This window comes from Nocardioides sp. CCNWLW239, from assembly GCF_037137035.1.
Lineage (GTDB): Bacteria > Actinomycetota > Actinomycetes > Propionibacteriales > Nocardioidaceae > Nocardioides.
The window spans coordinates 1-57,671 of sequence record NZ_JBBBNW010000012.1; the positions used below are offsets into that span (position 1 = coordinate 1).

54 protein-coding genes are annotated in these 57,671 nt (G+C 69.0%); 13 read left to right on the forward strand and 41 right to left on the reverse strand.

Features of this window, described 5'->3' with window-relative positions; all coding sequences use genetic code 11:
- Positions 1–144 precede the first annotated feature (144 nt).
- From WBG06_RS25970 to moeZ, 11 genes are all read right to left on the reverse strand, one after another.
- Positions 145–3,360 carry a UvrD-helicase domain-containing protein gene (locus WBG06_RS25970; RefSeq protein WP_442945513.1) on the reverse strand — a complete coding sequence of 1,072 codons (3,216 nt, stop codon included), beginning with the start codon at positions 3,358–3,360 and terminating at the stop codon, positions 145–147.
- Positions 3,361–3,365: 5 nt separating this feature from the next.
- Positions 3,366–6,596 (reverse strand): ATP-dependent helicase, encoded by a 3,231-nt coding sequence (locus tag WBG06_RS25975; RefSeq protein ID WP_336740640.1) that lies wholly within the window; start codon positions 6,594–6,596, stop codon positions 3,366–3,368.
- Between the two features lie 29 nt (positions 6,597–6,625).
- Positions 6,626–6,916 (reverse strand): DUF1905 domain-containing protein, encoded by a 291-nt coding sequence (locus WBG06_RS25980; RefSeq protein ID WP_336740642.1) that lies wholly within the window; start codon positions 6,914–6,916, stop codon positions 6,626–6,628.
- A 5-nt stretch (positions 6,917–6,921) separates the two neighbouring features.
- Positions 6,922–7,353, reverse strand: a complete 432-nt coding sequence (locus tag WBG06_RS25985) for a cupin domain-containing protein (RefSeq protein ID WP_336740643.1) — start codon at positions 7,351–7,353, stop codon at positions 6,922–6,924.
- A complete protein-coding gene (locus tag WBG06_RS25990) occupies positions 7,334–8,032 on the reverse strand; it encodes a hypothetical protein (RefSeq protein WP_336740645.1) in 699 nt (232 codons plus the stop codon). The genes WBG06_RS25985 and WBG06_RS25990 overlap by 20 nt, the downstream gene beginning before the upstream one ends.
- A 132-nt stretch (positions 8,033–8,164) precedes the next feature.
- Entirely contained in the window at positions 8,165–8,830 is a 666-nt protein-coding gene (locus WBG06_RS25995; protein ID WP_336740743.1) for a lysophospholipid acyltransferase family protein, read from the reverse strand.
- Positions 8,830–9,150, reverse strand: a complete 321-nt coding sequence (locus tag WBG06_RS26000; protein WP_336740647.1) for an MGMT family protein — start codon at positions 9,148–9,150, stop codon at positions 8,830–8,832. The genes WBG06_RS25995 and WBG06_RS26000 overlap by 1 nt, the downstream gene beginning before the upstream one ends.
- A 48-nt stretch (positions 9,151–9,198) precedes the next feature.
- Positions 9,199–10,068 carry a hypothetical protein gene (locus WBG06_RS26005; RefSeq protein ID WP_336740648.1) on the reverse strand — a complete coding sequence of 290 codons (870 nt, stop codon included), beginning with the start codon at positions 10,066–10,068 and terminating at the stop codon, positions 9,199–9,201.
- Between the two features lie 60 nt (positions 10,069–10,128).
- Positions 10,129–10,779: a class F sortase gene (locus WBG06_RS26010; protein WP_336740650.1), complete on the reverse strand. Its 651-nt coding sequence runs from the start codon at positions 10,777–10,779 to the stop codon at positions 10,129–10,131.
- Entirely contained in the window at positions 10,776–11,066 is a 291-nt protein-coding gene (locus WBG06_RS26015) for a hypothetical protein (RefSeq protein ID WP_336740651.1), read from the reverse strand. Before WBG06_RS26015 ends, WBG06_RS26010 begins: the two co-directional genes overlap by 4 nt.
- Before the next feature lie 181 nt (positions 11,067–11,247).
- Positions 11,248–12,462 (reverse strand): adenylyltransferase/sulfurtransferase MoeZ, encoded by a 1,215-nt coding sequence (moeZ, locus tag WBG06_RS26020; RefSeq protein WP_336740653.1) that lies wholly within the window; start codon positions 12,460–12,462, stop codon positions 11,248–11,250.
- A gap of 127 nt (positions 12,463–12,589) precedes the next feature.
- Between moeZ and WBG06_RS26025 the strand changes: the two genes are divergently transcribed.
- From WBG06_RS26025 to WBG06_RS26035, 3 genes are all read left to right on the forward strand, one after another.
- The gene (locus tag WBG06_RS26025) at positions 12,590–13,222 is read left to right on the forward strand and encodes a TetR family transcriptional regulator (protein WP_141795302.1); all 633 of its coding nucleotides are present in this window, start codon (positions 12,590–12,592) and stop codon (positions 13,220–13,222) included.
- Positions 13,223–13,473: 251 nt separating this feature from the next.
- On the forward strand, positions 13,474–13,695 hold the full coding sequence (locus WBG06_RS26030; RefSeq protein ID WP_091052608.1) for a DUF3107 domain-containing protein: 222 nt from the start codon (positions 13,474–13,476) through the stop codon (positions 13,693–13,695).
- Between the two features lie 148 nt (positions 13,696–13,843).
- Positions 13,844–14,155 carry a hypothetical protein gene (locus WBG06_RS26035; RefSeq protein ID WP_336740658.1) on the forward strand — a complete coding sequence of 104 codons (312 nt, stop codon included), beginning with the start codon at positions 13,844–13,846 and terminating at the stop codon, positions 14,153–14,155.
- Between the two features lie 65 nt (positions 14,156–14,220).
- On the opposite strand, the gene WBG06_RS26040 is transcribed toward WBG06_RS26035, so the two are convergent.
- Positions 14,221–15,291: a C39 family peptidase gene (locus tag WBG06_RS26040; RefSeq protein WP_336740660.1), complete on the reverse strand. Its 1,071-nt coding sequence runs from the start codon at positions 15,289–15,291 to the stop codon at positions 14,221–14,223.
- Positions 15,281–15,982 carry a ferritin-like fold-containing protein gene (locus tag WBG06_RS26045; RefSeq protein ID WP_336740662.1) on the reverse strand — a complete coding sequence of 234 codons (702 nt, stop codon included), beginning with the start codon at positions 15,980–15,982 and terminating at the stop codon, positions 15,281–15,283. The genes WBG06_RS26040 and WBG06_RS26045 overlap by 11 nt, the downstream gene beginning before the upstream one ends.
- Positions 15,983–16,157: 175 nt before the next feature.
- On the opposite strand from WBG06_RS26045, the gene WBG06_RS26050 reads away from it, so the two are divergent.
- The gene (locus tag WBG06_RS26050; protein WP_336740664.1) at positions 16,158–17,621 is read left to right on the forward strand and encodes a DEAD/DEAH box helicase; all 1,464 of its coding nucleotides are present in this window, start codon (positions 16,158–16,160) and stop codon (positions 17,619–17,621) included.
- A 135-nt stretch (positions 17,622–17,756) separates the two neighbouring features.
- On the opposite strand, the gene WBG06_RS26055 is transcribed toward WBG06_RS26050, so the two are convergent.
- A complete protein-coding gene (locus WBG06_RS26055; RefSeq protein WP_336740666.1) occupies positions 17,757–18,404 on the reverse strand; it encodes a L,D-transpeptidase in 648 nt (215 codons plus the stop codon).
- A gap of 196 nt (positions 18,405–18,600) precedes the next feature.
- On the opposite strand from WBG06_RS26055, the gene WBG06_RS26060 reads away from it, so the two are divergent.
- A complete protein-coding gene (locus WBG06_RS26060) occupies positions 18,601–19,365 on the forward strand; it encodes an SDR family NAD(P)-dependent oxidoreductase (protein ID WP_336740668.1) in 765 nt (254 codons plus the stop codon).
- A 53-nt stretch (positions 19,366–19,418) separates the two neighbouring features.
- Here WBG06_RS26060 and WBG06_RS26065 read toward each other — a convergent pair whose 3' ends face one another.
- The 13 genes from WBG06_RS26065 to WBG06_RS26125 all read right to left on the reverse strand — a co-directional run bounded on the left by WBG06_RS26065 (position 19,419) and on the right by WBG06_RS26125 (position 31,859).
- Positions 19,419–20,477 carry a hypothetical protein gene (locus tag WBG06_RS26065; RefSeq protein WP_336740669.1) on the reverse strand — a complete coding sequence of 353 codons (1,059 nt, stop codon included), beginning with the start codon at positions 20,475–20,477 and terminating at the stop codon, positions 19,419–19,421.
- 120 nt (positions 20,478–20,597) lie between these two features.
- A complete protein-coding gene (locus WBG06_RS26070) occupies positions 20,598–21,197 on the reverse strand; it encodes a MarC family protein (RefSeq protein WP_336740671.1) in 600 nt (199 codons plus the stop codon).
- Positions 21,194–22,069 (reverse strand): PHP domain-containing protein, encoded by an 876-nt coding sequence (locus WBG06_RS26075; protein WP_336740672.1) that lies wholly within the window; start codon positions 22,067–22,069, stop codon positions 21,194–21,196. Before WBG06_RS26075 ends, WBG06_RS26070 begins: the two co-directional genes overlap by 4 nt.
- Before the next feature lie 28 nt (positions 22,070–22,097).
- Positions 22,098–22,793, reverse strand: coding sequence for a DUF6758 family protein (locus tag WBG06_RS26080; protein WP_336740674.1), 696 nt, complete (start codon positions 22,791–22,793; stop codon positions 22,098–22,100).
- On the reverse strand, positions 22,780–23,964 hold the full coding sequence (locus WBG06_RS26085) for a hypothetical protein (protein ID WP_336740675.1): 1,185 nt from the start codon (positions 23,962–23,964) through the stop codon (positions 22,780–22,782). The genes WBG06_RS26080 and WBG06_RS26085 overlap by 14 nt, the downstream gene beginning before the upstream one ends.
- 94 nt (positions 23,965–24,058) lie before the next feature.
- Positions 24,059–24,613, reverse strand: a complete 555-nt coding sequence (locus WBG06_RS26090; protein WP_336740677.1) for a histidine phosphatase family protein — start codon at positions 24,611–24,613, stop codon at positions 24,059–24,061.
- Between the two features lie 36 nt (positions 24,614–24,649).
- Positions 24,650–25,447: an SDR family oxidoreductase gene (locus WBG06_RS26095; RefSeq protein ID WP_336740679.1), complete on the reverse strand. Its 798-nt coding sequence runs from the start codon at positions 25,445–25,447 to the stop codon at positions 24,650–24,652.
- Between the two features lie 10 nt (positions 25,448–25,457).
- Positions 25,458–26,540 carry a MaoC family dehydratase gene (locus WBG06_RS26100; RefSeq protein WP_336740681.1) on the reverse strand — a complete coding sequence of 361 codons (1,083 nt, stop codon included), beginning with the start codon at positions 26,538–26,540 and terminating at the stop codon, positions 25,458–25,460.
- Positions 26,541–26,594: 54 nt separating this feature from the next.
- A complete protein-coding gene (locus WBG06_RS26105; RefSeq protein WP_336740683.1) occupies positions 26,595–27,536 on the reverse strand; it encodes a glycosyltransferase family 2 protein in 942 nt (313 codons plus the stop codon).
- A 29-nt stretch (positions 27,537–27,565) separates the two neighbouring features.
- On the reverse strand, positions 27,566–28,717 hold the full coding sequence (locus WBG06_RS26110) for a hypothetical protein (RefSeq protein ID WP_336740685.1): 1,152 nt from the start codon (positions 28,715–28,717) through the stop codon (positions 27,566–27,568).
- A gap of 56 nt (positions 28,718–28,773) precedes the next feature.
- The gene (locus tag WBG06_RS26115) at positions 28,774–28,944 is read right to left on the reverse strand and encodes a DUF5302 domain-containing protein (protein WP_336740687.1); all 171 of its coding nucleotides are present in this window, start codon (positions 28,942–28,944) and stop codon (positions 28,774–28,776) included.
- Between the two features lie 232 nt (positions 28,945–29,176).
- The gene (locus tag WBG06_RS26120; RefSeq protein ID WP_336740690.1) at positions 29,177–30,370 is read right to left on the reverse strand and encodes an acyl-CoA dehydrogenase family protein; all 1,194 of its coding nucleotides are present in this window, start codon (positions 30,368–30,370) and stop codon (positions 29,177–29,179) included.
- A gap of 136 nt (positions 30,371–30,506) precedes the next feature.
- Complete coding sequence (locus WBG06_RS26125) at positions 30,507–31,859, reverse strand: endonuclease/exonuclease/phosphatase family protein (RefSeq protein WP_336740692.1); 1,353 nt, start codon at positions 31,857–31,859, stop codon at positions 30,507–30,509.
- Between the two features lie 476 nt (positions 31,860–32,335).
- Between WBG06_RS26125 and WBG06_RS26130 the strand changes: the two genes are divergently transcribed.
- Both WBG06_RS26130 and WBG06_RS26135 read left to right on the forward strand, forming a co-directional pair.
- A complete protein-coding gene (locus WBG06_RS26130; RefSeq protein WP_336740694.1) occupies positions 32,336–33,664 on the forward strand; it encodes a magnesium transporter MgtE N-terminal domain-containing protein in 1,329 nt (442 codons plus the stop codon).
- Entirely contained in the window at positions 33,657–34,187 is a 531-nt protein-coding gene (locus WBG06_RS26135) for a DUF1003 domain-containing protein (RefSeq protein WP_336740696.1), read from the forward strand. The genes WBG06_RS26130 and WBG06_RS26135 overlap by 8 nt, the downstream gene beginning before the upstream one ends.
- 37 nt (positions 34,188–34,224) lie before the next feature.
- On the opposite strand, the gene WBG06_RS26140 is transcribed toward WBG06_RS26135, so the two are convergent.
- Complete coding sequence (locus WBG06_RS26140) at positions 34,225–35,763, reverse strand: sulfatase-like hydrolase/transferase (RefSeq protein ID WP_336740697.1); 1,539 nt, start codon at positions 35,761–35,763, stop codon at positions 34,225–34,227.
- A 196-nt stretch (positions 35,764–35,959) separates the two neighbouring features.
- On the opposite strand from WBG06_RS26140, the gene WBG06_RS26145 reads away from it, so the two are divergent.
- From WBG06_RS26145 to WBG06_RS26155, 3 genes are all read left to right on the forward strand, one after another.
- Positions 35,960–37,105, forward strand: a complete 1,146-nt coding sequence (locus tag WBG06_RS26145) for an Mrp/NBP35 family ATP-binding protein (protein ID WP_336740698.1) — start codon at positions 35,960–35,962, stop codon at positions 37,103–37,105.
- 18 nt (positions 37,106–37,123) lie between these two features.
- Complete coding sequence (locus tag WBG06_RS26150; RefSeq protein ID WP_183544053.1) at positions 37,124–37,453, forward strand: sec-independent translocase; 330 nt, start codon at positions 37,124–37,126, stop codon at positions 37,451–37,453.
- A 106-nt stretch (positions 37,454–37,559) separates the two neighbouring features.
- A complete protein-coding gene (locus WBG06_RS26155) occupies positions 37,560–38,090 on the forward strand; it encodes an Rv3235 family protein (RefSeq protein WP_336740702.1) in 531 nt (176 codons plus the stop codon).
- Between the two features lie 168 nt (positions 38,091–38,258).
- On the opposite strand, the gene secA is transcribed toward WBG06_RS26155, so the two are convergent.
- Positions 38,259–41,156, reverse strand: coding sequence for a preprotein translocase subunit SecA (gene secA / locus WBG06_RS26160; RefSeq protein ID WP_336740705.1), 2,898 nt, complete (start codon positions 41,154–41,156; stop codon positions 38,259–38,261).
- A 66-nt stretch (positions 41,157–41,222) separates the two neighbouring features.
- Entirely contained in the window at positions 41,223–42,434 is a 1,212-nt protein-coding gene (locus tag WBG06_RS26165) for a winged helix-turn-helix domain-containing protein (protein ID WP_336740707.1), read from the reverse strand.
- 83 nt (positions 42,435–42,517) lie between these two features.
- On the opposite strand from WBG06_RS26165, the gene WBG06_RS26170 reads away from it, so the two are divergent.
- Positions 42,518–43,228 (forward strand): hypothetical protein, encoded by a 711-nt coding sequence (locus WBG06_RS26170; protein WP_336740709.1) that lies wholly within the window; start codon positions 42,518–42,520, stop codon positions 43,226–43,228.
- Between the two features lie 14 nt (positions 43,229–43,242).
- Here WBG06_RS26170 and WBG06_RS26175 read toward each other — a convergent pair whose 3' ends face one another.
- From WBG06_RS26175 to ahcY, 8 genes are all read right to left on the reverse strand, one after another.
- Positions 43,243–43,713 (reverse strand): hemerythrin domain-containing protein, encoded by a 471-nt coding sequence (locus tag WBG06_RS26175; protein ID WP_336740710.1) that lies wholly within the window; start codon positions 43,711–43,713, stop codon positions 43,243–43,245.
- Between the two features lie 115 nt (positions 43,714–43,828).
- The gene (locus WBG06_RS26180) at positions 43,829–44,509 is read right to left on the reverse strand and encodes a response regulator transcription factor (protein WP_336740712.1); all 681 of its coding nucleotides are present in this window, start codon (positions 44,507–44,509) and stop codon (positions 43,829–43,831) included.
- A gap of 114 nt (positions 44,510–44,623) precedes the next feature.
- The gene (hpf, locus tag WBG06_RS26185; protein WP_336740714.1) at positions 44,624–45,265 is read right to left on the reverse strand and encodes a ribosome hibernation-promoting factor, HPF/YfiA family; all 642 of its coding nucleotides are present in this window, start codon (positions 45,263–45,265) and stop codon (positions 44,624–44,626) included.
- A 391-nt stretch (positions 45,266–45,656) separates the two neighbouring features.
- On the reverse strand, positions 45,657–46,388 hold the full coding sequence (locus WBG06_RS26190) for a ComF family protein (protein WP_336740716.1): 732 nt from the start codon (positions 46,386–46,388) through the stop codon (positions 45,657–45,659).
- 73 nt (positions 46,389–46,461) lie between these two features.
- Complete coding sequence (locus WBG06_RS26195) at positions 46,462–48,180, reverse strand: LpqB family beta-propeller domain-containing protein (RefSeq protein ID WP_336740719.1); 1,719 nt, start codon at positions 48,178–48,180, stop codon at positions 46,462–46,464.
- A complete protein-coding gene (gene mtrB / locus WBG06_RS26200) occupies positions 48,177–49,793 on the reverse strand; it encodes an MtrAB system histidine kinase MtrB (protein WP_336740721.1) in 1,617 nt (538 codons plus the stop codon). The genes WBG06_RS26195 and mtrB overlap by 4 nt, the downstream gene beginning before the upstream one ends.
- On the reverse strand, positions 49,790–50,497 hold the full coding sequence (mtrA, locus tag WBG06_RS26205) for an MtrAB system response regulator MtrA (protein WP_336740723.1): 708 nt from the start codon (positions 50,495–50,497) through the stop codon (positions 49,790–49,792). Before mtrA ends, mtrB begins: the two co-directional genes overlap by 4 nt.
- 162 nt (positions 50,498–50,659) lie before the next feature.
- Positions 50,660–52,099, reverse strand: a complete 1,440-nt coding sequence (gene ahcY / locus WBG06_RS26210; RefSeq protein WP_336740725.1) for an adenosylhomocysteinase — start codon at positions 52,097–52,099, stop codon at positions 50,660–50,662.
- A 176-nt stretch (positions 52,100–52,275) separates the two neighbouring features.
- On the opposite strand from ahcY, the gene WBG06_RS26215 reads away from it, so the two are divergent.
- A complete protein-coding gene (locus WBG06_RS26215) occupies positions 52,276–53,430 on the forward strand; it encodes a serine hydrolase domain-containing protein (RefSeq protein WP_336740727.1) in 1,155 nt (384 codons plus the stop codon).
- Positions 53,427–54,752 (forward strand): flavin-containing monooxygenase, encoded by a 1,326-nt coding sequence (locus WBG06_RS26220; protein WP_336740729.1) that lies wholly within the window; start codon positions 53,427–53,429, stop codon positions 54,750–54,752. Before WBG06_RS26215 ends, WBG06_RS26220 begins: the two co-directional genes overlap by 4 nt.
- 1 nt (position 54,753) lies before the next feature.
- Here the strand turns inward: WBG06_RS26220 and WBG06_RS26225 are convergent, their stop codons facing one another.
- From WBG06_RS26225 to WBG06_RS26235, 3 genes are all read right to left on the reverse strand, one after another.
- Positions 54,754–55,713, reverse strand: coding sequence for a DUF808 domain-containing protein (locus tag WBG06_RS26225; RefSeq protein WP_336740731.1), 960 nt, complete (start codon positions 55,711–55,713; stop codon positions 54,754–54,756).
- 27 nt (positions 55,714–55,740) lie between these two features.
- The gene (locus WBG06_RS26230) at positions 55,741–56,559 is read right to left on the reverse strand and encodes a substrate-binding periplasmic protein (protein ID WP_336740732.1); all 819 of its coding nucleotides are present in this window, start codon (positions 56,557–56,559) and stop codon (positions 55,741–55,743) included.
- Positions 56,560–56,842: 283 nt separating this feature from the next.
- Positions 56,843–57,655 (reverse strand): substrate-binding periplasmic protein, encoded by an 813-nt coding sequence (locus WBG06_RS26235; protein WP_336740733.1) that lies wholly within the window; start codon positions 57,653–57,655, stop codon positions 56,843–56,845.
- Positions 57,656–57,671: the final 16 nt, after the last annotated feature.

Genomic DNA, 57,671 nt, shown 5'->3' on the forward strand with positions numbered 1-57,671 from the left:
GATCGCCGAAGGCGACCGGCGAAGCCGGCGGCCAAAGGCCGTCCTTGACTCCGGGGCACGTCGAGAAGACCCTCGAAGAAGGGTCGGCGGCAGAGGCCAACCCGAAAAACACCCCAACCAAACCCGGGCAAAAAGAGAATGACGCTAACGCCCTCCGCCCAAGATCCCCTCCAACTCCCCCCGCCCAGGAAGCGAAGAAGGCTCGACCAACCGACCAGACCGCACGTAGTAGAACGCCGCTCGAACCCGCGCCAACGGCACCCCCATCAGCTCAGCCCACCCGAGCCGGTAGAGAGCCAACTGGAGCGGATCGGCGTTCTGGGACTGGTTGGTCTTCCAGTCCACGATCAGGAAGCTCCCGTCGGGTTCCTGGTAGACCGCGTCGATCCGACCACGTACGACCTGGCCGGCCAGGACGATGGCGAAGGCGGCCTCGACGCGGAACGGGGGGCGGTCGGCGAACGGGCCCTGCTCGAAGGCGGTGATGACCTCCTCGAGACCGGACTCGTCCTCGATGCCGTGGTCGGCGCGGCCGGGTAGGTCATCGGGGTCGAAGAGGTCTTGCTGGCCGAAGCGAGCCTCGACCCAGGCGTGGAAACGGGTGCCGAAGCGGGCCTGGGAGGACGGCTTGCGTGGCATGGGGCGGACCAGGTCGGCGGCGAAGCCGAGCGGGTCGTCGCGCAGTTTCGACATGGCGGTGGCCGACAGCGAGGAGGGCAGCGGCACGATCACCTCGGGGGCGCGCTCGCGCTCCGCCTCGGTGAGGAGCCGCTCGATCTCCTCGTCCCACTGGTTCACCGTCTCGAGCAGCGTCAGATCGTCGAGATCATCGGGCCCCGGGCCGACCTCCCGGACCAGCCTGGCCGCCTCCAGACGGCGCTCGACCTCGGTGGTGTGGTGGTTGATCGGCCAGGGCAGGTCGACCTCCCGCGCAGCGTACGGGCTCTCTTCCTCGCCCTTGACGACCACATCGGCCCAGCGGTCGGGCTTGGCGCCCCACTGGAGCAGCGCTTCACGGGTCTTCTCCACGTAGAGGGACGGCCCGCGTCCCTCCTTCAAGGCAGGCGACCAACGCCAGCACGAGACGAACTGGACGTGGCGGGCGCGGGTCCAGGCGACGTACGCCAGCCGGAGCTCCTCGACCCGCTCGTGCTCCTTGCGCTCGGCGAGGAGCGCGTCGATCGAGTCGGCGTCGTGACCCTGGAGCTGCGGCAGATCATCTCGGTCGCCACGGAGAGCGGCCGGCATCACCGACGGGACGGTCAGCCACGAGGAGCGGGTCTGGCCGGTGGGGAACTTCTTGTGGGTCACCCCGACCAGGAAGACGACATCCCACTCCAGGCCCTTGGCGCGGTGGACGGTGAGCAGCTTGACCGAGTCGGCCTCCGACGGCGTGGCGACGTCGAGGCCTTGACCGTATTCGTCCTCCGCCTCCAGGTAGGCCAGCAGCGCGGCGAGCGTGACCTGACCGTCGAGGCCTTCGAAGTCGGCGACCGCCTGGACGAACAGGTCGAGGTTGTCGCGGCGGGCCGAGGCCGCCGGGGAGACCGAGGCAGCCAGCTCGACGTCGATGCCGGTGACGTCGATGATCCGGCGGACCAGGTCGAGGAGAGGCTCGTTGACGGCTCGCCGCAGCCCGCGGAGCTCGTCGGCGAGGAGCTTGAAGCGCTCCCGCGCCTGCGGTGAGTAGTCGTAGTCGGACGGGTCGCCAGGATCCTCCAGCGCGTCGTTGAGGGAGGGGATCTCGGTGGGGTCGGTGCCCTCGACGGCCGCCTCCAGCTGCCGCTCGATGCCGGCGAACTCCTCCGCGCCACCGACGACCCCGGCCAGGTCACGTGATCTGCGGCCGAGGATGGCCAGGTCGCGCGGCCCGATCGCCCAGCGCGGGCCGGCGAGCAAGGTCAGCAGCGCGGCGTTGGCGGTCACGTCATGGAGCAGCTCCATGGTCGCGACGACCTCGGCCACCTCGGGCAGCCTGAGCAGCCCCTTCAGACCGACGATCTCGACCGGGATCTCGCGTGCGGTGAGCGCGTCGAAGACCGCCGCCGCCTGCGAGTTGTCCCTGGTCAGGACTCCGATCTCCTTCCACTCCCCGACCGCTTCGTGAGCCTCGATCACCCGGTCGGCGAGCCAGAGCAGCTCATCGTCGTACGTCTCGTGGACATGCACCCGCACCTCACCGTCGCGCGCTCCCTCGGCAGCGACCAGCCGCTCCTTCTCGCGCCCTTCGTAGAGCTGAGCGGCCAGATGGTTGGCGGTGTCGAGGATGCGGGCGTCGGAGCGGCGGTTGACGGTCAGGGAGTAGGCCGGGCGGCGTCCGTCCTTCGTCGGGAAGTCGCGGCCGAACTCTAGGATGTTGCTGACCGAGGCACCGCGCCAGCCGTAGATCGCCTGGTTGGGATCACCGACGGCAGTCACAGGGTGCCCGTCGCCGAAGAGTCGCGCCAGCATCTGGGCCTGGGCCACCGAGGTGTCCTGGTATTCGTCGAGCAGGACCACCTTGAACTTCCCGCGCTCGATCTCCCCGACCTCGGGCGTCTCCACGGCCAGTCGGGCGGCCAGCGCGATCTGGTCGGAGAAGTCCATCAGCCCGAGCCGGTCCTTGAGGCGCCGGTAGCCGTCGACCAGGTCGAGCAGCTCATAGCGCTTGTCGATCGCGTCGATCGCCTTCTCGACCTTGGTCAGCTTGGTCTTGACTCGCTTGCCGTCCTCGAGCTGCGCCTCGAGGTCGGCCAGCTCGAGCGCGAACAGCGACCTCTCGTTGCGGTCGTAGGCCCGTAGCGTCGCCGGGTCCACCAGGTGCTCGGAGAGCTCGGAGTCGAGTGCCAACAGGTATTGCACGACGTGCTTGGGAGAGTCGCTCAGCTTCTCCACCGGGCGGCTGTGCCGCGCCACCGCCCGCGCGGCGAGCTGGTAACGGGTCGCGTCGGCGATCAGGCGGGTGTCGGGCTCGTGGCCGATCCGCAGCCCGTGCTCGGAGAGGAGCCCCGAGGCGTAGGAGTGGTAGGTCGCCACTGTCGGCTCGGTCGGTTCCTCCTCCTCGCTGCCGGGCAGCGGCGGACCCTCCGTGCGTCGCTCCGGCCACAGGCCGGCCTTCTGCAGCGACTCCCGGATCCTGGTGCCCAGCTCGGCGGTCGCCTTGGTGGTGAAGGTGAGACCGAGCACCTCCCCGGGAAGTACGCGACCGGTGGCGACCAGCCAGACGACCCGAGCGGCCATGACCGCGGTCTTGCCGGACCCGGCGCCGGCGATCACCACCGCCGGCTCCAACGGAGCCGTGATCGCGCGGAACTGCTCCTCGCTGTAGAGCCAGTCGTGGCCCATCAGCTTGGCGAGCTCCTCGGGGGTCTCGACCTTCATCGGGTTCATGAGAGCACCGATCCCGAGGTCTGCGCCGGGCAGAGCGCCACGAACTGACACCGGTCGCACTGCTTGCCGGGCCTGGCCACGAACTCCTCGGCACGCACCGTCGCCACGGCCTTCTCCAGCTGGTTGATGATCTCGGGCGGCTCCGGCGCCTGCACCTGCACCTTCGGCAGCTCGCTCCCGGAACCCGCTGGGTGGCGCAGCTGGATCAGCTCCGCTCCCCCGGAGGTCGCGCCCGGCGCCAAGGACGAGGCCGCGCCGTGCTCCACGGCCAGCTGGTAGAGGCCGAGCTGGCCGTGCTCCTTGACCTCCTGCGCAGTGGGCGGATACTTCCCTGTCTTCAGGTCCACGACGACGATCCGGTCCGGGCCGTCGGAACGCTCCTCGAGCTCCAACCGGTCCGCAAAGCCGTTGAGCCGCACGGTCTCCCCGCTGGGCAGCGAGACCTTCGCGGTGAGCTGCTCCTCGAACCCGATGACGGTCCGCGCGCCGGGTCGCCGATGCCAGGTCAGGAACCGCGCCAGCACCTCGCGGACCGCCTCACGCTCGCGGGCCGCCGACCAGGGGGTACGAAACTCCAGCCGCCCCCACACCTCGTCGACGAACGGCATCAGATCATCGACGCTGGCCGCGTCGAGCTGCCCGCGGGCGAGCTGCTCGGCGATCGCGTGCACCACCTTGCCGAACCCCTGGCTCGAGGAGTCGGTGACCGCGCCACCCGCCTCCCGCGCCAGGAACCACTGCGCGGGGCAGGTCAGGATCGCCTCCAGCGCCGATGCGCTCAGCGTGATCGGACGGTCCTCGGGTCGGACCGGGGCCGAGGCGTACGTCGGGGCCCGGAGCCCCCACCAGGTCGACGGGTCCGCAGCGGGTGCGATCCGCTTGCCACGCACCTCGGTGGCGGCCAGCTTCTGCAGGCGTCGCGCGGCGGCCTCGCGCAGCGCGGTGGGCTGGGCCGGGTCGGCGGCGGTGCGACGCAGCTCGGCGACCAGCCCGGCCAGCGACAGCGGCCGTGACGGCCTGCCGACCCGGTGACGGATCTGGTCATCACGCAGGCCGAGCTCGTTGATGAACCGCGACGGCTGGTCGCCGTCGTCGTCAGGCGACTTCACCGCGGTCACGACCAGGCGGGAGCGAGCGCGGGTGGCGGCGACGTAGAAGAGCCGGCGCTCCTCGGCGAGCATCGCCGACCGGGTGAGCGGCGGCAGCAGCCCACCGTGCCGGCCGTCCGGCAACGCCGGGGCGATCCGGTCCGGCCCGAGGAGCGAGTCGCGGCGCCGCAGGTCGGGCCACACCCCGTCCTGGACATGAGCGACGACCACAAGTCGCCACTCCAGCCCCTTGGAGCGGTGGGCGGTGAGCAGCCGCACCGCGGAGCCGCGTACGCCCTTGTCGGCCAGGGTGTCGGCCGGGATCTCCTGGGCACGGAGCGTGGCCAGGAAGGTCTCGACCGAGGTGAACTCCTGGCGACCCTCGATCTTGGCGGCGGTGTCGAAGAGCGCCACCACGGCATCCAGGTCGCGGTGGGCCAGCCGCGCCGCGGGCCCGCCCGACTCGACCTGCGCCCGGAGCCGCGGGCCCCACTCCGCCCCGTCCCACAACGTCCACAGGACCTGCTCGGCGCCGGCGCCGTCCTTCAGCGCCGCCCGGGCCTCGGCGAGAAGCGCCGCCAGCCGTCGTACGCGCCCCAGCACCCGCTCCTCACCCTCGCCGTCCGCGTCCGAGACGAGCAGCGACGGATCGAGCACGGCGCGTCGGACGAGATCGTGGGCGGAGACATCCGGAAAACGAGCCCGCAGGGTGCGGGTGAGCGCGCGGACGTCGGTGGCGTCGAGGCCGCCGAGCGGGCCGGTGAGCAGCTCCTCGCAACGCTCGGGACGTACGTAGCGTTCGTCCAGGTCGGACTCGACATCGGCGTCCACGACCACGCCGAGCGCGTCGAGGAGGACCGCGGCGGCGGGTTCACGCACCAAGGGCGTCTCGTCGGCGGCGACCTCGACGGGGACGCCGGCAGCGGTCAGCGACCGGCGCAGCTGCGGGATCGAGGTGCGACCGGAGCGCACCAGGACGGCCATGTCGGACCAGTCGATGCCGTCCTCGAGGTGCGCCCGGCGGAGCAGGTCGGCGATGTGCTCCGTCTCGGCGCGGTCGGTGTCGAAGGTGAGCACCTCGGCGCGCCCCGGGTCGGACGCCAGCGGATGCGGGTTGCGAAACACCTCGTAGGCCGCGCCCGGGATCGAGCCGCGCACCGAGATCCCGGCGGCGATGGACCGCGAGGCCCGCAGCAACCGCGACCCGAACCGACGCGTCGTCCCCAGGGCAACCACCGGGGCGTGTCGACGCTCGCGGGTCAGGAACTGCGACGGGAAGTCGAGGATCCCGTTGACGTCCGCGCCGCGGAAACCGTAGATCGACTGGTCCGGGTCACCGACGACGATCAGGTCGCGCCCGTCGCCGGCGAGTGCTTGCAGCAGCGCGACCTGCGACGGATCCGTGTCCTGGTATTCGTCGACGAACACGCAGGTGAACTCGGCCCGGAGCTCAGCCGCGTGCCGCTCGGCCTCGATCACCCCGCGCATGATCAGGTCGGGGTAGTCGATGGCCGACTGGGCGCCGAGCACGTCGAGATACTGCTCCAGGAACCATCCCGCCGCGACGAACTCCTCGATGCGCTCGTCACGGCCGAGCGCCACCAGCTGGTCGGGGTCGAGCCCGCGCTCACGCGCCCGCGCGATCACGGTCTGCACCTCGCGCGCGAACCCGCGCGTGCCGACCGCCATCCGGAACCTCTCCGGCCACCGCACCGACTCCGGGTGGTCGGCGAGCAGCTCCTGCAGCACGACGTCGGCCTCGGGGGCTGAGAGCAGGGTCAGCGGAGCGGCGTAGAGCTCGGCCGGGGCGTAGCGTCGCACCAGTCCGTAGGCGAAGGAGTGGAACGTCGAGGAGACCGCCCCGGACAGCGTCCGCCCCAGCCGCGCCGTCACGCGGTCGCGCAGTTGCTCAGCCGCCTTGCGGGAGAAGGTCAGCGCCAGCAGCTGGTCGGGTCGTACGCCACGGTTCTCGATCCGGTCGACCACCGCCTCCACCAGCGTGGTCGTCTTGCCCGTCCCGGGCCCGGCCAGCACCAGCAGCGGTCCGCCGGGATGCTCCACGACCGACCGCTGATGCTCGTCGAGCACCGGCACTGCGGCCGCACTCGGCGGCGGGGCAAGGCGGTAGGCGACACTCACGGGACCAGCCAATCAGAGAGCACCGACACTCAGGCATCGTGCCCCAACCTCATCCGCACCGCGACGACGTCGTCGAGGTCGATCCCCTCCGCCTTCCGCACGACCACCTTCAACGGCAGCAGATAGGTGCCGTCCTTGGGGAAGAGCGCGGTGGTGAAGGTCGTCTCGCCGATGGTGGCGGTGACGGCGACCTGACCCCAGTACTCCAGACCCCGGGCGTCCTCCTTGAGGTCCTGGGCGTCCTCGACGGGCATGGGCACGTAGTAGAACGGCGCCGGCCCGCGCCACTCGATCACGGCTCCCTCGAAGGCGTACTCCACCGTCCCTACTCCGCGAGCTCGAAGTCGTCGAAGTCGAACCCGGGCGAGACCAGGCAGGAGACGAGCGCATCCTCGGCCGAGGGGAGCGTACGCTGCCACTCCCCCGCCGGCACGACGGCCTGCGGCGCCTGGCCGGCCGCGAGGTCCACCCCGACGAGCACGGTCTCGCCCTCGACGGGCGCCGAGCCGCTGCCGCCGTACTGCAGGGACACCACGCCCGTGTGCGCCAGCCAGATCTCGTCGGAGCTGACGCGGTGCCACGCGGACGACTCCCCGGCGAGGAGCCGGAAGTAGATCAGGGTCGCGGTCGGACGCACCCGTCCGTCGGGCAGGGTGACGGTCTCGGGCGCGGCCCAGGTCTGACGGAACGAGCCGCCCTCCGGGTGCGGTGCGAGATCGAGAGCAGAGGTGATGGGGTCAGCGGTCACCCGGCTCATTGTGCCGGGTCTGGTCGGCTGGATCGTCGGGGAAGCGCGGGTCGCCGAGCAGGTACTGCCAGAACAGGCCCGGCTTCTTGTGCGGCAGCGGCTTCGGACCTCCGACCGCACGGCTCTCCACCGCGTCCGAGATCGCGTCGACGGGGCGGGCCACGCGGCGTACGACCTTTCCGGGCAGGCCGGTGTGCGGGAGACGCGGGTGCGGACGGGAGGGTGCTCTGCGCTCGGCCGCCGCGAGTCGTTCGGCGACCAGGATGAGCTCGTCGTCGGCGGCCTCTTCGGCAAGATGCGTGACGAGCTCCTCCTCCTTCTCCCGCTGGGCCTCGAGCGCCTCGTCGACCTCGCCCCACAGCGTCGGCCAGCCGTGGGTGGTCTCCCAGGTGGATCCGTACTCGTGCGCCTTCACATGGAAGAGCAGCACCTCCAGGTGCCGCGCGGTGGGGAGATAGTGATGGACCAGGTCTGCTCCGCTCTCGCAGTGGGCGGAGACCGCTGGAAGGAGCGCCTCGTCCACCGCGTGCAGGTGTCGAGCCGTGCCGGCATTGAACTGGTCGATCGGCGGGCAGCCCCGAAGGGTCTGCTCGGGCCTGATGATGACGCTCCGGGCGTTGGCCAGGCGCTCGGCGAGCTCGTCGTGCTTGTGCCGCAGCTCGTCCTGCAGCACGGTCGTGGTGGCCATCTGTCTCACCTCGGCTGCTAGCCCATCGGTGTGCTGGGTCACCTTCCAGGATGCGCCCGTTCTCGCCTCGGCGCAACAGGGGTCATCTCGACAAGCTCGATACAACGCTCGACAAGCTCGACCACCCGGGGGTCAGGCGTCGGCGGGCCGCTCGTTGTAGACCCCGGCCACCTCTTGGCCGCTCAGCGCCGCGATCGCCGCCATCACCTCGTCGGTGATGACCCGCCGCGCCTTGCCCAGAGGTACGCCGTCGAACCGGCCGGTCACCTGGATCGGCTTCCCGAACTCGACGGTGACCTTCGCCAGTCGCGGCAGGCTCGACCCCACCGGCTGGAGCTCCGCGGTCCCCCGCAGACCCACCGGCACCACGGGTACGCCGGCGGTCAGCGCCAGGTGCGCGACCCCCGTACGCCCGCGGTAGAGCCGCCCGTCGCGCGACCGGGTGCCCTCCGGGTAGATCCCGAACGCCTCGCCCTTGCCGAGGACCTCGAGGGCCACCTCGAGCGAGCCGAGCGCCGCTTGCGGGTCGTCGCGGTCCACCGGCAGCATCCCCATGCCCTCGAACCACGCCCGCTGCGCAGCGCCCTTGAGGCCGGTGCCGGTGAAGTAGTCGGACTTGGCCAGGAAGTGCACCGGCCGGGGCGAGACCGACGGGATCACGATCGAGTCGGCGAAGCTGAGGTGGTTGCTGGCCAGGATCACCCCGCCGGAGCGCGGGACGTTCTCGGCTCCCAGCACCGTGGGGCGCCAGACGGCCCGGAGAAGGGGTGGCACGACGGCGTGGAGGACGCGATACATCACGAGAGCATCGTAGGCGGCAGCCACATCGCCTGGCGCAGGTCCACCGCCCCCGAGACACGACGCGGCGTGCCCTCCTCGAGATAGGCCTGCCGGGCCTCCTCGCCGTGGGAAGCGGGGAGCGAGCCGTCGGCCCGCACCACCCGCCACCACGGCATCCCGGCGCCCTCGCGCGCCATCACCGAACCGACCTGCCGCGGACCGCCCCCGAACTCGTCGAAGAGGGCGTCCGCGATCGCGCCGTACGTCGTCACCTGCCCGCGTGGGATCTGCTCGACGATACGCAGCACGGCCTCCACGTACGCCTCCCGGTCGCTCATGTCCGGCAGGCTAGCGCGACGTCACAGGCTGTGCTCGAAGGGCTGGGCTCAGAGGATGGGGCTGAACGGCTCCGTGCCGTGCACCAGGCGCAGACCGGAGATGCCCGAGTTCGCCTGGGCGTACTCCAGCTCGAGGTCCATGTCACCGATGTTGTTGGATCCGGCGAGCGGGAGCAGACCCAGGGTCGACAGCGTGCCGACCGCCTTGCCCTCGGCGTTCAGGAAGCCGGAGCCGGAGTCGCCGGGGATGCCGGGGGTGACGTTGTAGAGCGGGTGCGACCAGCGGGTGCCGTTGACGTCGTCACCGAGCGAGAAGCCGATCTTCGGCGACAGCAGGTCGATGTCGGCGCGCACCGAGGAGTTGCCGTAGGAGTAGACCTTGTCGCCGGCCGCGGTGCCGTCGGTGTCGATGCCGGTCGGGCCGCCCCAGATCGGCACGCTCGGGTTGACCTTGCCGACGGAGGCGGCGTCCACCTTGACCAGGGCGAAGTCGTTGTAGGCGCAGGTGTTCTCGTCCTTGGTGCCCTTCTGCTTCATGGTCAGCCAGGAGGAGTAGGCCAGCTTCCCCTTGCCCAGGACGGTGCCCTCGCTCAGCAGCGAACCGCCCTCGTTGAAGGTCACCGGCGTGCCCAGCGGAAGCGACTCGGCGGCACAGCCGTTGGTGTCGGTGGCCTCACCGAGACCCGCACAGTGGGCGGCGTAGCCGACGTAGACGTTGGCGGCGGAGTCGGCGAAGACGAAGTTGGAGGTGCACTGGGCACCCTGGGTGTACATCTGGACGCCCGGGGTGATCGTGGCCGTGTCGGCCGGCGCCCAGGCGTGGGCGGGAGCAGGGATCAGGGCGGGCACGAGAGCGGCGGTGAGCGTGCCGGCTGCGATGGCGGCGGCGCGGCGTACCGAACGGCGGGTGCGGAGCATGTGGGGGCCTCGTTCTCTAGGTGATGTGACTCACAGGTAACGAGCCGATGCGCCCCTGGGTTACGGAACCGCCACCACCACGGTGTTGCCCTGGAAGGAGGTGCCGTCCCAGTCGTCGCACGTCACCACGACCAGCCGAGGCTCCCCGTCCGGGTCGAAGAGCCTCTTGCTGCGCTTGGCGACCTGCTCCTTGGTGAGGTCCCGAACGGACCGCACGGTGTAGCGGAACTCGTCGTTCTTGGTCCGTACGACGATCTCTTCGCCCTCCTTCACCTCGCCCAGCCGGTCGAGGATGCCGCCGCCGTTGTGCAGGGTGTGGCCGACGATCAGCACCGACCCCTTGTCGGCCCCGGGCTTGGCGCCGCCCTTCCACCACCCCATGAGGGCAGCGTCGGCGGGCGGGGTGAGCGTGCCGCCCTCCATCGCCAACGGCACCACGTCGGCGTGCACGTTGAGGGTGGGGATGGAGACGCCGCGTACCTTGCCCTTCTTCTTCGGCACCTCGGCCAGCGCCTCGGCCGGGATCGAGGACGTCGTGGCGGGCAGGGTCGCCGTGTCCTTCTGCGCCTCGTCGATCTTGATGTAGTAGTCGTACGCGGCATAGCCGAGCACCGCGACCGCGACCACGAGGACGACGACGAAGACCTCCCCGAGGAAGGTCCTCAGGCTGGGACGACGGGGAGGTTCGTGGGGGTGGTAGCCAGGGCTCACTCGGCCGAGCGTGCCACAGCCTCAGCGCGCTTGCGACGGACGGCCAGTCCTGCCCCTGCTCCCATCAGCAGAGCACCGACCCCGGCGAAGACATAGGACGGAGGTACGCCGCGGGTCGGGTCCGCGACGTTCGACTCCAGCCTCTCCGGGTCGATCGCCGTGCCGACGGCCGCGCCGGAGGCCGGCTCCTCGACCTGATCGCTCGCGTGGGCAGGGGCACCGAGAAACAGTCCGCCGGCCAAGGTGGCACCGGCGAGCGTCGCGCTGAGACGAGCGCGTGTGGACAACGTCGAATCCTCCGAGGTTCGGGCATTGATGCAACTCCGCCCCCCGCAGCTGCGGTCGCAAAACTATCGGTTCCGCCACGCACAGATAAAGCCAGCGGCGGCCCCAGAGGGGCCACCGCTGGCCAACAGTTCAGTAAATCCGGTCGTCGATCCTGTCGAGACCTCGTTGATGAGTGACTGGTCAGTACGAAGGCTGCGACGGGTCGATCTGGTTGACCCACGCCACCACGCCACCACCGACGTGGACCGCGTCCGCGTAGCCGGCGCCCTTGGCGATCGCGAGCACCTCGGCGCTGCGTACGCCGCTCTTGCAGTGGAACACGAGCGGCTTGGCGCCGTCGCCGGTGAGCTCGGCGACCTGCGGGATCGCGTTGCCGTTGAGGAACTCGCCCTTCGGGATCAGGACGGCGCCCGGGATCTTGTTGATCTCGTACTCGTTCGGCTCGCGCACGTCCACGAGCACGAAGTCGCGGCTGCCCTCCTCGCGCTCCTTGATCATCTCGGAGAGCTGGGTGACCGAGATGGTCGAGCCGGCCGCCGCGTCGGCCGCCTCGGTGGAGAGCGCACCGCAGAAGGCGTCGTAGTCGATCAGGTCGGTGACCGTCGGGTTCTCGCCGCACAGCGCGCAGTTGGGGTCCTTACGGACCTTCAGCTTGCGGTATTCCATCTCGAGTGCGTCGTAGATCATCAGCTTGCCGACGAGCGGCTCGCCGATGCCGGTCAGCATCTTGATGGCCTCGTTGACCTGGATCGACCCGATCGAGGCGCAGAGCACACCCAGCACGCCGCCCTCGGCGCAGGAGGGGACCATGCCCGGGGGCGGGGGCTCCGGGTAGAGGCAGCGGTAGCACGGGGCGTCGTCCGTCAGGGTCGGCGCGAACACCGAGGCCTGGCCGTCGAAGCGGTAGATCGAGCCCCAGACGTACGGGATACCCAGGAAGTAGGCCGCGTCGTTGACCATGTAGCGGGTCGCGAAGTTGTCGGTGCCGTCGACGATCAGGTCGTAGCCGGCGAAGATCTCGCGCACGTTGTCGTTGTCGAGCCGCACGTTGTGCAGCACGATCTCGACGTACGGGTTGACCTCCCGGATCGCAGCCGCGGCCGAGTCGGCCTTCGGCTGACCGACCGTCGACTGCTTGTGGATGATCTGGCGCTGCAGGTTGGACTCGTCGACCTCGTCGAACTCGACGATGCCGAGGGTGCCGACACCGGCCGCGGCCAGGTAGAGCAGGGCGGGCGAGCCGAGGCCGCCGGCACCGATGACCAGCACCTTGGCGTTCTTCAGGCGCTTCTGCCCGTCCATGCCGACGTCGGGGATGATGAGGTGGCGGCTGTAGCGGCGCACCTCGTCGATCGTCAGCTCGTCAGCGGGCTCCACGAGCGGGGCTAGGGACACAACGGCTCCTCAGTTCGGACGTACGTATGCCTGCTTGAACACCGCGGGCACTTCTCCATGTTCCCTCATCCGTGGACAAGGCAACGACGCGTCCCGCGATCCGAGTACCAGCGGGTAGGCTGCTGGGGTGACCACGCACCAATCCGAGCTCGACCCCACTCGACCGCGAGGGGCCCGACTGCCCCGAACGGAGCGACGAGCCCAGCTTCTCGACTCCGCTCTCGAGGTCTTCGTCGCCTACGGCTTCCACGCCGCCGCGATGGACGACATCGCCGAGAGGGCCGGGGTCTCGAAGCCCGTTCTCTACCAGCACTTCCCCGGGAAGCTCGACCTCTACCTCGCCCTCCTGGAGAAGTCCGCGAACGAGATCATCGACCGCTGCCGGGAGGCCCTGGCGTCGACCGACGAGAACAAGGAGCGCGTGGCCCGCACCGTCGAGGTCTTCTACGACTACGTGGCCTCCGAGTCCGGCGCCTTCCGGCTCGTCTTCGAGTCCGACCTGACCAACGACCCCGCCGTACGCGAGCAGGTCGACCGGGTCACCAACGAGTGCGCCGAGGTCATCGCGGAGGTCATCGCGGAGGACACCGGCTTCGCCGCGACCGCCTCTCACCTGCTCGCCGTGGGCCTCGTCGGCCAGATCCAGGTCAGCGCCCGCTACTGGCTCCACAACAACGGCGACCTCTCCCAGGCCGACGCTGCACGTCTGGTCGCCGGTCTCGCCTGGCGCGGCATCGGCGGCTACCCGAAAACTGATTAGTTTGCGATTGCTTCGCAATTCGCGCAGCGCTGTACTTGTGGCGATTGCTTCGCAATTCGCGCAGCGCTGTACTTGTGGCGATTGCTTCGCAATTCGCGCAGCACCTCCGCTTGACCCTCGTCTTCCTCCGCTTCGTTCGTCGCTGGCGCTCCTCACTGCGCTGCGTCCAGACGAGGGGCGCTCCGGCACTGGGCGCTGGGTCGTTGTGAGAGGATTCCTGAGCATCGTTCACTTCATCGCAAGGAGGACCCGTGGAGGTCAAGATCGGCGTCCAGCAGGCCGCCCGTGAGCTCGTCGTAGAGACCGAGGAGTCCAGCGAGTCGGTGGAGAAGCTCATCGCCGACGCCCTCGGCGGCGGTGCTGTGCTCGCATTGACCGACAGCAAGGGCCGCAAGGTCATCGTCCCGACCGAGAAGCTCGCCTACATCGAGATCGGACCTGCCAAGGTCGGCAAGGTCGGGTTCGCCGGCTGATTCAGGGCGGTGCAATCAGGGATGGCCCTGATTCCTGTGCCGATATCCGGCCCCAGGCCATGTATGTCCGTGCAATCAGGTCCCAACAGGTGCACTATCGAGGGATAGGCGCATTCATGGCGCCCATCTCAACCTGAAGGGATTAGGCATGATCGGGACCATTCTCGTCACCCTCATCGGCGGCGTCGTCATCGGTTTGCTTGGCAAGTTCCTCGCCCCGGGCAGCCGGGACAACATTCCGTTCTGGCTCGTCGTGGTCTGCGGCATCGTCGGCATGCTCGTCGGCGGCTGGATCTACTACGCCATCTTCGGCGTCGCGGGCAACGTCGCGGGCAACCCGAACTACGACATGTGGAACACGTCGAAGGGCATCGACTGGTGGCGTCACCTCTGGCAGGTCGTCGTGGCAGCCATCGCGGTCGTCGTCGCCGCAGGGATCACCGGAAAGTCCAAGGCCTGAGCCACACCCCAGGTCACCTGAAAGCGGTCCCGCCCCTCCGGGGTGGGGCCGCTTGGTGTATCACCTCACCAGTTGGGCTGAGCCGATGATTCCGGCAGTGCCACCTCCGGCGGCCGGATGACATAGACGACCCGCCCGGAGCGGGACCAGGCGCGGTCGAGCTCACCGAGGTCGTACGTCGCCCGCACCTCGTCGTCGCTGGCGATCCGGTGGGAAGCAGGGTCGTGGACGACCGGGTTGCCCGCGCCGTCGAAGCCAGTCAGCACGAGCAGGTGCCCGTTGGTGACGTACCCGGCGCCGGTCAGCTCGCCCTCCTGGTGCGAGACGGCGAGCACCAGCGGGATCCCGGCCTCGACGAACCGGGCGGCCTCGGCGAAGGAGCGGAGCCTGGTGACGTACGCGACCAGCCCGCGGGCACCCGCATAGGCGGTGTTGAAGGCCCAGTTGCCGGCACCGCCGAAGGACTCGTCGTAGACCTCCCGCACGGTGAACGGCACCTGCGGGTCGGGGGTCTCGTAGTCCACCCAGGCGGTCTCGTCAGGCGTCGGACCGACGCCCCAGAAGTCGGCGATCATGGCCGTCGAGGCGGCACTGCACCACGACTGGCCGCCGCCGTCCCAGTGCGGATAGCGGTCACGATGGAGCTGTTGCGAATAAGCCGGTACGCCACCCACGACCGCACCGGGCCGCACCGTCCCCGGCGCCGGAGCCGAGTCCCGGGCGTTCGCCGAGACCATCGCCCCGAGCAGGCTCGCCCGCGGCAGGCTCCCGGCAGGGCCGTGCAGGCTCAGACGCAGGGAGAACGCCGTGAACCTGTGCCCGTCCCGGGCCAGGATGGTGTCGTCGGCCGCGACCGCGACTGCGTCGTCCTGGCCGCCGACGGAGGTGGAGGTGAAGGCCGGGTCCGAGGACCAGCGGGCCAGCACCAGCCAGCCGCTCCGGATCCCTGACTCGGTCACTACCTGCGCCGCGACCTCCACCCAGGAACCGGCCGGCGTCCTCACGTTCCAGGAGGCGATCAGCTCGTCGAAGGAGAACCCGGGACTGACCTCGGGAGAGGTCCACACCCCGGCGGCAGGAGCGATCTGCGCCGCTGACCAGCCGGTCCAGAAGACGTCGATGCTGTCAGTGCTCAAGCCCGAGCTTGCCCATACGCTCGACGTGACGCTGGGTGAGCCGGGTCAGCATCTCGCCGATCGTGCCGAGGTCGAGACCGGGAAGGTGGTCGCCGGTGATCAGCTCACTGAGCCCCTCACGGGTGGCCGCCACGTGCTGCGCCTGGGTGAGCGCCTCCCCCATCAGGCGACGACCCCACAGGGCCAGCCGCCCGCCGATGAGATGGTCGGCCTCGATGCCGGCCCGGACCCGGTCCACCACGAAGTCGGCCCGGCCGGCGTCCTCGAGGGTGGTCACCACGAGCTTGTGGGTGTCCTCGTCGAGGAATCCGGCGATCTCACGGTAGAAGTCGTTGGCGAGCCCGTCCCCGACGTAGGCCTTGACCAGCGACTCCCACCAGTCGGCAGGCTTCGTGTGGACGTGGAACTCGTCGAACCCCTCGCGCAGCGACTCCATCGCCGCGTAGGAGTCGGCACCGAGCTCCTCCAGCCGGTCGAGCACCGGCTGGATCTTGGCGTGCTGTGCCGCCGCCATCGCGAGCAGGGCCGTCTTGTCCTCCAGCGAGGGCGCCATCTTGGCGTCGTCGGTCAGCCGCTCGACCGCCGAGACCTCGCCGTAGGCGACCGCTCCCAGGAGGTCGATGACGGCAGCCTTGTAGACGGGATCACCGAACGGGTCCTGGGGACCCGTGGACTCTGAGGATGCAACCACGGGAGAACCCTACCGATAGAATGCTTTTTGACCGACCCAGCACCGCTGATGCTCACCATCTGTATCGCGGTGGTCTGGTTCCCGTATGTGCGCGGCGTGGCACTCGCTCGACAAGCTCGAGACACCCGTGAGTCGCTCGCCGCATTCGATGAGACAAGCGAGTAGCGACCAAATCATGACAACGTTCAAGGACCTCGGTGTTCACCCCGAGATCTGCGCTCCGCTCGAGCGCAAAGGCATCACCACCCCCTTCGCCATCCAGGAGATGACCCTCTCGGTCGCTCTCCAGGGCACCGACCTGATCGGCCAGGCCCGCACCGGCTCCGGCAAGACGCTGGCCTTCGGCATCCCGGTCGTGCAGCGCAGCGTGTCCCCCAAGGACCCCGACTACATCGACCTCCCCCAGGGCAAGCCGCAGGCGCTGATCGTGGCCCCGACCCGCGAGCTGGCCATGCAGGTCTCCGCCGAGGTCTCGCTGATCTCCGAGGACCGTGGCCTGCGTGTGCTGACCGTCTACGGCGGCGCCGGCTACGAGCCCCAGATCGAGGCGCTCGAGAAGGGTGTCGACATCGTCGTCGGCACCCCCGGCCGCCTGATCGACCTGGCCAACCGGAAGATCCTCGACCTCTCCCACGTGCATGCCCTCGTTCTCGACGAGGCCGACGAGATGCTCGACCTCGGGTTCCTGCCCGATGTGGAGAAGCTGGTCACCCTCACCCCGGAGACCCGCCAGACGATGCTCTTCTCGGCCACGATGCCGGGCGCGATCGTGGCGCTGGCGCGTTCCTACATGCGCCACCCGATGAACATCCGCGCGGAGTCCTCCACCGAGCGCGAGACGGTGCCCGCCACCGCCCAGTTCGTCTACCAGGCCCACGACCTCGACAAGCCCGAGATGATCGGCCGCCTGCTGCAGTGCGAGGACCACGACAAGGTCGTCGTCTTCGCCCGCACCAAGCGACAGGCACAGCGCGTCGCCGACGACCTCGCCGACCGCGGCTTCCCGGCCTCTCCCCTGCACGGGGACATGCAGCAGGCCGCCCGCGAGCGGGTGATGCAGAAGTTCCGTGACGGCAAGGTCGAGGTCCTGGTGGCCACCGACGTCGCCGCTCGCGGCATCGACGTCACCGGCGTCTCCCACGTGGTCAACTACACGACCCCGGACGACGAGAAGACCTACGTCCACCGCATCGGCCGCACCGGCCGCGCCGGCGCCTCCGGTGTCGCAGTCACCTTGGTCGACTGGGCCGACCTCCACAAGTGGAAGATGATCAACAAGGCGCTCGATCTTCCCTTCGACGAGCCCCAGGAGACCTACTCCTCCTCGGAGCACTTCCTTCACGACATGGGCATCCCGAAGGGCACCAAGGGCCGGATCAAGAAGGCCACGCCGGACAAGCCCGCCGACAAGCCGAAAGACAAGGACGCCGGCACGGACGGGGAGAAGCGCGAGCGCGCTCCCCGCAACCGCAACCGCCAGCGCACCCGTTCGCGCGGTGGCCAGGTCCTCGAGAAGACCGCTGCCCCGACTGCCGAGCCGGCCGAAATGCCCGCCGACGGAGAGGCAAAGTCGGAGGACTCCACCCCCCGCCGCCGTCGTCGTCGCCGCTCCTCCGGCTCGGCCGCCAAGGCGGACTGAGCACCCCGGAGCTTCATCAAGGCGGTGTCCTGAGCCTGTCGAAGGGTATGCAGGTCAACGCACACATCCCCAGCGGAGTTCCGCTGGGGATGTGTGCGTTCGTCTGCATGCCTCGATGAAGCAACAGGCCCGGGCCTACTCCGTCACGACGACCTTGGTGCCGATCCGCGCGAAGCGCCACATCGCCTTCGCGTCCGGCTCGGCCTGGCGGATGCACCCGTGTGACAAGGGGGTGCCGAGCTGGGCTCGGGTCTGCACGCGCTTGCCCTTGTCCACCGGGATGTTGTGGAACCCGATCGCGGCGTTGGGGCCTCGGGTGAAGCGTACGAACCATTTCATCGTGCCCGAGTCGTCGATCCCCCGTGCGCGCTCGGAGCGGGAGAAGACCCGGTAGGTGCCCGGCTTCAGGTTGTCGTAGACGCTGCCCGAGACCGGATACGTACGCAGCGACCGACCGGCGGCGGAGACGATCCAGACGCGCTGACGACTGATCGAGAAGACCGCCCGTCGACCGGTGCCGGAATCGGCCGGAAGCGTCTTCTCCGCGGCCGCCATCCGGGCGTCGACGTGGCGGTTGATGCCCGCGTCCCGCTGGGCGTCGTGGGGCCAGACCGGTGAGCGGACCTCCTCGCCGCCACCGAGCTTCACCTCGCTGTCGGCCGTGCTGGTGCGACCGTCGGCCGCGGGTTCGGCGATGATCTCGGTCCCGCCGTACAGCCCGGCCGCGGTCAGCAAGGACGCAGCGAAGAGGGTCTTGGTGCGCCGGAGGGGCCGAGGCCTCACCGTCCGATGCCGCCCGCCGGCGCTCACTTCTCCATCACGCGCCCGAGTCCGCATGCGAAATCCACGTTGAACATCATCCAAACTCCAGTGACCGCAAGTCAACTGTCACACGACAGACAGAAACCGTGATTCCGCTGACGAACCCACCGCTCTGTACCGGGGTCCGCGCCGGGTCCGGTGGTGGCAGGATTGCCCCATGTCGAACCCCACCTCCCTGGTCACCGGCGCGACCGCCGGCATCGGCCTGGCCTTCGCCCAGCAGCTCGCCGCCCGAGGTCACCACCTCGTCCTCGTCGCCCGTGACGAGGAGCGTCTCAACGGCGTGGCGAAGGAGCTGACGGATGCTCACGGCATCGGCGTCGAGGTCCTCCGCGCAGATCTGACCGACAGTGCCGACCTCGCCCGGGTCGAGGCCCGACTGGCCGACCCCGAGCACCCGGTCGACCTGCTGGTCAACAACGCCGGCCACGGTCTCAAGCGCCGCTTTCTCAACAACACCGCAGACGAGGAGACCGCGATGACGCAGGTGCTCGTCATCGCGCCGCTGCGGCTGTCCCACGCCGCGCTGGGCGCCCAGGTGGCCCGCGGCCACGGCGGCGTCATCAACGTCGGCTCCGTGGCCTCCTACCTCCCCCGCGGCACCTACTCGGCGGCCAAGGCGTGGATCAACTCCTTCACCGAGTGGGCCCACAACGAATACGCCGGCAAGGGCATCAAGGTGATGGCGCTGCTGCCGGGGTTCACCAAGACCGAGTTCCACGAGCGCCTCGGCTCCGGTTACGACTCCGCTCCCGCCTGGATGTGGCTCAACGTCGACGACCTGGTCCGCGAAGCGCTCGAGGACTACGACGCCGACAAGACCTTCTCGATCCCGAGCAAGCGCTACAAGGCCCTCGCCACGGCCGCCCGGGTGGTCCCCTCCGGGGTCCTGCAGAAGTTCCAGTCCCTCGGACGCAAGTAGTCCCAGACGTTCGCGCCCGTTACCTGCCGGTAGAAGGGCGCGTACGTCTGAAACTAACCGGCGCGGAGTCGGAGGAAGCGTCTCCGCTGCCGATCCGTCAGTGCGCGACGCTCCGCCACCGTGTTCGTGGGCACCCACCAGGGTGGCGGGGTGAGCGTCCAGCCACGCTCGCTCACCGGCGTACGTCTCGCCCGAGTCCGCGCCTCCCAGGTCCGGCGGATGAAGTCGCTGGGATCACCGCGGTCGGAGGCGACCATCGTGACGTACTCCAGGCCCGCTCGCCTGAAAGCGCCCTCGCGCCGCAGATCCTTCGCGCGCTGCCTGCCGACCAGATGCAGCTCGCCGTCATACTCCCCGACCACCCCGGCCTGCAGGTCAAGCACGTCGGGGGTGCCGATATGGCGGCCTTCCAGGTCGAACACCGGACGGTTGCAGACGATGTCGGTGAGCCCCATACGGACGGCCCAGGTCAGACGCAGGTCGACCTCGGCCGGGGACCACACGTTCTCGTCAGCACACCGAAGGGCCCACCGGAGTCGGTCGATCCCGGCCCACGCAGTGAGCTCGTCGGCGTAGGCGGACATCTCCTTGAGCGAGATCAGATCGCTCGCGAGCACCAGGTCGAGCCATCGCACCGCCTCCAGCGGCGACGGCGCACGCCTGACCTCGAACGCGGTGGACCGGAGCGGCCCGGTGATCACCACCCCGTCGTGGCTCTCACGCTCGCCACGCAGGAGCCGCTCGTGGCTCACCTCGATCCCAGGGCGGGCCCGGACGCGGCAACCCGGAGTGACGACGGCGACCGGACGCGGGTGACCGCCCTCGTCGCAGCCGTCGACCCATCTCACCCCGCGCCAGGCCAGCGCCGCCCAACCGGTGAGTGCGCCGTCCTCCGGCACCAGCACCGAGGCCTCGAGGACCCGCTGCTGAGGAGAGTCTGGGTCGACGTGCGCAGGAACGTAGAAGCCGCGCGACGACCGGCGCCAGCCCCGTCCCCGCGCCTGTTTCGGGGTCGGCCCACCCATGCCCGCGCGGTCGACCCGCACGGGGCGCACCAGCCCTGGCCGCCCGACCATCTCGGGCGGCTGGACGTGCGCGGGCCGTGGGCTCATGACTCACATCATCGATGCGACCACCGACACTCCTGCCCGCCAGAAGTGGTTTCAGACGTTCGCGCCCGTTACCTGCCGGTAGAAGGGCGCGTACGTCTGGAACCGGCCCAGCAGCGACCCTCAGGCGTTCGCGATGAAGGTCGTGACCGCGTCGGCGACCATCTGGACGGCGATCGCGGAGAGGAGCAGACCCGCGATGCGGGTGATGAGCAGGACGCCGGACTCCTTGAGGACCTTGAGGATCGGGATGGAGAAGACCATCGCGATCAGAAGGGCGATGTGGACGACGATGAGGCCGAGCCCCAGCCCGAACGCGGTCCCGACGGAGTCGACGTCCTGGGCGAAGACCATGGTGGCGACGATCGCGCCAGGGCCGGCCAGGAGCGGGGTGCCGAGCGGAACCATGGCCACGTTGGCCCCGGCCGCGGCGACAGGGTCGTCGAAGTTGTCGGTGAGCAGCTCGAGGGCGACCAGCAGCAGGAGCAGGCCGCCGGCGCACTGCAGCGCCTCGAGCGAGATGTGCAGGAAGTGCAGGATCGCCTGACCGAAGAGCGCGAAGATCGTGATCACCAGGAAGGAGACCGCGACGGCGAGGAGCGCCGCGCGGCGCTGCTTGCCCGGTGACTGCCCCGCGGTCAGCGACAGGAAGATCGGGATCGTGCCGACCGGGTCCATGATCACGAAGAGCGTCACGAACGTGGAGACGAAGATCTCGGTCAACGTACGACCTCGGGGGTGGCTCGTCCGGAGGCGGCCGAGGCTGCGGCGGCACGCTCCAGGAGCCGCTCGTACTCGGCCGGTGCAGTGGTGTTCACTCCCAGATGGTGGCCCACCTTCCCGGTGCCGTGGTAATCGCTGGATCCGGTCACCACGAGGTCCAGGTTGCGGGCGATCACCCGCAGCTTGTCGCGGGTCTCGGGGGTGTGGTCCTGGTGGTCGACCTCGAGCCCGGACAGCCCTGCATCGACGAGTGCGGAGAGGGCCGCCTCGTCCGGCTGCTCGTGTCCGGAACGCCCCCACGGGTGGGCGATCACGGTGACCCCGCCGGCGGCGGCAACGGTGCGGATCATCGGCTCGAGCGGGGCCGCGTAGCGGTTGATGTAGGCAGGCTTCCCCGCCCCGAGGTAGCGGTTGAACGCCTCCTCGCGACTGGCCACATAGCCCTTGGCGACGAGCGCGTCGGCGAGATGCGGGCGCCCCGACGCGGCGGCGTCACCGGAGACTGCGGCGACGTCATCGAGCGAGACCACGATGCCGAGCCGCGCCAACCGATCCAGCATCAGCGGCAGCCGGCCGTCGCGGCCAGCGAGGACGCGGGCCAACTCCTCGACCAGCGGCGGGTAGGTCGGGTCGGGCAGGTAGGCCAGCAGGTGCACGCCGTGGCCGGCGAGGCTGGTGCTGATCTCCATGCCACGCACCAGCTCGATCCCGGCATCGGCGGCGGCCGCGGCCGCCTCGTCCCAGCTGCCAGCGGTGTCGTGGTCGGTGATCGCGACCACATCGAGCGCCGCGGCCTTCGCCGCCTGCACCAGCTCGGTGGGCGAATCGGTCCCGTCGCTCACTCGCGAGTGAGTGTGGAGGTCGATGCGCACCCGCACATCCTAGTGGGCCGACGGCGTGCTAGTGGTTCCACCAGGATCCGCCGGCCCCGCCGAAGGGCAGCTCGACCATCTGGACGCCGAGATCGTCGACCTGGCGCAGATGCCAGCCGTCCTGGAGCATCAGCATCGCGGTGGCCGGGCGGAAGACCAGCCACAGCCAGCGGCCGGCGGCCTCGCCGACCATCACCGACCGCTCCCACTCCTCGGCGCCGTTGGTCCACTGCGTGATCGGCCACAGCGGCACCATCTGCCCGCCGACACGGACCCGGGTGGTGGGCGGGCCGGTGCAGGCCTCGATGCCGGGATCAGGGCCGTCCGTACGTGCGCACCTGGCGCCCAGCCCGACGCCGGCCTCCTCGGTGACGACGGTCATCTCGACCGGTCCGTCGTCCGGCGTCACCCCGGTCCAGGTGAGCAGCGTCGCCGCGCCCTTGCCCTCGTCGCCCACGACGGCGAGATCGGCGATCGACCAACCCGACTCGACCGGCCAGGGGACGTAGGTGGGCACATCGCCGGCCAGCGAGAGAATCTGCACCAGATCCTCGTAGGACGGTGTCTCGGACCGCCACAGCGGCGTCACCACACCATGCTCGGGGCACGCCCGACCGCCGCCGGTGCCGATGCTTGCCACCGGCGTCGAGCAGCGTGGACAGCCAACCGCTAGGGCCACCACACCACGGTGACGCCTCCTGCCGGTTCGGTCAAGCGCGGGCATCCTGTTTCGCACGAGTGCGACGGACCGCCCATTCCACCAGGTCGGCGAGTGCTTCGACCGCTTCAGCGGCCGCTCGATCCGCGGGGACGGCATGGCCGGGTGCCCACTCCGGGACGGTCTCGGGCCCCCATCCCTGCCGCGGGCTGGTCTCCGCCCGATGGACCAACCACGCCCGCAGCTCCACGTGGGTGGCCACTGCCACCGGCACGATCTCGTCCGCGGTGACCGCGGACGGATCGGCACCGTCCACCTCGACCGGCATCAGGTCCGACCAGTCCCCGTGGAGACGCACGCCCAGCTTCTGCAGCGCCGTGACCTGCTGGTCCGCGGCCTTCTCGACCCATGGTTCGACCCGGAGACCGATACGCTCGTCGGCGACGTCGAGGCCGGGCATCAGCTTCTTGGCGAGCACGTGCTTGCGCAACCGGATGCCGGCCGGAAAACTCAGGTCGCGCGCGTCGAGCTCCAGGTTGAGTCGACGCAGCAGGTCGGTGCGTACGACACCGAGCGATGCGTTCTGGGGCCGCGGCGTACGGACGTCCTCGAAGGAGAAGCCGATCACCTCGCCGAACCGCTCCAGCAGGGCGCTACGAGGTGCGCCCGGCCCGGGGACGGTCACGACGTGCACGGGACCGGCGGCACTCCAGCGCCGAGCGATCGCGACCACGTCCTGCTCGCTCCAGAACCGGCTGGCGGCCGTCAGCACGTCCGGCAGCGGCCGCCGCGGGCGCCGCACCCGGGCCGAGGCGACGAAGTCGGACCAGGCCCAGACCTCGCCGTTCTGGACGACCTCCTGCCACATCGCGGGGAGGTTGCGGTTGAGGTCGCGTACGGACAGCACGATCTCGGGAGCGCCCAGGCTCGCCACGACCTTCGCCACGACGTCGTCGCCGACCGGCGCGAGGAGCTCGGCCGAGACGACCGCCGTCTCCGGCCAGGCGTCGATCTCGTCGACGAGACGCTGCCAGGAGCCTTCGATCGAGCGGTCGCCGGCCAGCGACGTCTCGCGTCCGCGCAGGTTCCAGACCGCGTCCGCCTGGTCCCGCCAGGTCGTGCCCGGGACGAGGATGCCCAGGCCGGCCAGGTGCTCCCGGTGCGCGTAGAGCGCATGCTGCAAGGATGTGGTGCCGGACTTCATCGCGCCGACATGGACGATCACACGACGTGCCACCGCTGCCTCCTCGGGCGGCCGCGGGATGGTACGGCCGCCAGATCAGGGGATCACATCGGTCTGCGTGATACCACCCGGGCGAGCTATGGACACGTTATGTATTCCAATGTTTCACCACCGGGTGGCCGTGGTAGGTGTCCAACATCGAGACGCTGGCGGTGTCCAGCCGGAAGAGCCGTCCCTCGCTGACCGGGAGCCCCAGCCACACCGCCGCGAGCGCGCACAGCGCGTGCCCGTGGGAGAAGACCAGGGTGTCGCCGTCGCGCTCGCGGGCGGCCTCCACGATGCGGCCCAGCCGCTCCTGGACGGCGGCCGCGGGCTCTCCGCCGGGCGTGACCGAGGTCCACAGGCTCCAGTCAGGATCGGTCCGGTGGATCTCCTCGGTCGTGATGCCCTCGTAGTCGCCGTAGTCCCACTCGACCAGGTCGTCGGTGACGACCGCCTCGGGGAAGCCCGCGAGCTCGGCCGTACGCCGGGCCCGCTGCCTCGGGGACGTCAGCACCGATGCGTACGTCTGCTCCTTGAGTCTCGGCGCCAGCGCCAGCGAGCTCTCCTCGCCCTCGGGCAGGAGCGGAAGGTCGGTGCGTGAGGTGTGCCGGCCGTTGAGGGACCACTCGGTGGTGCCGTGCCTGACGAGGTAGAGGGCCATGCCCCCATCCAACCAGCCGACCGGCGCGACGCTGCCTCAGGACCGGCTGATGAACCGGTTGACCTCACGGGTGAGCACGCCGGGCACGAGATCGGCAGCGGTCGAGAGCGCCTTGGCCGGGAAGCCGACCGCGGTGTGCACCTTCGGTACCCGTCCGAGCAGCCCCTTGCGCGGCTGCGCCATCTCCCAGACCTGCTCGGCGACGTCATCGACGGTGAGCCGGATGCCCAACGTCTCGGCCGCGGCAGCGGAGATGTCCTCGGTCATCGCGGTCTTCACCCACAGCGGCCAGACCGCCTGCACCCGGATGCCCTCCTTGCGCCACTCCAGCTCGAGCGCCTCGGTGAGCCCCCGCACGGCGTACTTCGACGCGCTGTAGGACGCGATCTCCGGCTGCCCGTAGATCGCGCTCGCGCTACACACGTTGATGACGCCCGAGCCGGGGGTGGCCCGCAGGTAGGGGTAGGCCGTGTGGCAGCCGTTGATCACGCCGTTGACGTTGATCTCGATGGTCTGGTGGTGCTGGGCGAGGTCGACGTCGGCCAGGCGACCGGCGCGCAGGATGCCGGCGTTGTTGACCAGCAGATCGAGGCGGCCGCCGGCAGCGGTGGCGAACTCCTCGAGCGCCGCCTTCCAGGACTCCGGGTCGGTGACGTCGAGGGCGCCACCGACGGCGTTGTCGGACCCGAGCATCGCGGCGACGTCGCGGGCCTGGTCGGCGTCGATGTCGTAGACGCCGACGAACCAGCCCTCGGCCGCGAACTTCTCGATGATCGCCTTGCCGATCCCCTGGGCGGAACCGGAGACGAAGAGTGCCTTCTTGACTGCTGCCATGACGTGCTCCTTACGCAGGGATGAGGGACCAGTAGTCGAGGTCGAGCAGCACCCCGGGGGCGTACTTGCCGTCCTCGCCCCGCAGGGTCATCGACTCGTCACGGCCCTTGGTGGCGACCAGGCGCAGCCGGAGCGCTCCGATGCCGGGGGCGCCGTTCTTCCCGGGTTCGAGCTCGGCCCGGTCGAGCACCTCCGACCAGGCGTAGACGGTGTCGCCCGCGAAGGCGGGCGACGTGTGCGCACCGGCGTTGATCGCGGCGACGAGCTGAGCGTTCGCGAGCCCGTTGAACGACAGCGCCCGGGCGAGGGAGATGATGTGGCCGCCGTAGACCAGGTTGCGCCCGTCGGGTCGCGCCTCGGCGTTGAAGTGCACCTTCGCGGTGTTCTGCCACAGCCGGGTGGCCTGCTGGTGCTCGGACTCGGTGAGGGTGACCCCGTCGACGTGGTCGATCTTCTCGCCGACCTCGTAGTCGGCCAGCCGGTGCGGCTCACCGGCGGCGGTGAAGTCGTAGGAGGAGAAGTCGAGCCCCTTCGGCACGATCAGGTTCTTCGGGTCCACCACCGCATCCAGCTCCGGGATCACGGTCTCGGGAGCCTCAGCCGTCTGGTCCCGCTTGTGCACCATCACCCAGCGCGCCCAGTCGATGGCGACCTCGCCACGCTGGTTGGTGGCGGTGGAGCGCACGTAGACGACCCCCGACTTTCCGTTGGAGTTCTGCTTGAGGCCGATGACCTCGGAGGTCGTCGAGAGCGTGTCGCCCGGCACGACCGGCTGGTGGAAGCGGCACTCGGCATAGCCCAGGTTGGCCACCGCGTTGAGCGAGATGTCCGGGACGGTCTTCCCGAACGCGATGTGGAACGCGATCAGCTCCTCGACCGGGTGCTCCTCGACGACGACCGGTCCGCGCAGCGCGGAGACCTTCAACCCCACCGACGCGGCGAACTCCGCCGAGGAGGGGATCGCGAAGCGCGTCGGGTAGAGCGAGCCGTACGCCGCCCGGTCGCCCTCGGTGACCGTGCGCGGTGTCGCGTGCTCGATGACCTGGCCGACCTGGAAGTCCTCGAAGAAGTTGCCGGGGTTCGTCTTGCTCATCTGCGGCCTCTCGTCGGTGAGTGCGGTGAGTTGATTACCGGACGGTAACCTAGTTCAGACGATCCCGTGGAGGCGTTCCGGGATGCGTAGCAGCGGCTGGTTGCGGAGGTTGTCGATGTGGCCCGGGCCGACGGCGCGGTGGACACCGTCCTCCTCACGCACCAACCTGGCCGGCAGGACCGAGGTCGGGTCGAACTCCGGGACGTCGCCACCCGTCGATGCGGCCGCCGCTGCGGTCGTCGCGGTCAGCAGGCCGGCGAGATCGTCGCCGGAGCGCCCCCAGGAGCTGCCCTTGCCGCGGCCCACCGACATGGCGAGCTGGTTGCGACGGTCGGCCTGCCGCCGCAGCAGGTCCAGGTCGGCGAACTTCATGTGGACCATGAACAGCCCGGGGTCGGGGACGTAGGGCGCCTTGATCCCGTGGGAGGCGTTCGTCCAGGCGGCCGACACCCGCTTGATCGACGGCTTGCACATCAACGGTGCGAACTGGGCGTACGCCCGTTGTCCGACGATCGGCTTGCCGCTGACCAACGGGCCCTCGATCGTGGTGTGGTGGACCACGTTGAGGGCGAACGGCGCGATCACCCGCTCGGGCCGGCTGGCCAGATAGTCCGACAGGTCGGCGTACCGCGCCGGGTCCGGGACCAGGAACTCGTCGACGTCGGTGAAGATGACCACGTCGTAGATGCCCAGGAGGCCCTGCGCCACGCCGCTGGCCAGGCTCATCCGGCCGGCCTCGAAGTTGCCCTTCCGGAAGCCCGGCAGTCGCTGGACGGTGCAGGGCAGGTCGTCGGTGGACCCGTCGGTCGAGCCGTCGTCGAAGACGATCAGGTTCTCGTGACCGGCGGCCCGACCGTAGTGGGCGACCCAGCGGGCGAGCATCTCGCCCTCGTCGCGGGCGATCGTGAGCACCGCGATCCGAGGCGGCGCAGTCGTGGTTGCGCGTGCCTCATCGGCGAGACTGCGCCGTCGGCGCAGGCTCCAGCTGCTTGTCAATGAATTCCCCGTTAGGTGTTGTTGAGGCCCTACGTGCGGACCAGCTCCTCTCGCCGAACGGACCACTCGACGAGGTCGGCCAGGGCGGAGACGGCGCGCGCCGGAGCCTTGCGGCCCTCCCCCGGGTCGATGGTCTCACCAGGGATGGTCGGGTCGGCGAGCTTCTTGTTGAGATCCGTACGCAGCGCAGCATAGGAAGCCACGGCGGCGTCTCGGACCTGCTTGTCGGTGATCTTGCGCGGGTCGATCCCGCGGACGTCCACCGGCGCGAGGTCGTCGAGATCGCCGTGGATCGTCGACTCCAGCCCACGCAGCTCGGATGCCTGAGCGCGGGTGAACGAGTGTGTCCAGCGTGGCGCCGCGAGCCCGATGCGGGGGTCGTCGACCTTCAACGCGGGCATCAGGCGCTTGCCGAGGGTGTGCTTGCGCAGCGCCATCGCGGCCGGATAGGCCAGGCCGCGCGCGGTGAGCTCGGCGTTGAGCCCGCGCAGCACCTCGACCGTCGCGGTGCCGAGGGAGGTGTTCTTCGGCGGCGGGCTCGCCAACCCGTCGGGGTCGAAGCCCATCGCCGCGCCGAAGCGCTCCAGCAGCAGCGTCGCCGGGCTGCCCGGGGGCGGCACCGTGACCAGGTGCAGAGGACCGGCCTGCGCCCAGCGTCGGGCGATCGCGACCATGTCCTGCTCGGCCCAGAACCGTCTGCCGGGCTTGGAGTGGCGGCGCTCGGGAGATCCGGGGCGGCTCTTGTTGACCGCAGTGAGGAACTCGGCCCAGGTCCAGTCCATGCCGTTCTGGACCAGCTCCTGCCACATCGACGGGATCTGCCGGTTGATGTCGCGCAGCGAGAGCACGATCTCGGGGGTCACGCCCGCAAAGCTCGTCGCGACCCGCTCGACGGTCTCCGGACCGACCGGAGCGAGCAGCTCGACGGAGATCAGCGCTGTGCCGTCCCACTCGTCCACCTCGGCGACGAGGCGGTCCCAGGCGCCGGCGACGGAGTCACCCTGCGGGTGCTTGCGGTGGCCCTTCACGTCGAGAACGGCCTCGATCTGGTGACGCCAGCGCGCGCCGGGGACCAGGAACCCACGCTCGGCGAGGAGAGCCTTGTTCTTGTACAAGGCACCCTGCAGATACGTCGTCCCCGACTTCATCGCCCCGACATGGAGCACTACGCGGCGCGCCAACTTCTCGTTACCTCTCGACCTGACCGAACTGATACCCCCGCGGGGGCATCGTAGCGTCAGGACCCGCCGCCACCCGCCTTGCGGCGGTGCATCTTCGGTGCGCCGCCGACGACTTCGGACCCGTGCGCCTTCTCCTTGGCCCCGGCGCTCTCCGCGTGTGCGTGCTCCTGGTTGTTCTTCTTCTCCAGAGCCTCGCGCATCTTGGCTTTGAGATCGTCGTTGGTCATCGCTCCCCCTACATCGGCGTTGCTTGAATCGGTGGGTCGGGCAACGCCCAACCTACGGCAACGGCCCTGCCGAAACCATCGGTTTCGACAGGGCCGTGATGACGGGCCGATCGGGCGACCGTAGTTCTCTTGCGTCGATCTCGACCCGCAGTCGCGGCTTCGCAAGCTCAGCCGCGCGCTCGCTCGATCCCTTCGCGTTGTGACCCTGCTCGTTCCTCGCAGGGTCACAGGCTCAGGCCTTGTAGTCCTTGAGCAGCGAACGCCCGATGATCATCTTCTGGATGTCGCTGGTGCCCTCGCCGATGAGCATGAACTTGACCTCGCGCATGAGGCGCTCGATCTCGTACTCCTTGGAGTAGCCGTAGCCGCCGTGGATCCGGAAGGAGTCCTCGACGACCTCGTTGGCGTATTCGGAGGCGACCATCTTGGCCATGCCGGCCTCGACGTCCATCCGCTTGCCGGTGTCCTTCAGGCGCGCGGCACGGACCATCATGTTGTGGGAGACCTCGACCTTGGTGCCCATCTCCGCGAGACGGAACAGGATCGCCTGGTGCTCGGCGATCTTCTTGCCGAAGGTCTGGCGCTGCTGGGAGTAGGCGATGCCGAGCTCGAAGCCGCGGATCGCCAGACCGCAGGCGCGGGCGGCGACGTTGACGCGGCCGACCTCGACGCCGTCCATCATCTGGAAGAAGCCCTTGCCGGGGACGCCACCGAGGATCTGGTCGGCCGAGATCTTGTGACCCTCGAAGATCATCTCGGTCGTGTCGATGCCCTTGTAGCCCATCTTGTCGATCTTGCCGGGCACGGTCACGCCCTGGGCGGTCTCGCCGAAGCCCGGGGTCTTCTCCACCAGGAAGGTGGTCATGTTCTTGTAGACCGAGTCGGCGCCCTCGTCGGTCTTGGTCAGCACCGCGACGAGCGTGGAGGAGCCACCGTTGGTCAGCCACATCTTCTGGCCGGTGATCTCGTAGGACCCGTCGGCCTGCTTGGTCGCCTTGGTCGACACCGCGCTCACGTCGGAGCCGAGGCCCGGCTCGGACATCGAGAACGCGCCGCGCACCTCGCCGGTCGCCATCTTCGGCAGGTACTTCTGCTTCTGCTCCTCGGTGCCGTGCTGCATCAGCATGTAGGCCACGATGAAGTGGGTGTTGATGACGCCGGAGACCGACATCCAGCCGCGCGCGATCTCCTCGACGCACAGCGCGTACGTCAGCAGGGACTCGCCCAGGCCGCCGTATTCCTCCGGGATCATCAGGCCGAAGATGCCGAGCTCCTTGAGACCCTCCACGATCTCGGTCGGATACTCATCGGCGTGCTCCAGCTCCTGGGCCACCGGGATGACCTTCTCGTCCACGAACTGGCGGACGGTCTTCAGGATCTCTTCCTGGATGTCGGTGAGACCCTCGGTCTCGGCAAGGCGACCCATGCTCTACTCCTCATATCGGTGGTCGGGGCCACAACGATTCAGACCCGTCGAGACCACGCTGACGTCACTGCGGCAGGTTACCAATCAGTAACCACCAGGGACAGGTGACACCCGCCACACCGCGATCCTACGACGCTCAGACCCGGCGTCCGACAGCCGAGAAGAACGGCTTGAAGAGCTTGTCGTACGACGCCTTGCTGACGCTCACATAGCCCGACCGCTTCCCGGTTCCGGCCGCGGCGGACATCTGCGTGCTGGAGCTGAACGCGAACGCCGGGGTGGCGCCGGTCCGGCTGATCAGCAGCACGGTCGCCCGCAGGTCGGCGCGGTCGTAGCCGCGCGGGCGCGCCACGGCCCAGCTGCTCTGGTGCACGTCCTTGCCCAGGATGCGCTGCAGCGAGCGCATCTCGGCGGTGGCGCTCCGCTCCGCGGTGACCACCTGAACGCTCGCCCCACGGGACTTCGCTCGCTTCAGCGCCCGGACCACCCGATCGTTGGTCAGCGTCCGCGTGGCCAGGTGGACGACCTGGCCACGCCTGGTGCTGTTGACCGACTTCAGCACCGTACGCAGCACGCTCTGCTCCTCGGCCGCGCTCAGTCCCGGGTCGGTGACGACGACCCCCGGCCCGAACCTGACCCGGGTCGAGCTCCCCGTCGAGGTGACCGGCAGCGGCGAGAAGTCCACCCGGACCGCGTGATGGTCCGACTCGAGGTCGAAGGCCTGCTGGTTGCCGGTCGCGAACCGCGCGATCCCGCGAGCCAGCACATAGTCGATGGTCGAGGCTCGGCCGTGCGTGACCGGTGCCTGCTGGGTGACGTCGTAAACCGGGACGAGATGCTTGGCCGCGAAGATGTCGCGCGGGAAGCGCGAGCCGTCGTACTGCACATTCAGGTCGCCGCCGACCATCACCGGTCCGCGCCCGGCCAGCGCCTTGACGAGCACGTTCAGCGCGCGGGCGGAGGGACGGACCAGATCTCCGTAGTATCTGGACTTCGGCGCGAAGTGCACCGCGACCACCGAGACGTTGCGACCGGTCGCCCGGTTCTCGAGGGTGACCCAGCTGGCGTACCGGATCCCCCAGTGCAGCCGCTGACCGGCAGGCTTGCCGCGCTTGTTGCTGATCCGATGGATGCCCTTCGAGGTCGCGGCCCACCTGTCGTTGTCCCAGGCCACCGCGGTCGCCGACGTGTACGGGTCGCCGCCCTTGCGCCACACCCGGTAGCGCCCCGGCTCGAGATCCGCGGCGCGGCGACCGTTCACCTCGTTGTAGGTGACGAAGTCCGGCGCGGTCCGCATGACCTCGCGTACGTCCCTCTTGAACCGCGCCGTGCCCATGCTCGCCCTGAGGTTGGCCTGGACCATCCGATAGCGCGGCGAGGAGGAAGCGACGGTCTGCAGGTCCGCCGGGGCGGCCGAGTCACGCACGGCGACGAGCGCGCCGCCGAAGAGGCCCACGACAAGACCCGCGGAGAGCAGAGCCCTCGTCATCCGGCCGCGATGAGTCCTGACTCCAGGTTGTGTACGCATCCGTCCGGCCCCTCTCCTGCGGTGACGACCGGTCACACTGGTCGCATTGGAAACTTTTGTAACACAGGCCCCAGCCAGATCGCCGGACCCGCTCCGGCGCGAGTTCGGATAGGTCATCGAATCCACGGTCAGCGCCAGCGCGTGAGCGCCGAAGCCGACCGCTGGGGGTGATGTCATAACGTGGGTCCGTGAGCGAGCGTCAGCGAGTGAATCAAGGAGCCATCACGCCGGCGCCTCCGTACTCTGGCGCGTGCGCTACGGAGGTGGCGGCGTGAGCGAGCGTCAGCGAGTGAACCAAGGAGCCATCACGCCGACGCCTCCGTACTCTGGCGCGTGCGCTACGGAGGTGGCGGCGTGAGCGAGCGTCAGCGAGCGAACCAAGGAGCCATCACGCCGGCGCCTCCGTACACTGGCGCGTGCGCTACGGAGGTGGCGGCGTGAGTTCCTCGCCCAACCGCGTCTACGCGGCACGCCTGGTCGGCCTTCCGATCTTCGACCCGCTCGGTGAGCAGGTCGGCAAGGTGCGAGATCTGGTGGTCACGGTCAGGTCCGACGCCCGGCAGCCGCGCGTGCTCGGTCTGGTCGTCGAGGTCTTCGGGCGCAGGCGCATCTTCGTGCCGATGACCCGGGTGACCAGCATCGACTCCGGGCAGATCTACACGACCGGCCTGCTCAACATGCGCCGTTTCCAGCAGCGGTCGACCGAGACCCTGGTGATCAGCCAGATGTTCGACCGGCAGGTCACGATCCGCACCAGCGGTGTGACCGGGACGGTCTACGACGTCGGCATGGAACAGGCGCGCAACCGCGACTGGCTGCTCTCCCGGGTCGCTGTGCAGGAGCCCTCCAAGGGGTTGCGCCGGCGCGGACAGACGCACGTGGTCGAGTGGGACGACGTCGAGGGACTCTCCCGCCGCTCCCCCACCCAGGCCGCGACCCACCTGGTCCAGGCGATCCACGAGATGCGTCCGGCCGACGCCGCGACGATGATCCACGAGCTCCCTCCCGAGCGGCAGCGCCAGGTCGTCGCCGCCCTGGACGACGAGCGTCTCGCCGAGGTGCTCGAGGAGCTGCCCGAGGACGACCAGGTCGCCATCGTGCGGGCCCTGGACTCCGAGCGTGCCGCCGACGTGCTCGAGGAGATGTCGCCCGACGACGCCGCCGACCTCATCGCCGAGCTGCCCGAGGAGACCGCCACCCTGCTGCTCGAGCTGATGCAGCCCGAGGACGCCAAGGACGTCCTCCGGCTGATGTCCTACGAGGAGGACACCGCCGGCTCGATGATGACCCCGGAGCCGGTCATCGTGGGCCCCGACGCGACCATCGCCGACGCCCTCGCGCTCGTCCGCAATCCCGACCTCACCCCGGCCGAGGCGTCCGTCGTCTACGTCTGCCGTCCCCCGCTGGAGACCCCGACCGGGAAGTTCCTCGGCATCGCCCACATCCAACGGCTGCTCCGCGAGCCACCGTCGACACTGGTCGCGGGTGCGCTCGACGAGTCGCTGGAGCCGCTGCGTCCCGAGGACAGCACCGAGCAGGTTGCGGCCCACCTGGCGACGTACAACCTGGTCGCCGCCCCGGTGGTCGACGAGAACGGCCACCTGGCCGGCGCGGTGACCGTGGACGACCTGCTCGACCACCTGCTGCCGGAGAACTGGCGCGAGAACCTCGCCCGCCAGGAGTCGGCCACCGAGCCGCGCCCCGACACCCGGCCCGACACCCGTCCGAACAAGGTCATCACCCCGGAGATGGTGCGCCGTGGCTGACGCACGCGCCGCCCGCGGCCGCCTCGACACCCCGCGCGAGCTGCGCCGGCCGCTCGTCAAGCGGCCCACCTTCCGCGCCGACGCGTTCGGCTCCTTCGCGGAGGCCTTCGCCCGCTACATGGGCACCGCCCGGTTTATCGCGTGGATGACGATCATCGTGCTGATCTGGGTCGCCTGGAACACCCTCGCACCGCGCGAGTGGCGCTTCGACAACTTCCCGTTCATCTTCCTCACCCTCGCGCTGAGCCTGCAGGCCTCGTACGCCGCCCCGCTGATCCTGCTCGCGCAGAACCGCCAGGAGGACCGCGACCGCGCGATCGCCGAGCAGGACCGCCGCATCGCGACCCAGTCGAAGGCCGACATGGAGTTCCTGGCCCGCGAGACCGCCTCGCTGCGGATGGCCCTCGGTGAGGTCGCCACCCGCGACTACCTCCGCTCCGAGCTCCGTCTGCTCCTCGAGGAGCTCGACGAGCGGGACCGCCGGACCGCGGAGCGCTCCGAGCCCGGCCCCACCGAGGACTGACGGGTCTCGGACGACCGCTCCCGCAGCCCGAGCAGGGCTATCCGACGCTCGGCGTGGCCAGGGTGGCTGCGTACGTCTTGGGGCAGGTGCTCCCCGAGCAGGACCGGTACTTCGCCTCGATCGTCCTCAGCTGGGCGACCACCTTGGTGTACCTCGGGTCGCGAGCCAGGTTGCGGGTCTCGTAGGGATCGACGGAGCGGTCGTAGAGGACGGGCGTCCCGCTGGCGGTGACGGTGATGTAGGTGTAGCGGCCGTAACGGATGCCACGGTACTTGCTGGTCGCGCCACCGTTGGTCGGCCAGGCCGCGACCGGGATCGGCCGGTAGAGCGTCTTGCCCGCCTTCACACTGGCCGCGAGCACGCGGGTGATGTCGACCCCGTCCTGGGCCCGCCCCGGCGTAGCGCGCCCGAGCGCGGCGACCGTGGTGGCGATGTCCGGGTTGCCGACCGCGGAGCCGACCTTGACGTTCTTGGGGATCCCGGGACCCACCATGATCAGCGGGATCCGCGAGGCCTGCGAGGACTCCCACAGCTTGCCCTGGCGGTTGTGGTGACCGACGGTGTAGCCGTTGTCGCCGGAGAAGATGATGACGGTACGCCGGTACTGACCGCTGCTCTTGAGGTGGGCGATCGTGCCGGCCACGGCGCGGTCCACCGACTGGGCCGCCTCGATCCGCTGCTGGTAGACGTAGCGCATCACCCGCTTCTGGGCGGCCGTGTAGGGCTTCCCGGCAGTGACCTGGCCCGGCCCGGCGTAGAACATGTCGGGCGTCTTGGGCAGCTCGAGGTGGCGGAAGCGGCCCTTGTCCGCGGGCATCGGCCTGGTGTTCTCCAGCCACAGCGACGGCCGCCCGGGGTAGCGTCGCTTCGGGTCACTGGCCTCGACCGGGCCGCCGGCGTGCGGAGCCACGTAGTTGACCCACAGGAACCACGGCTTCTTGCCGCCGACGTTGGTGCCGGCCCTCTTGATCATCTTGATCGAGCGGTTCTTCAGCGCGACCGAGCTGTAGAGCCCCGGCGACTGGATGGTGCCGTTGGTGTTGAACTTCGGGCTCATCAGGTTGTAGGTCGACATGTCGATCGTCGCCTGCCAGTCGTCCCACCCCGGCTCACCGCGGGAGTAGCGCTCCGAGCCCTTGCCGTAGTTGTTGAGGTATTTGCCGAGGAACATCGTCCGGTAGCCGGCCTTGTCCATCCAGACCGGAAGCGTGTTCCGACGCCCCGTGAAGCCCTGGTAGCCACCGTGGGCGCCGGAGATCGACCAGTTGCGGTGGTTGTGGGCGTACTTCCCGGTCAGCAGGCTCGCCCGCGCCGGCACGCACAGCGGCGTCGGCGCCACCGCGTCGGTGAACGTGGTCCCCTGCTGCGCCAGCAGCCGCTTCACGTTCGGCATGTATCTGACGTCGGTGGCGGCCAGGTCGTCGACGTTGATCATCAGCACGTTGGGCCGTCCCGACTCCAACCGTCCCGGAAGGGCCGCGGCCTCCGCCGTCGACGTCGGTCCGCACAGCCCCGCGACCGTGCTCGCGACCGCTACCGTCGCGATCGAGAGCCGTACGCGCCTCGCTACCCGCATGCCCCACCTGTCAGCTCGTCCCCGCGGTTCCATGTCCAGGCAGTGGCACCGTGCCCGCATCCGAGCGAGCAGGACGAAATCTAGAGGTTCGGTCGACACCGCAGCAATAGACCCCCTGAGGCATTCACCGGGTAGTGCGTGTCCGCTCGCCGGGCGATGCTGGAGAGTCCCCAGGCAGGACGTAGGCTTGCATACCGTGAGTAGCCCGCTTCTCGACCGTGTCAACGCAGCTCTGGCGACCGTGCAGGACCCAGAGATCAAACGTCCCATCACCGAGCTGGGGATGGTCGACTCCGTCTCGATCGACGACGCAGGCGTCGTCAGCGTCAAGGTGCTGCTGACCGTGGCCGGCTGCCCGCTCAAGGACACCATCAACCGCGACACCACCGCAGCGCTGGAGAAGGTCGACGGCGTCACCGGCGTCGACCTCGAGCTGGGCGTGATGACCAACGAGCAGCGCACCGAGATGCGCAACGGGCTCACCGGCGGCCAGGCGCAGCGGGAGATCCCGTTCGCCCAGCCGGGCTCACTGACCAAGGTCTTCGCGATCGCGTCCGGCAAGGGTGGTGTCGGCAAGTCGTCCGTCACCGTCAACCTGGCCGTCGCGATGGCCAAGCAGGGCCTCAAGGTCGGCATCGTCGACGCCGACATCTACGGCCACTCCGTGCCCGCGATGCTCGGCGTGGCCGACTCCCGGCCGACCCAGGTCGACGACCTGATCATGCCGGTGCCCACCGCCTCCGGCGTGAGCGTGATCTCGATCGGGATGCTCAAGCCGCGCCGCGACCAGGTCGTCGCCTGGCGCGGACCGATGCTCGACCGGGCCCTGGTCCAGATGCTCTCCGACGTCTACTGGGGCGACCTGGACGCGCTGCTGCTCGACCTGCCCCCGGGCACCGGCGACGTGGCGATCTCGCTCGGCCAGCACCTGCCCAACGCCGAGATCGTCGTGGTCACCACGCCGCAGGAGGCCGCCGCCGAGGTGGCCGAGCGTGCCGGCACGATGGCCGAGATGATGCATCAGCGCGTCGTCGGTGTCGTGGAGAACATGTCGTGGCTCGTCCTGCCCGACGGCTCCACGATGGAGGTCTTCGGATCCGGCGGCGGCCAGCGGGTCGCGGACACCCTCTCCCAGCGCTTCGGTTCGAAGGTTCCGCTGCTCGCCCAGGTGCCGCTGGAGCAGACGCTGCGCGAGGCGGGCGACGCCGGGAAGCCGATCGTCGAGTCCGACCCGACGGCGGAGTCAGCCAAGGTGCTGGCCGAGGTGGCACGTACGATCTCGGGCCGCGGACGTGGCCTCGCGGGCATGCAGCTGGGCCTCACTCCCACATCCAAGCTCTGACCCTGTAGGTTCTGGCCCGTGTTCGGCATCGGCTTCGCGGAGCTCGCCGTCATCGTCGTGATCGCCATCCTGGTCTTCGGGCCGGACAAGATCCCCGACATGGCACGGCAGATCGCCCGCCTCCTCCACCAGGTGCGCAACCTGGCCAACAACGCGCGCGACGACCTGCGCGGAGAGCTCGGGCCCGCCTACCAGGATCTCGAGCTGCGTGACCTCGATCCTCGTCGGATCGTCAGCAAGCAGATCCAGGAAGCCCTCGCCGAGATCGAGCAGGAAGAGGCCGTCGCCAAGGCACCGAAGCCTCTGCTGGCGGGCGAGAAGCCGCCCTACGACGACCAGGCGACCTAGCAGCTCCTTTCTTTCATCACAGCGGCACCATTCTGTTACCCGTTGGTTTAGAACCAAACAATTCGGGTATGAGGGGTGTGACCGCTCAAGAAAGGAGCGTGCTCGCATGAGCGCTCTACCGTCTCGGGAACCACAGGAGGAGTCGGGACCGTCCCGATCTCCGAGCGACGTACCTCTCGCCGACGTCCAGGAGATGCTCGGCTTCGACCTCCAGCCGCGCCTGGACCCACCACGACCCGAGGGCGGTGAGCCGGCGGACGAGCCGACCCCGATCGTCCCCGCCCGTGGCCACCTGAACGCGTGGATCCCCCAGTTCGCCCAGAAGGTCGCGGAGGTCGTCGGAGGCGACCGTCCGGCGAGCCAGCTGGTCCGCTGGACGACCAAGGACATCTACGCCGACCTGCGCTACCGCGCCAGCCTCACGGCTCGCTCAGGAGCGTACGACCCGGGCTCGGGCCGCAACCAGCCCGTCCGCCCGCGCGTCCACCGCTGCCACGTCTACGAGGTCTCCGACGACATCGTCGAGGCCACCGTCACGATCCGCTTCGGCGCAGGCCTGCGAGCACTCGCGGTCCGGTTCGAGCGCGCCGGTGAGAGCTGGATCTGCACGGTGCTCAACTTCGGAGGCTACGACTGAGCCCAGATCCGCCGATGGCCGCCGTCGCGAGCGTCGCCAGACGGGTGTGATGGCAAGGCGCCGCAGCGAGGACATGCCGGCGCCTGTTGAGCTGCGGCAACGCCGCCAGCGCGCCCGTATGGTGGCGCGCAGCAGGCGGAGATCGGTGGATCTGGGCGGTGGCCGGTCTCAGCCGTTGACGCGGGTGGTGAGGCCGGTCGGGCCGCCGGGGCGGCCGTGGCACTGCTTGAACTTCTTGCCGGAGCCGCACGGGCACTGCTCGTTACGGCCGACCTTGGCGTAGGGGTCGTCGGCGTTGCTGGCGGTGGCGTTCTGCGCCTCGGCCTGACCCTGCTCGTCCGGGCCGGAGAAGGCCAGGTGCTTAGGAGTGGCCGGGCGCTGCAGACCCTTCGCGGTGACCTGCGGGGCGCTGGCAGAAGCCTTGGCCGCCTCGGCCTTCAGCGCGGCGGAGATGTCCTCGAGGCCACCGACCTGACCGACACCCACCGGCGGCTCGGCGAGAGCGCCCTCGTGCATCGGACCGGCGTGACGGGTGCCGTCGGGGTGATAGTGGAACTCGGGCTCGGCCTGCTCGACCTGGACCTCCAGGTTGAACAGGTAGCCGACCGCGGCTTCCTTGATGCCGTCCATCATCGCGGTGAACATGTCGAAGCCCTCGCGCTGGTATTCCACCAGCGGGTCGCGCTGGGAGTAGGCCCGCAGCCCGATGCCCTCGCGCAGGTAGTCCATCTCGTAGAGGTGCTCGCGCCACTTGCGGTCCAGCACCGAGAGCACCACCTGGCGCTCGACCTCGCGCATGCCCTCGGCGCCGATCTCGTCCTCGCGGCGGTCGTAGGCGTCCTGGGCGTCCTGCTTGAGGATCTCGATCAGGTCGTCGCGGTCGATGTCGGCCTTGCTGCCGCCGGCGTCCGCGATCAGCTTCTGCGGCTCGACCGAGACCGGCCAGATCTGCTTGAGATCGGTCCACAGCTGGTCGAGGTCCCACTCCTCGGCGTAGTCCTGGGTCGCTCCGGTGACGACGCCGGTGACGACGTCGTCGATGAAGCCGCGGATCTGCTCCTCGAGGTCGGCGCCCTCGAGGACCTCGCGACGCTCGGCGTAGATCACCTTGCGCTGGCGGTCCATGACGTCGTCGTACTTGAGGACGTTCTTGCGGGACTCGAAGTTCTGGCCCTCGACCTGGGTCTGCGCGTTGGCGATCGACTTGGTCACCGACTTGGCCTCGATCGGCACGTCGTCCGGGATCTTCAGGGTGGTCAGGATGCGGTCGACCCACTCGCCCTTGAACAGGCGCATCAGGTCGTCCTCCAGCGACAGGTAGAAGCGGGACTCGCCCGGGTCTCCCTGACGGCCGGAACGACCACGCAGCTGGTTGTCGATGCGTCGGGACTCGTGGCGCTCGGTGCCGAGGACGTAGAGACCACCCAGCTTGGTGACCTCCTCGTGCTCGGCCTTGACCTGCTCCTTGATCCGCTCGACGGTGGCCGCCCAGGCCTGCTCGTAGGCCTCGGCGGTCTCGCCCGTGGGCTCCAGGCCCTGCTTGCGGAGCTCTTGGTCAGCCAGGAAGTCGACAGAACCACCGAGCATGATGTCGGTGCCTCGGCCGGCCATGTTGGTGGCGACCGTGACCGCGCCCTTGTGACCGGCCAGCGCGACGATCTTGGCCTCGTCCGCGTGGTATTTCGCGTTGAGGACGGTGTGCGGGACGCCGCGCTTCTTGAGGATGTTGCCGAGGTATTCGGACTTCTCCACCGAGACGGTGCCGACCAGCACCGGCTGGCCCTTCTTGTGGCGCTCGACGATGTCGTCGGCGACGGCGTCGTACTTGGCCACCTCGGTGCGGTAGACGAGGTCGGGCTGGTCCTTGCGGATCATCGGCTTGTTGGTCGGGATCGGGACCACGCCGAGCTTGTAGATCTTGTCGAACTCCGACTCCTCGGTCATCGCCGTACCGGTCATGCCGGACAGCTTCTCGTAGAGGCGGAAGTAGTTCTGGAGGGTGATGCTGGCGAGGGTCTGGTATTCCTCGCGGACCTTGACACCCTCCTTGGCCTCGATCGCCTGGTGCAGACCGTCGTTGTAACGGCGACCGGCGAGCATGCGGCCGGTGTGCTCGTCGACGATCAGGACCTCGTCGTTGGCGACGACGTATTCCTTGTCGCGGCGGAAGAGCTCCTTGGCCTTGATCGAGTTGTTCATGAACGAGATCAGCGGCGTGTTGACCGCCTCGTAGAGGTTCTCGATGCCGAGGTGGTCCTCGACGCGGGTGATGCCGCGCTCGAGCACCGCGATGGTGCGCTTCTTCTCGTCGACCTCGTAGTCGACGTCCTTCGTCAGCGACTTGGCGATGGTGGCGAACTCGTCGTACCACTTCACGTCGTCCTCGGTCGGGCCCGAGATGATCAGCGGCGTGCGGGCCTCGTCGATCAGGATCGAGTCGACCTCGTCGACGATCGCGAAGAAGTGACCGCGCTGGACCAGGTCGGCCATGGAGGAGGCCATGTTGTCGCGCAGGTAGTCGAAGCCGAGCTCGTTGTTGGTGCCGTAGGTGATGTCGCAGTTGTAGGCCTCGCGGCGCTGAGCCGGGGTCATCTGCGGCAGGATCACGCCGACGGAGAGGCCGAGGAAGCCGTAGATGCGGCCCATCATCTCGGCCTGGAACTTGGCCAGGTAGTCGTTGACCGTGACCACGTGGACGCCCTTGCCGGCCAGCGCGTTGAGGTAGGCCGGGAGCACCGCGGTCTGGGTCTTGCCCTCACCGGTCTTCATCTCGGCGATGTTGCCGAGGTGGAGCGCCGCGCCGCCCTGGATCTGCACGTCGTAGTGACGCTGGCCCAGGACGCGCTTGGTGACCTCACGGACGGTGGCGAACGCCTCGGCCATGATGTCGTCGAGGTCTTCGCCGTTCTCCAGGCGTTGCTTGAACTCGTCGGTCATCCCGCGCAGCTCGTCGTCACTCATCGCGACGAACTCGTCCTCGATCGCGTTGACGGCCTTCGAGATGGCCTCGAGCTCGCGAAGGATCTTGCCTTCGCCGAGGCGAAGGATCTTGTCGAGAATTGCCACGGTGGCGGGCTCCTACTAGCGGCAGACGGATAGCACGCTCACTCTACCCACCTCCCGGTCACCCGCTCACACCAACGGCACCAGCAGCGGCGCCAGGTCGCCCTTGGGCTCGACCTCGATGGCGCTCAGGCCCAGCCAGCCGGCGAGCCGCTCGAGCTCAGCGGCCAGCTCGACCGCCGTCTCGAGCGGAGCACCCGGCTCCGCAAAGGCACCCTTGACCTGCAGGTTTCCATTCCGGCGGTCGGCCTTCAGGTCAACCCGGCCGACGATGTGCTCACCGAGGAGGAACGGGAGCACGTAGTAGCCGTGGATCCGCTTCGGGGCCGGGGTGTAGATCTCGATCCGGTAGAAGAAGTCGAAGAGCGCCTCGGTGCGCTCCCGCTCCCAGACCAGCGGGTCGAACGGGCTCAGCAGCGCGCGGGCGTCGATGCGACGCGGGAGGCGGGACCCGGTGAAGAGGTAGGCCTGCTTGCGGATGCCCTCGACCGTCACCGGCTCGACCTCACCGGCCTCGATGAGCCGGCTCAGCGCACGGGTCGTGTCGTCCACGCGCATCCGGAAGTAGTCGGCGATGTCCTTGGCGGTGCCGACCCCGTGCGACCTGGCGGCGCGACGTACGAGCTCGAGGTGGGCGTCTTCCTTCGTCGGCGTCGGCGCGTCGAGATAGACCCGCGGGATGACCCGCTCCGGTAGGTCGTAGGCGACCTCGAACTGGTCGTTGCGGTGGGAGATCGCCAGCTCGCCGAACATGTAGAGGATGTCGAGGGTCTTGCGGGAGTCGGACCAGTTCCAGCCCCAGTGGTCCTTGGTCTGCGGACCGGCGTCGTCGAGCGCCGTGGCCGCCTGGCGCGCGGTGAGCGGCCCCTGCTCGGCCACCAGCGCCAGCACCTTCTCCTTCATCCCCTCCGGCACGCTCCCCCACCACTTCGAGCCCTTCTGGGCACGGTAGTGGTCCATCCGCCACTGCATGTGCGGCCACAGCTCGACCGGCATGAAGGCCTGCACGTGCGCCCAGTACTCCACCATCCTGCGGTCCTTGTGACCGCTGCTCGCGCGGTGGAGGAGCCCGGTGTCGTACGCCCCCATCCGGCTGTAGAGCGGCATGTAGTGCGCCCGCTGCAGGACGTTGACGCTGTCGACCTGGAGGACTCCGGTGCGCTCCAGCGTGCGCTGGAACGTACGCATCGTGGGGGTGGTGTGGGGCTTGTCGGCGAATCCCTGCGCCGCGAGCGCGATCCGGCGGGCCTGGGAGCGGCTGAGTGACTGAGAGCGGGGCACGAGTCCGACTCTAGATCCGGTTCCGGACAACTCCCGTCCGGAACCGGTATCCGGCAGCCACACACGTGCGAGATCCTGGGGCCATGGTCGACCACCCAGCTGTCGCCGCGCTCGCCGATCGTCTCGCGACGCTGCCGTGGGTGCGCGGCCTGTACGTCGCGGGCTCGCTCGCCACCCACGACCATGTCCCCGGTGTGAGCGACCTGGACCTGGTCGCGCTCACCGACGGGCCGCCCGACACCGTGCTGCTCACGAGGATCCACGGCGAGCTCGATGCCGGCGTCGCGGCAGGAGCCGACCTCGGCTGTGCGTACGTCGCCACCGACCGCCGCGACGACCACGAGGCGCAGCACCCCACGTGGACGCACGGTCGACTGGTCCATCGGCCGCTGACCACGATCCCCCGCGCGGAGCTGGCCGCCCATGGTCTGACCGTGTTCGGCGACGACGTGCGGACGGCGTTCCCGCCGGTCACCGCGGACGACATCCGGCGGGCCTCACGCGCCGAGGTCTGCGGCTACTGGGCAGACGCGGTCCGGCACCCGGCGTGGTGGATCCTCGAGCCCGAGATCCCGGAGCTGAGCCTGACCGCGATGGCCCGTGGCCGGTACGCCGCCGAGCACGGTCGACTCCTCACCAAGACGGCAGCCATCGAGCTGGCTGATGCTCCGCCGTGGCTTCGCGATCGGTTGAGGGCGCGGCGCCGGGGTGACCCGGCACCGCTCCCCCGCCTACGTACGGCGTGGTTCGCCTGGAACGACGCCCGCCGGACGGTTGGTGCTCTCCGCCGGTGACAGAGAAGCTTCTTTCACAGCGGACCGAAGACCTCTCCCACCTCCGCGTCCAGCTCGAGGGACTCGAGCACGCTCAGCAGCTTGCGCTCCTCGAAGCGGAAGTGGGACTCCATGATCGCGGCGATGCCCTCGAGGTGTTTCCCGAGGTCTTCGGGGGTGGCTGCCCTGTCGACGGCGGCCTGGAGGCCGCCGAGGAGATGGCCGATCATGGAGTGGTCCTGCTCCAACTGCCGGATCGTGTCGCGCAGCTCGGGGTGAGCTGCCCCGATCGCCGGGAACAGCTCCCGGTCCTCGCCCTCGTGGTGTCCTGTCAGGGCAGAGCAGAACCCGTGACAGAACAGCAGCAGGTCACGAGCCGCGGGCTCGGCTGAATCTCCCGCGGCAACGGCTTCCTGCGTCACCCGCAGTGCCGTACGCAGCCGGTCGTGGACCCGCCGCATCTCATCTGCCCAGGCGGTCAGCCTGGTCTTCTCGCCCTCAGTCACGTGAGGGCGAAGGGGACGACACCATCATGTCGATCTCCTTCGTTGTCCGGCGCCTCCATGCCTGACACGGTCTGCCACCGGCACGCGACGCTGGGCTCAGCCTAGCCGAGCCGATCTAGTCGACGTTGAGGAGCTTCTGGCGCACGGCGTACATGACCGCCTCCATGCGCGAGTGGGCCTGGAGCTTCTCCAGGATGTTGCGTACGTGGTTCTTGACCGTGTTCTCCGAGATGAACAGCCGCTTGGCGATCTCGCGGTTGTTGAGGCCCTTGGCGACCAGGCCGAGGACCTCGAGCTCGCGATCGGTGAGCTTGGGGCCAGGGACCGGGGAGCGGTCCGGTCTCGACATCTGCTTGAACTCCTCCATCAGCTTGACCGCCATGGCGGGGCTGATCAGGGACTGGCCGTCGGCGACGACCCGGATCGCCTGAGCGACCTGGTCGATCGAGGAGTCCTTGAGGAGGTAGCCCATCGCACCGGCCTTGACCGCGTCGTAGAGGTCGGCCTCCTCGTCGGACACGGTCAGCATGATGATGTTGGCCGAGGGGACGGCCTCCTTGATGGCGACGCAGGCCTCCAGGCCGGTCTGCTTCGGCATGCGTACGTCGAGAAGCACGACGTCCGGGGCAGACGCCGCAGCGCGCTCGGTGCCCTCGAGGCCGTTGGTCGCCTCGCCGATGACCTCGATGCCGGGTTCGCTCGCGAGCAGCGCGACCAGGCCCCTTCGGAAGAGCTCCTGGTCGTCGACAACCAAGACGCGGACCGGCTCACGATCGGCGGCAGATGTAGATGACACGAATGCATCATGGCACGTAACCCGTGATGACAATGCGAATGGCCGGGACTCATCCATCTGAGGGATGGAAAAGTCCCGGCCGACGTGCTTAGGCGCAGTCGTTCGCCACAGCGGTCAGACGAGGTCTGCGCGGTTGAGCGCGATCACCCCGTAGTCGTATCCCCTCCGGCGGTAGACGACCGACGGCCTCGTCGAGTCCTTGTCGATGTAGAGGTAGAAGTCGTGTCCGACCAGCTCCATCTCGTAGAGGGCCTGGTCGAGCGTCATCGGCTCCGCGGTGTGCGTCTTCTCCCGGACCACCAAGGGCCCCTCCCCCGTCACCGTGATCGGACCGACCTGGTGCTCGCGCACCATGTCCTCCTCGAGCTGCTCCGACTCGGGCGTGGTCGCCAGGCCGTCGGGCTCGATGCCTGCCAGCGCCTGGCCGACCGAGACCGGCGTACGGCGGCCGCGGTGGACTCTGCGACGGTCGGCGGCGCGGCGCATCTGAGAAGCCATCTTGTCGACGGCCAGGTCCAGCGCCCCCATCTTGTCCTCGGCACACGCCTCGGCCCGGATGACCGGACCCTTCGAGTAGGCGGTGAGCTCGACGTGTACGGCGCCCTTGTGCTGGCGCGGGTTGGGCTCGTTGTCGACCTCCACGTTGATCCTGATGATGCGGTGGTCGTGCTTCTCGAGCTTCGCGAGCTTCTCAGCTACGTGAGCGCGATAGCGGTCAGAGACCTCCGCGTTGCGAGCCGTGACGACAACTTCCATGGGTACCTCCCGGTGTTTCGGGGTTGGCGGGATCCCGGACGATCAGCGCATGTGACCTCCGGGGTACGGAGTCCGCCTGGCCGACCTGGTCTTCGACCCCACAACCGCCTGCGGAGGCTTAGCAGCTTGGTGCCACTCCACCTTCTCCCTGCTGGTTCCCGTATCTGACGGGAGGGCAGGGGCAGGACTTATCTCTAAGCCGCACCGTGATCCCCTTGCCCCAGAATCTGGGATCGAAGGGTTACGTGGACCGTTTCGCCTGCGACTGGCATCGGCTTGCCGCTCGGATGCCCGCAACGCGGACCTCTCTGCGACGCAACCACGGACCCAGGCGGACTCCATGTAGTGACGGTAGTTCGGGAAGTTCCCCCACGAAAGGTCTTCAACAGAATTACATCGCGGTTTCCTGAGTTTGAACGCGAGACCGACGTTGAGTGGCCGCTACGGTCGTGATCGCCGTCACACCGAGTCCGACGGATTCCAGCGCTCGTTGAGCCTCCCGCGCGGTCGCGCCGGTGGTGATCACGTCGTCGCACACGATGAACGTCGCTCGCGGGATCGTCCGGGCGAGTGTCCGGATGCCGGACGCCGGGCAGGTGATCGAACCGTCCAGGTTGGCCTGCCGCTGACGGGAGTCGAGCCCGGCCTGGTCCGCGACACCGGGTCGGGTGCGGAGCAGCTGATGATGACGTACGTCGAGACCGTGCCGTCTCAGCAGCGCGGCTGCTCCGCGCGTGATCGCCGCCGTGCTGTCGAGACCGCGCTCACGCACGGAGGCGCGCCGCGAGGGGACCGGGACCAGGACCGTCGCCCCGGTGCCGATGCCGGTCTCGGCCACGGCCTCGAGGACGGAGAGCGCCAGCAGGCCGGCCAAGGGCCGACGGAGACCGAGGAGCTGATGCTCCTTGAGCCCGATGACGAGCTGCTTCAGGGTGCCGTCGTAGGCCCCGGCCGCGAAGACCGGCACGAGGCCGGCCGGCGCGGGGCTCGGCGGGCTCGGCCGGGCTCTGTCCGGGAGGTCGGCGCGACAGCCGGGACACAGCAGCCCGCCCGGGCGCCGGCAGCCTACGCAGCGGCCGCCCACGACCAGGTCATGCCACGCATCGGCGAGACGGTTGCTCATGGTCCTGAGTCGACCAGGGACCCGGCCGACGGGCAACCAGCGACGGAGATCCTGTGGATAACTCTGTGGAGAGTCAGCCCTGGTAGGTGACGTCGGAGAGGTCGGAGGGCAGCTCCAGGTCGAACCGGTCGAGGGGGTCCAGGAGGGTCCAGCGCGAGATCGCGTAGAGCCGGGCCGAGGCCACCGGAGACCCGACGACGCCGGTGACCCGGTCGCTGAGGGTGTAGCGCTCGCCGCTGGGCGCACCGTCGAGCGAGACCGACTGGAAGAGCGCGGTCGATCCGATCTTCTGGACCGCGACGATGGTGGTCGGCGAGGTCCAGGCGATGTCGGTGACCCGCATGGTCGCCGCATCCGGGTGCGGCAGCAGGATGGCCGATGTCGCGGTCGTGATCGCGCCCTTCGAGCTGGCTCGCAGGCGGCTCACCACGATGCGGTCCGAGGACTCGCCGCCGATCACCGCGACGAACCGGGTGCCGTCGCGGGAGACCAGGAACCGGGTCACGTTCTCGCCGGTCACGCCGGGGACGGCGACGCGGACGAGGCGGCCCCCGGCGACGTACATCACCCGGGCGCCGGTGGAGTCCTTGTCGACGAGCCACAGCCGCCCGGCGAGGTCCCAGGAAGGCCGCAGCAGCCGGGTGGCGTCCACGGGAGCCTCGGTGAGCCGGCCGTCGCTGCTCAGCTCGCCGACGACGACACCGGTGCGGTCGGCGGTGACCGCGGCCGCGGTCGATCCGTTGGCGTCGACGGCGACGTCGCTCACGCCGTGGGACTTCGACCACTCCCCGAGCACCGGCACCCACGGCTCGCCGTTCTCACCCGTGCTCGTCACCAGCGCGCCAGCGCGCAGCGCGAAGAGATCGACCCTCGCCGACGTACCGTTGGGGTCGTAGCCGCCGCCGCTCTCCACGTCGAACGTGTCCCCGTAGCCCGGCAGCACCACCGGTTCACCGTCGATCGTCAGCCGGATGCGCTCGACGCTGGTGTCCTGGCGCAGGGTCCACGCCAGCTGGGCGCCCATGAGCTGGAGCTCCTCGGAACTGTGTTCGTCCAGGTCACCGGCGAGGTCGACCTCGGCCACCCCGTCGCGCACGTCCACCGAGCGGGGCTCGCTCGCCTGGGCCGGGAGGGCACTGCGGATCACCCCCTGCGCCTCCTCCCCCGGGCCGCTCAGCAGGCTGGAGACGAGGGTGGTGGCGTAGGAGGTCCCCTTGGGCGCGAAGATCGGCTCCGGCACCAGCGTGCTGCCGGTGGGTTCGACGTAGTAGAGGTTGCTGCGAGCGAAGTGGGTCAGGAACCAGTCCTCCTCGACCACCAGAGCGTCCGGGGCCGAGCTGATCCGCCACTCGCCCTCGGAGCGGGTGAGCTCGAAGTCGAGGATCGCCTCCGAGGCGGCCAGCGCGCCGCGCCATACCCCGCGCTCGTCGAGCCAGCCGGCGTCCTCCAGCTCGACCGAGACCCGCGGCGAGGAGCCGACGTGGGTGCCCAGCTCGCCGTAGACCAGCGTGCGCCCGGCCGGCGCCCAGTTCATCGCCGCGTCCTTGGTGAGGTAGCGGCGCGCATAGGCGGTGCTCATCGGGGTGGCCTTCATGGCGTCGAGGAAGCCGTCGACGATCTCGCCCGGGGACGCGCCCGCGCGCGGGGCTCCGGGGTTGTAGGGGATGACCTCTTCCTGCGCGTCCGGCGCGGCCAGGTCGACCCGCTGGACGGGGCCGGAGTCGGGCACGCCCGAGCACGCCGAGACGAGGAGCGCGAGCGCGGTGAGGATCAGGGCGAGGGAGATTCTCACGATGCCTCCAGGGTGTCGCGGGCGTCGGCCGGTACGAGCGGGAGCGGGCTGTGCCGCAGCGCCGCGCCGGCGTGGCGGGGCAGCGTGAGCCGGAACTGCGCCCCCTGGTCCGGGCGGCCCCAGGCCTGCAGCCAGCCACCATGGAGGTGGGCGTCCTCGAGCGAGATCGACAGGCCCAGACCGGTGCCGCCGCTGGAGCGGTCGCGGGCCGGGTCTGCACGCCAGAACCGGTTGAAGACCAGCGCCGTCTCCCCCGGAGCCAGCCCGACACCGTGGTCGCGCACCGTCAGCGCGGCCGCGTGCTCGTCGCTGTCGACCCGGATGGTGACGGTCTGCCCCACGAGCGCGTGGTCGGTGGCGTTGGCCACCAGGTTGCGTACGATCCGCTCGACCCGGCGGTGGTCGACCTGGGCGATGCACGGGTGGTCCGGCGCGACGATCTTCAGCTCGATGTCGCGCTTGGCGGCCAGCGGTTCGTAGGCCTCCACGACCGCCGTGGCCAGCGCGGTCAGGTCGGTGTCGTAGAGATCGAGGACCGCGGCGCCCGCGTCGAAGCGGCTGATCTCGAGCAGATCACCCAGGAGCGTCTCGAACCGGTCCAGCTCGGTCTGCAGCAGCTCGGCCGCACGTGCCGTCGGGGCGTCGAAGGTGTCCCTGGCCTCGTAGAGGACGTCGCTGGCCATACGGACGGTGGTCAGCGGCGTACGCAGCTCGTGGGAGACGTCGGAGCTGAACCGTCGCTGCACGCGGGAGAGGTGCTCGAGCTGCCGGATCTGGTTCTGCAGGCCGCTGGCCATCTGGTTGAACGAGATCGCCAGGCCGGTGAGGTCGTCCTCGCCGTGCACGACCATCCGCTCCTCGAGGCGGCCGGCCGCGAGCCGCTCGGCGGTTCGCCGGGCGATCCGGATGGGCGTGACGACGTGGCGGGTGACGATCCAGCTGCCGACACCGATCAGCAGGATGAGGATCGCGCCGGCGGCCAGGAGACCGCGGGTGATGACACCGAGCGTCTCCTGCTCCTGGTCCATCGGGAAGAGGAAGTAGATGTTGTAGGTGTCGTCGTGCAGCTCCACCTGCGACCCGATCACGATGCCGGGGGTGGAGGACCGCTCGCCGTCGTCGTAGGAGATCCGGGTGTAGGTCCAGGCGGGCTCGGCGCGGATCGACTGGAACCTGTCCTCGAGCCCGCGCGGGACGCTGCCCACGTCGAGGCCCGGGGTCCACTCGACACCGTCGTCGCTGATCCGGCCGGAGGTCGAGGTGACCGGACCGGCCATGACGACGCCGTAGCCGCGCGAGAGGCTGCGCTGGATGATCGGGTCACCCAGGTCGTTGCGCTGCAGCGGCGTGCCGCCGTTGGCGCCCGAGGTCTCAGCGATGCTCGAGCGTGCCGCGGACAGCTCCTCGGAGGCCTCGGCCTTCGCCGCCGCGACCCGGTCCTGGACCAGCTCGTCGCCGATCTGCTCGAGCAGGATGAGCCCGACCAGGCTGACGGCCCCCGCGGTGAGCAGCACCGTGTAGACCACGACGCGGGTCTGGATCGAACGCCGCCAGGTGGTCAGCAGCTTCTTGGGCGTCCGGGCTGCCGCCTGAAGGACCGGCTGGAGCGTCACACGGGCCCTGCCTTGTAGCCGACACCGCGGACGGTGACGACGATCTCGGGGTTCTCCGGGTCGTGCTCGACCTTGGAGCGCAGCCGCTGGACGTGCACGTTGACCAGGCGGGTGTCGGCGGCGTGGCGGTAGCCCCACACCTGCTCCAGCAGCACCTCGCGGGAGAAGACCTGATGGGGCTTGCGGGCCAGGCACTCGAGCAGGTCGAACTCCAGCGGCGTGAGCTGGATCTGCTTGCCCTCGCGGGTCACCTGGTGGCCGGCGACGTCGATGGTGAGGTCGCCGATCTCGAGCACCTCGGGCAGCGTCTCGCCGTGGCGGCGGACCCGTGCCCGGATCCTCGCGATGAGCTCCTTGGGCTTGAACGGCTTCACCACGTAGTCATCTGCGCCGGACTCGAGCCCGACGACGACGTCCACCGTGTCGCCCTTCGCGGTCAGCATGACGATCGGCACGCCCGAGTCCTTGCGGATCTGCTTGCACACCTCGATGCCGTCCATCCCCGGAAGCATCAGGTCGAGCAGCACCACGTCAGGCTTGTAATCCTGGAACGCGGGCAGCGCAAGGTCACCACGGGCGACCAGTCGCGAGTCGAACCCCTCCTGCCTCAGCACGATCGCCAGCATCTCGCTCAGCGAGGCATCATCATCGACGACGAGGACCTTTCCCTTGGCGGGCTGGTCGGAAGCGCTGCGGTCGGCCATGTGTCAGATTCTGTCACCCAGGGCGTGGGACGTATCACACGAGCCTCCCCACAAGACGCGAGTCGGCGCGTCCTGACGTGATTCCCCGCCGAGTCGGCTCGTCATGACGAGCCGACTCGGCGTGGTGGTGGGTCAGAACGCGCCGACTCGGCGATCAGGCGATCAGTAGCGGTAGTGGTCCGACTTGTAGGGACCCTCGACCGGGACGCCGAGGTAGTCGGCCTGCTCCTGCTTGAGCTCGGTGAGCTCGACCCCGAGGGCGTCGAGGTGGAGGCGGGCGACCTCCTCGTCGAGCGCCTTCGGCAGGACGTAGACGCCGATCGGGTATTCATCCGTCTTGGTGAAGAGCTCGATCTGGGCCAGCGTCTGGTTGGTGAAGGAGTTCGACATCACGAAGCTCGGGTGACCGGTGGCGTTGCCCAGGTTGAGCAGGCGGCCCTCGGACAGCACGATGATCTTCTTGCCGTCGGGGAAGATCCACTGGTGGACCTGCGGCTTGATCTCGTCCTTGACGATGCCCGGGATCTTGGCCAGGCCGGCCATGTCGATCTCGTTGTCGAAGTGACCGATGTTGCCGACGATGGCCTGGTTCTTCATCTTCTCGAAGTGCTCGACCCGGATGATGTCGAAGTTGCCGGTCGTGGTGATGAAGATGTCGGCGGTCTCGACGACCGACTCCAGGCGGCGGACCTCGTAGCCGTCCATCGCCGCCTGCAGCGCGCAGATCGGGTCGATCTCGGTGACGATGACGCGGGCACCCTGGCCGCGCAGCGACTCCGCCGAGCCCTTGCCGACGTCGCCGTAGCCGCACACGACCGCGACCTTGCCGCCGATCATCACGTCGGTCGCACGGTTGATGCCGTCGATGAGCGAGTGACGGCAGCCGTACTTGTTGTCGAACTTCGACTTGGTGACCGAGTCGTTGACGTTGATCGCCGGGAAGAGGAGCGAGCCCTCCTTGAACCGGTCGTAGAGGCGCAGGACACCGGTGGTGGTCTCCTCGGTGACGCCCTTGATGCCGTTGGCGATGTTGGTCCAGTACTGCGGGTCGTTCTTCAGGCTGCGGTCGAGGACGCGCAGGACCTCCTTGAACTCCTCGTTGTCGGTGGAGTCCTGGCCCGGCACCTCCCCGGCCTTCTCGAACTCGACACCCTTGTGGAGGAGCAGCGTGATGTCGCCGCCGTCATCGAGGAGCATGTTGGGGCCGACCTGGTTGCCGTCGGCATCGGTGAACTGGAAGACCTTCTCGGCCTCGTCCCAGTATTCCGCCAGGGTCTCGCCCTTCCAGGCGAAGACCGGGGTGCCCTGGGGGTCCTCGGGGGTGCCCTCACCGACGACGACCGCAGCGGCCGCGTGGTCCTGGGTGGAGAAGATGTTGCAGGTGGCCCAGCGTACGTCCGCACCGAGCGCGGTCAGCGTCTCGATGAGCACACCGGTCTGGATGGTCATGTGCAGAGACCCGGCGATACGAGCACCCTTGAGCGGCTGGTCCTTGCCATAGCGCTCGCGCATGGCCATCAGGCCCGGCATCTCGTGCTCGGCGAGGGAGAGCTCCTTGCGGCCGTAGTCGGCCAGGCTCAGGTCGGCAACCTTGTAGTCCATGGTTATTCCTTACCGAAGTGTTGCGGGCCTGCGTCGCGCATCTGCGCATCAGCGGGATCTCCCACGCAGGGTCTCCCCAGACTACAAGCGCTGGTCGACGGGGACGGTAATCCGCAACCAACAGTTCTGCTCGTAACCCTGTCGAAAACTAGAACGAGTTCCTATTATTGGCGGGCATGACGGCAACGACTCCTGACCCGCAGACGGTCCAGGGTGACTGCACCCCTGCGTACGCTCCCCTGCGCGACCTGCTCGCGCGCAACCTCGCCTCCGGGACCGATCTCGGCGCCTCCGTCGCGGTGATCCGGGACGGCGAGCTCCTGGCAGACCTGTGGGGCGGTGAGGCACGGCCGGGCCGGCCCTGGGAGGCGGACACCATCGTCCGGGTCTGGTCGGTGACCAAGACGATGGCGTCGCTGACGGCCCTCGTGCTCGCCGACCGGGGTCAGCTGGACCTGGACGCGCCGGTCGCGGACTACTGGCCGTCCTTCGCGGACGAGCGGATCCTCGTCCGCCACCTGCTCTCCCACACCTCCGGCATGTGCGGCTGGACCGAGCCGCTGTCCACCGAGGCGCTCCTGGACCTGCCGCTCGCCAACGAGATGCTCGCCCGGCAGGAGCCGTGGTTCGAGCCGGGTTCCGGGTCGGGCTACCACATGGTCTCCTACGGGCACCTGGTCGACGGTCTGGTCCGTGGCGTCACCGGAAGGCCGCTCTCGGAGGTGTTCGCCGAGCTGGTCGCGAAGCCGCTGGGGGCCGACTTCCACCTCGGCGTCCCGGAGAGCGAGCTGGGTCGCTGCGCGGACCTCGAGGCTCCCCCGCCAGGAGGGATCGACGTCGCCGCGCTGCCCGAGGGCAACCTGATGATCCCCACGCTGGTCAACCCGAAGCTCGATCCGGCCGCGTTCAACTCCGCGCCGATGCGTACGGTCTCGCTGGCGGGGATCAACGGGCACGGCAACGCCCGCTCGATCGCGCGGATCCAGTCGGCCGTCTCCCACGGCGGCGAGGTCGGCGGCGTACGTCTGCTGTCGCCCGCCACGGTCGAGCGGATCTTCGAGGTGCAGGCCGACGGTGTCGACCAGGTCCTGCTGACACCGATGCGGTGGGGCATCGGCTACGGGCTGCCGCAGCCGGTCGCGGCGCCGGCGGTGCCCGAGGGACGGGTGTGCTGGTGGACGGGCTACGGCGGCGCGATCGTGGTCAACGACCTGGAGCGGCGGGTCACGGTGGCGTACGCGATGAACCGGATGACCCAGCACATGACCTCCTCGGAGCGCACCGATGCCTACGTGCGCACCGCTTTCGAGTGCGTGGAGGCCGCCTCATGAACGACACCAAGGTCTGCATCATCGGGGCCGGCTGCTCGGGGATCACGACCGCCAAGCGGCTCAAGGAGTTCGGGATCGCCTACGACCAGTTCGAGCTCTCCGACGACGTCGGCGGCAACTGGTACTTCCGCAACCCCAACGGTCTCTCCTCGGTCTACGAGTCGCTGCACATCGACACCTCGACCAGCAGGCTGGAGTTCGAGGACTTCCCGGCGCCGGAGTCGTTCCCGCACTTTCCGCACCACACCCTGATCCACCGCTACTTCCGCGACTACACCGACCATTTCGGGCTGCGGGACGCGATCACGTTCAACACCGGGGTCGAGCGGGCCACCCAGCGCGAGGACGGCTCGTGGGAGGTCACCCTGTCGACCGGGGAGACCCGCTCCTACACCGATCTGGTGGTCGCCAACGGCCACCACTGGTCACCGCGGCTGCCGTCCTGGGACGGCGAGTTCGCGGGCGAGATCATCCACAGCCATGCGTACGTCTCCCCCTTCGAGCCCCTCGAGATCCGCGGCAAGCGGGTGATCGTGGTCGGGATGGGCAACTCGGCGATGGACATCGCCTCGGAGCTGTCCTCGCCGTGGATGGCATCGAAGCTGTACGTCTCGGCCCGCCGTGGCGTATGGGTGCTGCCGAAGTATCGCAACGGCCAGCCGGCCGACAAGGTGATGGCACCGCCCGACATCCCCAAGGAGCAGGCGCTGGCGGCCTCGCGCGAGCTGATCCGTGGGCTGGTCGGGTCGATGTCGACGTACGGACTGCCGGAGCCCGACCACGAGCCGCTCTCCGCGCACCCGTCGGTCAGCGCCGACTTCCTGACCAAGGCCGGCTCGGGCGACATCCACATGCTTCCCGAGATCGCGCGGTTCGAGGGGTCGACCGTGCATCTCGTCGACGGCTCCTCGGTCGAGGCGGACGTCGTCATCGCGGCCACCGGCTACGACATGTCGTTCCCGTTCTTCGACCCCGACGAGATCTCGCTGCACCCCGACGCCGACCACCGCTACCCGCTGTTCAAGCGGATGATCAAGCCGGGCGTGGACCACCTCTACTTCATGGGGCTCGCGCAGTCCTCCCCCACGATCGTCAACCTCGCCGAGCAGCAGTCCAAGCTGCTGGCTCGCCTGCTCACCGGCCGCTATGCGCTTCCACCGGTCGAGGAGCAGGAGCGGATCCTGAAGGCCGACGAGGAGGCTCACCTGGCGCAGTACTACGCCGCCCCGCGCCACACCATCCAGATCGACTTCGCCCGCTACGTCGTCGACCTGATGGCCGAGATCGAGGCCGGGGAGGCACGCGCGGCCGGGGCCGCGTAGGTCAGTGCTTCTTCGTGATCGGCAGAACGTGGAGTACGGCGACCACGATGGACCCGACGATGAGCCCGACGACGGCGGAGAAGAAGGTGTTGACCAGCCAGGCGGCGGCCGCACCGACGGCGCCCAGGGCGTGGTGGACCTCCTCCTCGAGGTGGTGGACGGTGTCGTAGGGCCACGCCCAGCCGGGGTGACCGGCGGCGAGGCCGTTGACGTCGTAGACACCGACCAGGAGCAGGTGGCCACCCACCCAGAGCATGGCCACGGTGCCGACGATCGAGATCACGGTGAGGACCTTCGGCATGGCCGCGACCATGCCGCGGCCGAGCCGCTGGGCGCCCGCGCTGGAGCGCTGGGAGAGCGACAGCCCGGCGTCGTCCATCTTCACGATCAGGGCGACCACGCCGTAGACGACCACGGTGATCAGGAAGGCGACCGCGACCAGGGCGCCGAGGCGCATCCAGAAGCTTTCCTCGATGACCTCGTTGAGGGCGATCACCATGATCTCGGTGGAGAGGATCAGGTCGGTGCGTACGGCACCGGCGATCATCTTCTTCTCGGCCTCGGGGCCCTCCAGGACGACCGGCGTCTCATGGGTCTCCTCGTGCGGCCGGACCCATTCGAGCACCTTCTCGACACCCTCGTAGGCGAGGAAGGCGCCACCGAGCATCAGGATCGGCGTGATCGCCCAGGGCGCCCACTGCGCCAGGATCAGCGCGACCGGAAGGATGATCAGCAGCTTGTTGCGCAGCGAGCCGAAGGCGATCTTCTTGATGATCGGCACCTCGCGCTCGGCGGCGATGCCGTGGACGTACTGCGGCGTCACCGCGGTGTCGTCGATGACGACGCCGGCGGCCTTGGCCGAGGCCTTGCCGGCGGCAGCGCTGACGTCGTCGACGGACGCAGCCGCCAGCTTGGCGATGGCGGCTACGTCGTCGAGGAGTGCGAAAAGACCGGCGCTCATGAGGGGAACCTTAGCGGGTCGTGCGAGCTACTCGACGCCCTGCTCGCGGAAGAGCTGCGAGAGCGGATACTCCTCGAAGTAGTCGGTCTTGATGCGCAGCCAGGTCCCGTCGACGATCATCTCGTCGATCGCGTCGTTGGCCTGGTCCCTGAGCCCGTCACCCTTGCGGAAGACGAAGGCGATCGGAGCCTTCTCCGAGGGGAAGACGATCCGCTCCTCCATCGGGATCGGGGCGCTCTTGATCAGGCCGTCGGTGAACGGCGCGTCGTAGAAGAACGAGTCCGCCTTGCCCGCGGCGACCGCCTCGAGCGCAGCCGCCTCGTTCTTCCGCTTCACGATCTCGGCCTTCGGGAACCGCGCCTTGAGGATGCTCTCCTGAGCGGTGCCGTCCACGATGGCGACCCGGGTGCCGTTGACGTCCTTGAGCTTCTTGATCGGGGAGTTCTTCGGCGTCGTGAAGGACAGGTACGTGACGAAGTAGGGGTGCGAGAAGTCGTAGGCCTTCTCGCGTTCCTCGGTCACGCTCACCTGGGACGCGATCATGTCGATCTCGCCCTTGTCCAGCGCGGTGAACAGGTCGGCGAAGTCCATCGGCACGAACGACGGCTTGATGCCGAGCGTCTTGGTGACACCGAGGGCGACCTCGTAGTCGAAGCCCTTCACGGTGGAGCCTTGGGTGTAATAGACCGGAGCGCTGTTCAGCACACCGATCTTGAGCTGCCCGTCATCGGCAGCACTGCTGCGCCTGTCAGAGGACGGGCCGGTCGTCTCCACCGTGTTGGAGACCACGATCAGGATCACCAGAAGGGTGACCGCGCCCGCAAGGATGAACTTAAGGGATTTCATACGACGTCCTGGTTGGGGGGAGGAATGCGCCGAGACGCTACGACCTCGGCCGAGCCGGGCCAGCGGGCATCGTAGGCCACTGGACTCCAAGCGCCTCGAAGTGGGGCGAACGGCGTCAGGCATAGAGGTCGCGCGGGTAGGGGCGCCGTCGCGAGCGTCGCGAGACGGGTGTGCTGGCAAGGCGGAGCCTCGAAGGCGGTCTGGTTGCACCGTCGAGAGGCGAGAACGCAGCCAGCGCGCCCGTATCGCGGCGCGTAGCAGGCGGCCCTACCTGCGCGATCTCTCAGGCGCCCTTGTCCTTGAAGACGTCGGAGAGCGGATACTCCTTGAAGTAGGCCTTCTTGATCCGCAGCCAGTCGCCGTCGAGGATCATCTGCTCGAGAACCTCGTCGACCTGCTTCTTGCGCTTGTCACCCTGCTGCATCACGAACCCGATCGGGGCGTCGTCGGCCGGGTAGACGATCGACTCCTTCAGCTTGATCGGCGCCCGCTCGATGATCGGCGTGGTGTAGGGCGCGTCGTAGAAGAAGGCGTCGGCCTTGCCGGTCTCGATCGCCTTGACGGCACCGTCCTCGTCCTTGGCCTTGACGACGTGGACGTTCTTGTACTGCTCGGCGAGGTAGCGCTCGTGGATGGTGCCCTCGACGACCGCGACGTTCTTGCCGTTGATGTCGTCGCGGTTCTTGATGGTCGAGCCCTCCGGGGTGAGGAAGGACAGGTACGTCACGAAGTAGGGCGCGGTGAAGTCGAAGTCCTGCTTCCGCTCGGGGGTCTCGGTGACCTGGGCGCCGATCATGTCGATCTCGCCGGCCTCGAGCGCAGGAAAGAGGTCGCTGAACTCCATCACGACGAACTCCGGCTTGGCGCCCATGCCTTCAGCGACGCCGAGTGCCATCTCGTAGTCGAAGCCCTTGGTCACGCCGTCGACCTTGTAGAAAGCCGGCTCCGTGCCGTCGACGCCGATCCGCAGCGTGCCACCCGTGGCAGCACTCTCCTGATCGGTCGCCTCCGGGGCGGGGTCGGCGTAATAGCCGCCGATGACCAAGACCCCCAGGAGGGCCAGGGCGCCGGCGATGACGAACTTGATGTGATTCATGCAGAAGTCCTGAGTT

Coding starts and splice junctions, on each gene's coding strand:
- WBG06_RS25970 (WP_442945513.1), bottom strand. CDS start 3,360: ATGAAGGTCGAGACCCCCGAGGAGCTCGCCAAGCTGATGGGCCACGAC.
- WBG06_RS25985 (WP_336740643.1), bottom strand. CDS start 7,353: ATGAGCCGGGTGACCGCTGACCCCATCACCTCTGCTCTCGATCTCGCA.
- WBG06_RS25990 (WP_336740645.1), bottom strand. CDS start 8,032: ATGGCCACCACGACCGTGCTGCAGGACGAGCTGCGGCACAAGCACGAC.
- WBG06_RS25995 (WP_336740743.1), bottom strand. CDS start 8,830: ATGTATCGCGTCCTCCACGCCGTCGTGCCACCCCTTCTCCGGGCCGTC.
- WBG06_RS26000 (WP_336740647.1), bottom strand. CDS start 9,150: ATGAGCGACCGGGAGGCGTACGTGGAGGCCGTGCTGCGTATCGTCGAG.
- WBG06_RS26005 (WP_336740648.1), bottom strand. CDS start 10,068: ATGCTCCGCACCCGCCGTTCGGTACGCCGCGCCGCCGCCATCGCAGCC.
- WBG06_RS26035 (WP_336740658.1), top strand. CDS start 13,844: ATGATCGGGACCATTCTCGTCACCCTCATCGGCGGCGTCGTCATCGGT.
- WBG06_RS26050 (WP_336740664.1), top strand. CDS start 16,158: ATGACAACGTTCAAGGACCTCGGTGTTCACCCCGAGATCTGCGCTCCG.
- WBG06_RS26060 (WP_336740668.1), top strand. CDS start 18,601: ATGTCGAACCCCACCTCCCTGGTCACCGGCGCGACCGCCGGCATCGGC.
- WBG06_RS26065 (WP_336740669.1), bottom strand. CDS start 20,477: ATGAGCCCACGGCCCGCGCACGTCCAGCCGCCCGAGATGGTCGGGCGG.
- WBG06_RS26080 (WP_336740674.1), bottom strand. CDS start 22,793: ATGCCCGCGCTTGACCGAACCGGCAGGAGGCGTCACCGTGGTGTGGTG.
- WBG06_RS26090 (WP_336740677.1), bottom strand. CDS start 24,613: ATGGCCCTCTACCTCGTCAGGCACGGCACCACCGAGTGGTCCCTCAAC.
- WBG06_RS26095 (WP_336740679.1), bottom strand. CDS start 25,447: ATGGCAGCAGTCAAGAAGGCACTCTTCGTCTCCGGTTCCGCCCAGGGG.
- WBG06_RS26100 (WP_336740681.1), bottom strand. CDS start 26,540: ATGAGCAAGACGAACCCCGGCAACTTCTTCGAGGACTTCCAGGTCGGC.
- WBG06_RS26115 (WP_336740687.1), bottom strand. CDS start 28,944: ATGACCAACGACGATCTCAAAGCCAAGATGCGCGAGGCTCTGGAGAAG.
- WBG06_RS26120 (WP_336740690.1), bottom strand. CDS start 30,370: ATGGGTCGCCTTGCCGAGACCGAGGGTCTCACCGACATCCAGGAAGAG.
- WBG06_RS26125 (WP_336740692.1), bottom strand. CDS start 31,859: ATGACGAGGGCTCTGCTCTCCGCGGGTCTTGTCGTGGGCCTCTTCGGC.
- WBG06_RS26140 (WP_336740697.1), bottom strand. CDS start 35,763: ATGCGGGTAGCGAGGCGCGTACGGCTCTCGATCGCGACGGTAGCGGTC.
- WBG06_RS26155 (WP_336740702.1), top strand. CDS start 37,560: ATGAGCGCTCTACCGTCTCGGGAACCACAGGAGGAGTCGGGACCGTCC.
- WBG06_RS26170 (WP_336740709.1), top strand. CDS start 42,518: ATGGTCGACCACCCAGCTGTCGCCGCGCTCGCCGATCGTCTCGCGACG.
- hpf (WP_336740714.1), bottom strand. CDS start 45,265: ATGGAAGTTGTCGTCACGGCTCGCAACGCGGAGGTCTCTGACCGCTAT.
- WBG06_RS26190 (WP_336740716.1), bottom strand. CDS start 46,388: ATGAGCAACCGTCTCGCCGATGCGTGGCATGACCTGGTCGTGGGCGGC.
- mtrA (WP_336740723.1), bottom strand. CDS start 50,497: ATGGCCGACCGCAGCGCTTCCGACCAGCCCGCCAAGGGAAAGGTCCTC.
- ahcY (WP_336740725.1), bottom strand. CDS start 52,099: ATGGACTACAAGGTTGCCGACCTGAGCCTGGCCGACTACGGCCGCAAG.
- WBG06_RS26215 (WP_336740727.1), top strand. CDS start 52,276: ATGACGGCAACGACTCCTGACCCGCAGACGGTCCAGGGTGACTGCACC.
- WBG06_RS26220 (WP_336740729.1), top strand. CDS start 53,427: ATGAACGACACCAAGGTCTGCATCATCGGGGCCGGCTGCTCGGGGATC.
- WBG06_RS26225 (WP_336740731.1), bottom strand. CDS start 55,713: ATGAGCGCCGGTCTTTTCGCACTCCTCGACGACGTAGCCGCCATCGCC.
- WBG06_RS26230 (WP_336740732.1), bottom strand. CDS start 56,559: ATGAAATCCCTTAAGTTCATCCTTGCGGGCGCGGTCACCCTTCTGGTG.
- WBG06_RS26235 (WP_336740733.1), bottom strand. CDS start 57,655: ATGAATCACATCAAGTTCGTCATCGCCGGCGCCCTGGCCCTCCTGGGG.